Below are 55,715 nucleotides of genomic sequence, written 5' to 3' on the forward strand. Positions count from 1 at the left end.
CTTCGCGCCCGTGTCCATTGCACCTTCCTGAAAAGAAGTTAGAAGGTGTAAACCTTATTCAGGACGGGACAGGCAGCACAAAAAAGCCTATTTTGGCTTTTTTGTATTCTCTTCAAGGTTGCTTACTTGATAGTTCGATCGGTGTGGCGGTCGCTGCTTGGCTTGCTTGTGCGGGAGCGGGATTGATTGCCGGTACTGTGTGCGTGATGGTCGTGGGGCTTGGTTTGTGATAGGCCAATCCAGCGTATCCAGATCCAGCCAATGCCACCAATAGAGTTGCAAAGGCTACTTGCCGGTTACGAGCCTCTTTATTTTGCTGCTCGATGCGCTGAATCAGTTCCTCACGGTAGGACTCAAGCTCATCGTGGGCTTCGCGCATAATTTCCAGGTGAATGGAGCATTGCTCGTAATATTCAGAGCGGTCTGTTGCTGGATCCCTGGGAGTAAGAATCAGGTCGCGCGCAGCTTTGATCTGTTTCCTGATTTGCGGGTAGCGAGTGATCGTTTCGCTGATAATTACATTGCGAAAGTCGCTCTGGAAGACTTTGATCATTTCTAATTGGCTGGTTACCCCTGCTTCAACGGCATCGTAGATGGCGCGTTTGCAATGGTTCTCGGCTTTCCCGAGTTGCTTGTCGGCCTCTTCGCCTGTGCTGGCTAGGAATTGCGTCATGTGATACCCGGCATAACGCAATTCATTGATCGCAGGGATCGACAATTCCTGATTGAGGTTTTCAACCAGTTTGATTTTTTCTTCGGCGAGCTGGAAAAGGCGCACCAACGCTTTGGCGCGCGCGCGTACATCCAGCTCCTGGACGTCAGGCAGGGACAGGTTTGTCACGGTGAAAGCTGTCTCAGAACGAATGTTGAGCAAGCTTCTGCTTGCGAGCTTCGATTTGTGACGAGGTCACATAACGACCGCCTTGGAGATTCACGTTGCCGCGAGCGTACGAGCGAACCAGGCTTCTGGTTACTACCATATCTGCCGCTTCAGATGACCGTGCAGGTATCTTGGCATACGTGGGCAACAGAGCCCTGAGAAGTTTTTTGAACCACATGCTGATGATCCTTCATGAGTGACTCGCTTTTTCCCTGCGTAGCAGGAGCAGCGTTGTCAGCGGTTCTGGAGTTAAAGCCAATTAGACATCTAAATGATGGCTATTTGCCACATTTCAAGCTTAAAAAAGCGCCCGAATTATAATGATGGACTGCTCTTATTGATAGAGTTTGATGAAAATATTTCTGAGGTCTTTATTTTCAGATTGCTGTCAATTTAATTGTCTATAGGGTTTGTAATGCTATGTCAAGTGGAGCGCCGCCCACGATGCTTGCTTTGCGAGAGACTGCTTGATTATCGCAGGCAAAAAAGAAGGTCTAGGGTATTAGCGAATCCTAGGCCTCCATTCAGCAGCTTTCTCGATCCGTGGAGCTCTTGCGCGAGAGCTGACACAGCGCCAGCCTGAATCACCGTTGTAATATCGTCGATGTCAGGTTTCATGTCGCATATTCCAGCAATGCCAAGGTTATAATATCACCTGTCAAACGTCAGTGTAGTGTGGGTCATAGTCGTCGGCGGGTTTTACGGTCACCTCAATCACCTCTGGACCATGCTTTTGCGCTAGGAAGCGCTCCCGATAAAGGTAGAAGGCCGCGTCGCAGACTCTCATAGTGAAGTAAGCATTAAAACCACCGCCCACTGCGGCCCCCACAACGGGAATTGTTTGTGCGAGCTTTGCTTTTGTGAGACGTATGCCCAAGGCTTTGGCTATTTCTTGGATGATCTTCACGAAAACGCTTTTTTCCAACTCTTGCCATGTTGCTTTCTTTGCAACATCTTGAGAAATCTTGATCAGTTGAGCCATGGCGAGCGTCTTGGAGCTATCGGTGGGAGAGGAGGCAAGGCCAAGCACATTGAAAGCGAATAATCTCTCCTCTTGCCGTGAGGTATCAAAGCCGTAGTAGGCGGCGTACTCGCCGATAGCTCGAAGGTTAAGTGTGATCAGCGCCGGGATATCGACTGCCAGACCAGCTATGCCTGCGACACCTGCTCCAGCGCCTTCCACCAGAGCGATGCCCTTGTATTTAGCTCCTAGGAAGCCAACGACTTTGTCTATTTGCTCCAGATCCAGGTCGTGGATGTCCTTGTGGGCTTTAATAGTGATGTGCCCGTCGCCACGAAACTCTTCAAAAATTGCTTCTGGTCTAACGCTCCACTGGGCCGCGTCGTGGCATACACTGGTCAAGCCTTCGATTGCACCTTGGATCGCGGGGCCGACGCCTGGCGACTTGAACAAGAGGTCGCCTGCTTTGTCTAGCGGCTGGTTTATCACCTTCAGCGCCTGGCCGAACCAGCCAATGTTAGGCTCCTTCCAGTTTTGAATTTCCTTAAGAGCGTGTTGTTCGTATTTGCTCAGATTTGGCATGCTGGATCCTTGTGTTGTATGTCAATCATCAGTGATTTCCAAATGCCATTATGCCGTGGGTGATTCACTTTCTGTTGTCGATTTTTTAGATGCTGCAGTTACGCCATGGGGGATTCCGCCCGCTTAAAAATACGCGGATCCATCGCGTGCCTTGTGAGAGCGACCAAGTCCCTGAATTAAACGGTTGATTGTTATTGCGCCCATCAATACCACCCCTGATTTTCATTAGTCTCGTGCATCCGGGCCCGTGCTGCTTCAAGCTCGGCTTCGGCCCAACCCCCAAAACCTTCCATCTGCCCCTTGTAAAGTCTTCTGAACACCCACCTCCCACACAGGTCACTCTCCATTCAATACAACCCGCATGGAGACCACCCCTCTTGCCAAGAATTCTGACCTCCCAAACCACAGACGCAACCTCCAACGCCACCGAACACGACGCCAAGATGTTCGGCTCCCCCAAGGACCGTCTGGATTTCTACCGAAAGGAGATCCAGTACGAAACCACCATTCTGGCCAACCGGACAGATGCCTACCTGACCGCGCAATCCTTTCTGGTGATCGCTTTCGCTTCCTGCATGGCAAACCTCAATCCGGAGTGGGGCAAGCTGTTCACGATGTTTGTGCCGCCGTTTCTGGCGTTGTTGGGGGCGTTGAGTTCTCTGAATGCCTGGCCGGGTATTCGTGCGGCTTACGACATCATTGATCACTGGCATTACAAGCAAAGTGAGTTGCTGCGCAGTGAGCCGATCATGGGCATCGCGTATGACGAGTCGCCGCTGTTCAATGAGCATGAGTCGACGCATAAGGGGTATCGCAAGGCGTTGCTGTTTTCGATGCGTACGCCCTGGATTTTTGCAGTTTTCTGGGTTTTGCTCGGTAGTTGGGCAGTCTTCATTCAGGTTGTGGGATTTGCAGGCTAGTCTGAGTAAGGTGAGGGAAAAAGACGAACTTCTACTGCATCTTTCCACAGGCGGTGTTCGCTTATTAGTTGTATTTCTTCACTTTTTGGTTGGCATTTCGAGCGTTGAAAATCTACCGTCAAGCTCAGTGAAGAGGCTCGTTCTAGAGCTGTGGAAGGCTTGAGATGCCTGCGACGTAAGGTCGCCTTGACTGTCATGAAGAAATAATTTGTTACGTGAATCTTTTAGCTGTTAGTATCGGGCTCCCGTGATGAGCAGACGATACTCAAGTATCGCTTTTCTATGTTGTGCTGAATGAATTTCTACTTCATACAGCAGCCTCCGATGCAAACGAATCACAATTAGAGCAGCCCACGAGTCTGCCAGCCCTGTTCTGGATTACGCCTGAAGGTGACGCCAAGTAAATGCATGTATGCATTGCTGGTGCGCGCTGGAGCACCCGATATTTTTTGCGTTGAAATAGTCCAGAACCTGAACAGTCGATGATTACCTTCTCCCGATCAGGAGCGGCATTCGGCTGCCTGCGATTTGCGTTTGCGAAGGGTTGAACAGCAGCATTTTGAGGCTTTCAGTGACTGATCATGTTTGTCCGGGGTTTTTCTTGTGAGCATTCATAGGTGGCCTCTATATGTTGTTATCCAAGCAAACATCTCGAAGAAAGTTTCTGCTTTCTTCTCTGATCGCCTTGCCTGCTCTAGGCGTGACCATCCAGGGGCTGAGTGCCGCGACCGCGGCAGACATGGTGGCGCCAGGTCTTGAAACCTATACCCCGGCCTTTTTCAGCGCCGCTGAGTGGGCGTTCATCATGGCGGCCTGTGATCGCCTGATTCCTGCTGGCGGTCGTGGTCCCGGCGCATTGGAAACCAATGTCCCGGTATTTGTGGACCAGCAATTGGCGGGTGATCTGGGCAGTGAGATCTATCTGGAAGGTCCCTTCGAGATAAACGCTCCCGCGACCATGGGGTATCAGATTTCCTACTTGCCGCAGCAGATCTACCGCATCGGTATCAAGGTTGTTGATGCCTGGTGTGAAGAGAAATATCGCGCCCGCTTCGCCTTGCTCGATGCGGCTGCACAAAACGATGCACTGAAGAAACTACAGGCGGGCGAAGTGAACTTCGCCGCGTTTGGCGAGGGGACGCTCAAGGGCAAGGAGTTCTTTAGCGAGCTTTTGTCTCTCACCCAGCAGGGATACCTCTCCGATCCGATCTATGGCGGCAACAAGGGCATGAAGGCCTGGATCGCCATCGGCTTCCCCGGCGCTCGCGCCAGCTATGTGGAATGGGTCACCCAGCACAACGTCAAGTACCCGCTCGGGCCGGTCAGTCTGCGCGGTGATCGCGCCTGACTTCCGTTCGCCAACCACTTCAGTAATCAAGGTTTCTTATGGCAAACATTACCAATGACGAAGTCGATGTCGTCGTAGTCGGCCTGGGTTGGGCTGGCTCGCTGATGAGTATCGAGCTGGCTCAGGCCGGTTTGAAAGTACGCGCTCTGGAGCGCGGCGAAGATCGCAGCAACGCTGATTTCGCCTATCCCAAGCCTGCTGACCAGTACGCTTATGGCGTACGCAACAAAATCATGGTCACGCCGAAAGATGGTGCCCTGACCGTTCGCCACACCATGAAGGACACGGCCCTGCCGACCCGCAAGTGGGGCGCTTTTGTTCCCGGTACCGGCGTGGGTGGTTCCGGCCTGCACTGGACGGGTGTATTGATTCGTCCGACGCCGACCGATATCAAACTCAAGACTTATGCGGACCAGGCCTACAAGCCGGGCATCCTGCAGGAAGACATGCGGATCGGTGATTACCCGTTCACATGGGAAGAAATCGAGCCCTACCTGGACAAGTTCGACAAGATCTGTGGCCTGTCCGGTAATACCGGCAACCTGCAAGGCCGGATCATCGAGGGTGGCGACCCCTTTGAAGGGCCGCGTTCGTATCCGTTCCCGCTGCCTGCGCTGGAAGATACCCTCAACAACAAGATGTTCGCCGAAGCCGCCCGCAAGCTTGGCTACCATCCGTTCCCGAACCCTTCGGCGAACGCCTCACGCGCCTGGACCAACCCTTACGGCAACCAGATTGCGCCCTGCAACTACTGCGGTTATTGCAGCAAGTACCCATGCCTGAACTACTCGAAAGCTTCGCCGCAGACAGCGGTGATGGATTCGCTCAAGCGCATGGAAAACTTCTCGTATCGGGTCAACGCCAACGTCCTGAAGGTCGAGCTGCATCCGGACGGCAAGACGGCCCGTGGTGTTACCTACGCCGACGAGCACGGCAACATGGTGTTCCAGCCTGCCAGCATCGTCGTGCTGGCCGGGTTCCAGTTCGTCAACGTGCGGCTGATGTTGTTGTCCGGTATCGGCAAGCCATACGACCCGATCACGGAAACAGGCACCATCGGGCGCAACTACGCCTTCCTGAGCAACGGCGGCTCCACGCTGTTCTTCAAGGACAAGGAGTTCAATCCGTTCGCCACTGCTGGCGCTACCGGGCAGATGTTCAACGACGTCTCGCCGGGCAACTTCGATGGGCCTTCGCTGGGCTTTATCGGCGGTGCCAAGATCCACAGTTCCCAGGCAACCGGCACGCCGATTGGTACATCCTTGCCGAGCGGTACGCCAGCATGGGGCCAGGGCTGGAAAGAAGGCCTGCAGGATTGGTATGGCCATTCGATGAAGGTCAGCATCACCACCAGTTGCCAGTCCTATCGCGGCCACTATGTGGATCTGGACCCGACCTACAAGGACCCGTGGGGGCAGCCGTTGCTGCGCATCACTTTCGACTGGAAGCTGAACGAGCTGCGGCTGCAACAGCATCTGCGCAAGATCGTGCTGGATATCACCAAGGAGCTGGGGCCTGACAGCTACAGCGAAAGCTTCCTGTCGATGGATTCGCATTGGGACATCACCAAGTACGTTTCGACCCATAACGTGGGTGGCGCCGTCATGGGCGAGTCTCCGGAAACCAGCGCGCTCAACCGTTACCTGCAGAGCTGGGACGTGCATAACGTCTTCGTGCCGGGCGGCAATGCCTTCCCGCAGAACTTCCAGGCCAACCCGACCGCGCTGATCGGCGCTCTGACCCTGTTCTCGGCTCAGGCCATCAAAGATCAGTACCTGAAAAACCCTGGCCCGCTGGTTCAGGTATGAGGAGTGAGACGATGAAATTGAAATCCCGCTCTTTATTGCCTGTCCTGATCTTTGCCGGTGTGGTGATCGCCCTGTTGGGCTGGCTGTTCAGCATTACCCTCAATCGCTCGGGTGATGCGTCTGCGCAGATGACTCAGGCAATCACGCCTGAACTCATCAGCAAGGGCGCTTATCTGGCACGTGCTGGCGACTGTGTTGCTTGCCATACCAGTCATGATGGCAAAGCCTTCGCCGGGGGACGCGGTATCGAGTCGCCTATCGGTACGATCTATGCCACCAACATCACGCCAGACGGTGACACCGGTATCGGTCGCTGGAGTTATGGCGATTTCGAGCGTGCCGTACGACGTGGCGTTGGTCATGATGGCAGTGCCCTGTATCCGGCAATGCCGTTCCCTTCGTATGCCAGGGTTACAGAGGGCGATATCGAGGCGCTGTATGCCTATTTCATGAAAGGCGTCGCGCCCGTCAAGCAATCGAACAAGGCCAATGATATTCCGTGGCCGCTTTCGATCCGCTGGCCGCTGGCTTACTGGCGCACGCTGTTCTCGCCGTCTCCCGAGTCGGCTGCCGTTTCGCTCAAGGCCTCGACCGCAAGCAGTGGCGAGCAGATCGCTCGTGGTGCTTACCTGGTGCAAGGCTTGGGGCATTGCGGCTCATGCCATACGCCGCGTGCGCTGACCATGCAGGAAAAGGCTCTGGATGAGAAAGATCCTGCCTACTTGAGTGGTGCGCTGCTCAATGGCTGGTCGGTGCCTTCGATTCACGGTATCGCGCACTGGTCGCAGGATGACATCGTCGACTACCTGGGTTCCGGTCGTAACAGCACCGCATCGGTCGCGGGTGAAATGACGGATGTGGTGGCCAACAGCACTTCGCACATGACGAACGAAGACCTGCATGCCATGGCAGCCTATCTGAAGTCTCTGGCTGCGGGCGACAAGCCTGCCGATCAGCAGAAGGCTCAAGGCAGCGAAGCCACAGCCCGCAAACTGACGGCGGCCAAGGACCTGACTCTGGGTGAGCGTCTGTATCTGGATAACTGCGGTGCCTGCCACTTCGTCAAAGGCGACGGTGCGCCACGGGTTTTCCCTCGTCTGGACGGAGCCTCGATCATCAACGCGCAAAACCCGACGGCTTTGCTTAATGTGATTCTTGCCGGTGCCCAGACGCCTTCCACGGCCAGATCCCCATCTGTTCTGCCAATGCCCGGCTTTGCCGAGCGGATGAACGATTCGGAAGTCGCAGAACTGGCGTCTTTCCTGAGAAAGGGCTGGTCGAACAGTGCTCCTGAGGTATCCGCCAGCCAGGTGCGTGACGTGCGCTCGACGTTGACGGACAAGCATCAGTAAACGCATGACCCGATAACAAAAATGGCCCATCGATGGGCCATTTTTGTGTGCGGACATTATGACTGTCCGGCGTTTCCGATCCTCTCTTCCATCTCCGCCACCTTGGCCTCCAGCGCCTCAAGGCGAGCCCGCGTGCGGGCAAGTACGGCCATCTGGCTGTCGAACTCTTCGCGGCTGACCAGATCCAGTTTGCTGAAGCCGCTTTGCAGCAGGGCCTTGAACTGGGTTTCGAATTCGTTGCGGGGCAGCGGGGTCTCGCCGTTGAACAAGCGGGAGGCGTGGCCACTCAGGGCGTCGAGGAAAGCTTTGGGCGCGAGCATGATGATTTTCCTGTATCAGATGGGCGGCAGTGTAGCACGCAGCATCTATAGTCATTTTCAGGGCACCGGCGATGCACAGTTATTGAGCGTGTAGGCGTGCACGAGTGCACTGTAGTTGTGCGTTGCGTGGTGGCCAAAACGGGCCAGATGGCTGAAAAAGTGCTCAAGGCCCTGTATTTGATGAATATTCACGAGATGGCAAGCTTTCTGCTTAATGGCTTGTGACCCATGCACTGATGCAGTCGCTGTGACGAATGCAGTGCGGCAGGCGGAGCGGGGATGTGTTTCGTCAGAAGCGGTTTTCTGGAGTTGGTCGGGCCTTTAACTGGCCGCCGACGCGTTACAAAGCCAGGCACTGCGCTTAGACTTGAGTCGGGTTTGTTTTCCTGGGGCAAGTCCACCAATTCGGGAGAAAGTTTTCATGAAGCTAGTCACTGCCATCATCAAGCCGTTCAAACTGGACGACGTGCGCGAGTCGCTGTCCGAAATCGGCGTGCAGGGCATCACTGTTACCGAGGTAAAAGGTTTCGGTCGCCAAAAGGGACACACCGAGCTGTATCGCGGTGCTGAATACGTAGTCGACTTCCTTCCAAAAGTGAAGATCGACGTCGCTATCGATGACAAGGATCTGGATCGTGTCATCGAGGCCATCACCAAGGCTGCCAACACCGGCAAGATCGGGGACGGCAAAATTTTTGTTGTGAATCTGGAACAGGCTATACGCATCCGTACCGGCGAAACCGATACCGACGCCATTTAAGCTGCCAAACCCCACGCCCCAGGAGTAAACAATATGACTCTGCGTCAATTCGCAGGGCTAGGAGCCCTGTTGTCCCTCGTAACCCCTGGCCTGGCCATGGCGGCGGACGAAGTGGCAGCCCCCGTTCTCAACTCAGGTGACACCGCCTGGATGCTCACAGCCACCGCGCTGGTGCTGTTCATGACCATCCCCGGTCTTGCCCTGTTCTACGGCGGCATGGTCCGCTCCAAAAACATTCTTTCCGTGATGATGCAGTGCTTCGCCATTACCGGTCTGATCAGCATCCTGTGGGTCGTCTACGGCTACAGCCTTGCTTTCGACACCACGGGCATGGAAGCTGGCGTCGTCAACTTCAACTCCTTCTTCGGCGGTCTGGGCAAGGCGTTCCTGGCAGGTATCACGCCTTCGAGCATCACCGGTTCTGCGGCCTTGTTCCCTGAAGCAGTGTTCGTCACCTTCCAGATGACTTTCGCCATCATCACTCCGGCCCTGATCGTCGGTGCCTTCGCAGAACGCATGAAGTTCTCCGCGATGCTGATCTTCATGGCTATCTGGTTCACCCTGGTCTACGCGCCAATCGCCCACATGGTCTGGGGCGGCGTCGGTGGCCTGATGTGGGACTGGGGCGTTCTGGACTTCGCTGGCGGCACTGTCGTGCACATCAACGCCGGTGTTGCTGGTCTGGTTGCCTGTCTGGTGCTGGGCAAGCGTAAAGGCTTCCCGACCACTCCGATGGCTCCGCACAACCTGGGTTACACCCTGATCGGTGCTGCCATGCTGTGGATCGGCTGGTTCGGCTTCAACGCCGGTTCCGCTGCTGCTGCAAACGGCACTGCCGGTATGGCCATGCTGGTTACCCAGATCGCTACCGCTGCCGCTGCTCTGGGCTGGATGTTCGCCGAGTGGCTGACTCACGGCAAGCCAAGCGCCCTGGGTATCGCTTCGGGTGTGGTTGCCGGTCTGGTTGCCATCACTCCGGCTGCCGGTACCGCAGGCCCGATGGGCGCACTGATCATCGGTCTGGCGTCTGGCGTGATCTGCTTCTTCTGCGCCACCAGCCTGAAACGCAAGCTGGGCTACGATGACTCCCTGGATGCATTCGGCGTTCACGGTGTCGGCGGTATCGTCGGTGCGATCCTGACCGGTGTGTTCGCTGCTCCTGCACTGGGCGGCTTCGGCACTGTGACCGACATCGGCGCTCAAGTCTGGATTCAGTTCAAGGGCGTAGCCTTCACCGTCATCTACACCGCAATCGTGACCTACATCATCCTCAAGGTGCTGGACGTTGTCATCGGTCTGCGTGTGACCGACGAAGAAGAGTCCGTGGGTCTGGACCTTGCGCAACACAACGAGCGTGGCTACAACTTGTAATCAGCCGTAGTTGCAGAAAAATGCCCGGTCTCACCGGGCATTTTTTTTATCCGGACTTTGTGAACCATCCGCGCATTACAGCTTCCATTGTCTGTGTCGTTAGCGATGATTACGGCTTATCGGTACAGCGGTTGTAATGCTGTCACGGGGATGATCGTTAACTTGTAGACCGGCTTGTTTATTGCGCGCTTTGCTTTTTTCTCAGTCGAGTTAGAATGCGCGCCGAACGTGCGGAGAACGGTATGTGGCATCAATCCAGAATTACCCTCCGGGCAAGGCCTCGCGGGTTTCATCTGGTAACGGACGAGATACTTGCAGGGTTGCCCGAACTGCGTGGTTGTCGAGTCGGATTGCTGCATTTGTGGCTGCAACATACCTCGGCCTCGTTGACCGTCAACGAGAATGCCGACCCGGCGGTACGTCGTGATTTCGAGCGCTTTTTCAGCCGTCTGGTCCCAGAGGGTACTGACGGATATGAACATAACGACGAAGGTCCTGACGATTTGCCGGCGCATTTCAAGGCCAGTTTGTTAGGCTGCCAGTTGGTTTTACCGGTAACGGCTGGGCGATTGGCGTTGGGCACCTGGCAAGGTGTTTATCTGGGTGAGCATCGAGAGGCTGGCGGTGCTCGCAATGTCCTTGCAACCCTTCAGGGTGAATGGACATGACCGCTGGTTTCAGCGGTGTTGAATTTTTTCCGACAGCCTTCGATTTTCAGGGCTGTTGGGCTATAACTAATCTGCTTTCGCAAGTCATGAGGTAGAACATGAGCGACGACGACAACGATAACGACGATCTGGTAGACGATCTGGAAGGTGAGGAAGACGGCGAGGAGCTTGCTGCTGCTCCTGAAGACGACGCTGCCGACTCTGATGATGGTGCTGAAGTCTCGGCTACACCTGCCAAGGGCAAGTCCAAGGCCGCAGTTTCGGTCGATGAGCTTCCCAGTGTAGAAGCCAAGAACAAAGAGCGTGATGCTCTGGCCCGTGCGATGGAAGAATTCCTCGCTCGTGGTGGCAAGGTGCAGGAAGTGGAGGCCAATGTGGTCGCCGATCCGCCCAAGAAGCCGGACAACAAATACGGTAGCCGCCCTATCTAAGGGGGCAATGACCGTATGAGAAAAAGCCCGCTGTCGCTGCGGGCTTTTTCTTGGATGATGCTTTTTGTAGGAGCGAATTCATTCGCGAAGAGCTTCGCGAATGAATTCGCTCCTTGTGACAGATATATTCCTACAGGCGTTTCAGAGTCTCGGGCAACTGGCTCAGGCTGCTGATCTCTGCATCGGGCCGTGTGTCGGCTTCCCAGACCTTGCCTTGCGGGTTGTACCAGATGGCCCGCAGGCCGGCGCGCTGCGCGCCTTCGATGTCGTCGCTGGGGTGATCGCCGATATGGACGGCATTGCTGGCGTCGCTGTTACCACGCTTGAGCGCTTCCAGAAACGGTGCCGGGTCGGGTTTGCCGATGCCCAGGTCTTCGGCGCACAGGGCGAAGGCGAAGTAGTCCGCCAGCCCCAGACGGCGCACATCGGCATTGCCGTTGGTGATGACGCCCAGAGTGAAGGTCTTGGCGAGGATTTCCAGGGTTGGCTGCACCTCTGGGAATATCTGCACCTGATGCCGGGCATGCAAGAACACTTCAAAGCTCTTGTCGGCCAGATCCTGTGCCTCAGAAGCGCCATAACCTGCGTCTTGCAGGGCATGAAACAGCACGCGGCGTCTCAGGGCGCTGATGCGGTGCTTGAGGGTCGGTTCGGCTTCGATCAGGCGTGAGCGGATTTCCCATAGGTGTTCGATCGGCAATGGTCCGAGCAGGGGCGCATGCTCGCCCAGCCAGTTGCGCAGCACCGTTTCGGCACTGGCGATGGCCGGGGCCGTGTCCCATAGCGTGTCATCGAGATCGAAGGTAATGAGCTTAATCATCGGCAGATCCTTTGCGTTTGGCGCGAGGGTGGGCGCTGTCGTACACGCTGGCCAGATGTTGGAAGTCCAGGTGGGTATAGATTTGTGTGGTCTTGATGTCGGCATGGCCGAGCAGTTCCTGCACGGCGCGCAGGTCCTGGGAAGATTCCAGCAGATGACTCGCGAATGAGTGGCGCAGCATGTGCGGGTGAAGGTTTTGACCCAGCTCGCGTTCCCCGGCGGTCTTGAGCCGTTTCTGGATCGCCCTTGGCCCCAGTCGCCGGCCTTGCTGGCTGACGAATACCGCATCGTCCTGCGGATTGGCCAGGGCGCGCAGGGGCAGCCAGGTTTCCAGGGCCTGACGGGCCTTGGTGCCCACCGGAAGAACACGGGTCTTGCTGCCTTTGCCGAGTACCTGGACCAGCCCGTCGCTCAGGTCCAGTTGATCCAGATTCAGGCTCGTAAGCTCCGACAGGCGCAGCCCTGAAGAATACAGCAGCTCCATGATGGCCTGATCGCGATGGGCCAGGAAGTCGTCTTCGACCGCGCCGTCCAGAAGTTGCGATGTGCGGTCCGTGTCAAGGGTCTTGGGCAGTCGCCGCTCGCCTTTGGGCGGTGCCAGGCCATTGGCCGGGTCATGCTCGCACAGGCCTTCGCGGCACAGGTATTTGTAGAGCCCCCGCACCGCCGACAGCATGCGCGCCAGGCTGCGTGAAGACTGGCCTTGCTGGTGCTGGCGGGCAGTAAAGCTGCGCAGAAGCTGGATATCCAGGTCTGCCCAGTTTGAAACGCCCGCCTTCTTGCTGAATTCGAGCACCTTGTTCAGGTCGCGTCGATAGGCATCCAGCGTATGAGGCGACACCTGACGCTCACTGCGCAGGTGAGTGCAGTAGGCGTCCAGATGCTGTTCCATGGCTAGCGAACCGAGCGTAGCGAATGAGTGAAGCGCGGCAGCAGGCGGCTCAGGACGTCGGCGATATAGCTGAGGAACAGCGTGCCGACCGAGCTTTTATAGTGCTGCGGATCGCGGCTGCCAATCGCGAGTACGCCGTGCAGGCCCAGATGGTTCAGGGTCACGATGGCGGTGGAGCCCACTTCCTTGCTTTGTTCTTCGCCGAACAGGAACGTCAGCTCATGCTCGCGCAATGCGCCGCACACGGTTTTTTCGCCAATCAGGCCGCCGATGGCTTTCTGCGCGTCAGCACTGCTGACCCAGCGGCCGACAGGCATGGGGTTGTCGCTGAACAGGACCAGGCTGACAAAGGGCACTTTGAATTCCTGGCGCAGGCTGTCTTCCACCGCAATGATCAGTTCATCCAGGCTGGTGGCGTCCATCATCGCGAGGTTGAGGCGTCGGGTTTTCTCGAAAAGACGGTCGTTGTCGCGGGCCACATCCATCAACTGCGAGAGTCGATGACGCATTTCGATATTGCGTTCACGCAGCAGCTTGAGCTGGCGCTCGACCAGCGAGACGGTATCGCCGCGCTGGTGAGGGATACGCATCGACACCAGCAATTCGTCGTGTTCGGCGAAGAAATCCGGTTGTTTGAGCAGGAAAGCGATAACCGCCTCTGCTTCAAGGTTTGGCACTGCGCTATCGGCAGGCGATTCGCTGGTGTTGTCGGTTGAAGCCGGAGGCTGATCGGTCATCGCATTTGCTCACTCATAGACGAACTTGGCCTTCGTAAACCCGTACTGCCGGGCCTGTCATCATCACAGAATGCCCCGGACCTGCCCACTCGATGGACAGGCGTCCGCCGGGCAGATCAATCAACAGAGGCGAATCCATCCAGCCCTGGCTGATGGCGGCAACGGCTGCAGCACATGCGCCGGTGCCGCAGGCCTGGGTTTCACCCGCGCCACGTTCCCAGACACGCAACTGCGCACGCTGGCGATCAATGACGTGAAGAAAGCCCACATTGACCCGTGCCGGGAAGCGCGGGTGATGTTCGATCTTCGGGCCCAGCTCATGCACCGGCGCGCCGTTGATGTCGTCCACCCGCAGGACTGCATGGGGATTGCCCATGGACACCGCAGCCAGTTCGACGTTCTGGCCGTCGACATCGACGTTGTAGCTCAGTGCCTGAGCGGGGGCCGTGAACGGAATATCCTGTGGGGCAAGGTGTGGCGGACCCATGTCGACGCTGATCTGCCCGTCGTTGCGCACATCCAGCTCGATAATGCCGCTCTTGGTCTCGACCCGGATCTGGCGCTTGGCCGTCAGGCGTTTGTCCAGCACGAAGCGGGCGAAGCAGCGGGCACCGTTGCCACACTGCTCCACTTCGGAACCGTCGGAGTTGAAGATCCGGTAACGGAAATCCACGTCCGGATTGCTCGGCGCTTCGACGATCAGCAACTGGTCGAAACCGATACCGGTATGCCGGTCGCCCCATTGTTTGGCGTGCTTGGGCAAGATATGCGCGTGCTGACTCACCAGGTCCAGGACCATGAAGTCATTACCCAGCCCATGCATCTTGGTAAAACGCAGCAGCATGGGTTTACTCCGGCAGCAGGCTTTCGCCAGCGAACAGCTCGGTCACGGTTTCGCGACGACGCACTTCAAAGGCTTGTGAGCCATCCACCAGTACTTCGGCGGTACGGCCACGGGTGTTGTAGTTCGAACTCATGACGAAACCATAGGCGCCAGCCGAGTGAACAGCCAGTAGATCGCCTTCAGCCAGGGCCAGTTCGCGGTTCTTGGCCAGGAAGTCACCGGTTTCGCAGATCGGACCGACGATGTCATAAGTGCGTGCTGCGCCATCACGTGGGCGCACGGCTGTGACATCCATCCAGGCCTGATACAGCGCCGGACGGATCAGGTCGTTCATGGCCGCATCGACGATGGCGAAATCCTTGTGCTCGGTGTGCTTGAGGTACTCGACCTGAGTCAGCAGCACGCCGGCATTGGCCACGATGAAGCGGCCCGGCTCGAACATCAGCCCAAGGTCACGCCCGGCAAGACGCTCGCGCACGGCCTTGATGTAGTCGGCCGCCAGTGGTGGCTCTTCGTCGCGATAACGCACGCCCAGGCCGCCGCCCAGATCGATGTGGCGCAAGTGAATGCCGCAGTCGCCGAGGCGATCCACCAGATCCAGCAGGCGATCCAGTGCATCGATGAAGGGTTCCAGGGTCGTCAGTTGCGAGCCGATATGGCAGTCGACACCCAGGACTTCCAGGTTCGGCAGTTGCGAGGCGCGAACGTAGACGTCTTCGGCATCCGCGATGGCGATGCCGAACTTGTTCTCTTTGAGGCCGGTGGAAATGTACGGGTGAGTGCCCGCATCCACGTCCGGGTTGACCCGCAGGGAGATCGGCGCACGAACATTCAGTTCGGCTGCCACGACCTGAAGACGCTCGAGTTCGTCGGTGGACTCGACGTTGAAGCAGTGCACGCCGACTTCAAGGGCACGGCGCATGTCTTCGCGGGTCTTGCCGACGCCGGAGAACACGATCTTTTCAGCTTTGCCACCGGCGGCCAGCACACGCTCCAGTTCGCCACGGGAAACGATGTCGAAACCGGCGCCAAGACGCGCCAGGACATTGAGCACGCCCAGGTTGGAGTTGGCTTTCACGGCGAAGCACACCAGATGCGGCATGCCGCTCAGGGCGTCGGCGTAGGCACGGTATTGGGCTTCGATGTGAGCGCGGGAATAGACATAGGTCGGCGTGCCGAAACGTTCGGCAATGGCAGACAATGCTACTCCTTCCGCGAACAGCTCACCGTCGCGGTAGTTGAAGGCGTCCATGTAATTCCCTTAAAGATGCTTGTGCGATTGCGATTTGGCTTGTTCGTCGGATGATTTGGTGTCATCGGGCAGGTAGAGCGGGCCTTTCTGGCCGCACGCAGTGACAAGACAAGCGACCGCGACGAGCGCAGCAAGCGAAGAGATCAGGCGCTTCATGGCGAAATCCTTTGTAAAAGCATTAATTGCGCCCGAGTATACCGGCCACCCGGCAGCTTGCCTATGCAGGTTCCCACCCGTCCGGCGGGCCTTTGACGTTATCGTTGGATATGAACTGTTGCAGGGCGCGTCTGGCGGGTATGTTTTGCATTTGCCTTGCGGCGTCCGTATCTTGCGACCCTGTGCCATAAGCAGAAAATTTTTCGAGGTTCCCGTAATGAGTTTGACCGAAGCCCGTTTTCACGATCTGGTGGATGCTACCCAGCAAGCGCTGGAAGACATTTTCGACGAGAGCGATCTGGATCTGGACCTTGAAAACTCTGCTGGCGTACTGACCGTAAAGTTCGAGAACGGCACCCAGCTCATCTTCAGCCGTCAGGAGCCGCTGCGTCAGCTCTGGCTGGCAGCGCGTTCGGGTGGCTTTCATTTTGACTACGACGAAGAAACCAGCCGCTGGGTATGCGACAGCAGCGACGAGTTGCTGAGCGAGATGCTGGTACGCATCACTCAGGAGCAGGCTGGCGTCGAACTGGATTTCGACGAGATCTGATCGTGACCGATAACACCACGTCCACACCTGCCCGGCCACCCAAGCCGCTGTTCAGCAACGTCAGCCCTGCCGTGCCTTCGCCCTGTGTCAGCCTGTGTCGGCTCGACGAGCAGAAAGTCTGCCTGGGCTGCTTTCGCCATGTGGAAGACATTCGCGAATGGCGCTCGGCTGATGATGATCGACGCCGTCAGATTCGCCGCAACGCCGACCAGCGCCGGGAGCTTGCCCAGGAAAACCGCATCGCGGGCTAACGCCCTGTCGGGTTGTGTATTTATTGGCTGATGTTAATGTCAGAACCTGCTTCTCTAGATAGAGAGGCCTGTCAAAACCCCGCCGGATCGGCGGGGTTTTGCTTTTGTTGCGCAGAAAAAAGGAGACTGCCCGAATCATGAACACCGCACCTTCAATCATTCTCACCCGGCTCGATGTCCAGCGTCTTGAGCGCCTTATCGACAGCCAGACGCAGTCCAGCCCCGGCATCGAGGCCTTGCAGGCCGAGCTGGACCGTGCCGAGCAGATCGTCGGTCACGATGAAGTGCCTGCCGGGCTGGTCACCATGAATTCGCGTGTGCATTGCCGTGAAGAGAGCAGTGGCAAGGACTATCACCTCAAGCTGGTCTACCCGCAGGACGCGGGTGCCGAAGGTACGGTTTCGGTACTGGCACCGGTAGGCTCCGCCCTGTTGGGTCTGCAGGTCGGCCAACACATCGACTGGCCCGCCCCGGGCGGCAAGATACTCAAACTCACCCTGCTGGCGGTGGAGTATCAGCCAGAAGCGGCGGGGGAATACCTGTAACACCCGTAGGAGCGAATTCATTCGCGAAGGGCCAGTACAGCGCATAAATATTCGTCGTACTGAGCCTTTTCGCGAATGAATTCGCTCCTACCGCTGGCATTCCTCCATCGCCTCATTCAACGCCTTTTCCAGCTCTGCCTTGTGGCGCAGAAACAGGATGCTTTGTCCGTGGCCATCATCCAGCAGGCCGGAGAGGTCGAGGTCGGTGATGTAGCAGCGATAGCGTTGCGGTTCCTGGCGGCGTTCGAGGATCTGTTGGGCGACCACGGCAAACAGTTGGTCGCCATGTTCCAGCTCCGAGAATTCGCTGTTGTCGCAATACAGCGTGACGTTCATCTGGCCCGGCGAGGTTTCTTCGATAATCGCCTGCACGTCATAGTACGGCTTGTCCGCAGCGGTTGGTGCGGGGCGGGGTTCGATGCGTCGGGCGCGGCCTGCGCCCGATGGCAATACCTGGTAATACAACATGTCCAGCAAGACAGGTTCTGCCGGGTTATCCAGTGGTAGCGATGCGCCGCGCCGGTAAACCAGTGAATGGAAGAAGCGCTGCAAGGGCAGCAACAGGCTCTGTTCGTCGTGATACGGCAAGCGCTGGTGCCAGAGCGCGTTGTGTTCGTCGAGCACATACAGGTCGGCGTCAGGTTCGTTGACCCGATAGAACACCTGAATGCACTCCGGCTGCCCATAGGGCAGGATCAGCGCCAGATCGTGATCGTCCAGGGCTTGCGGGTCCAGATGCAGCGGGCTGTAGAGCGGCGATTCCTCGCCCAGATAATTGAACAGCCCCGGCAGGCTGTTGACCACCACATGGCCTACCTGACCGGGAATCATCTTAAGCACGTGGTACTGCTGCTGCACCTGAATCAGGTAACGATGGTTCAGGCCTCTGGCGAGCAGCAGCTGTGCGGTGTTGATCAGTTCTTCGACCCGCTGCGCGATGGCCGGAGCACGGTTATGGCAGAAGCAGCGCACACGTATGCGTGGCTGGGTCTCGCCTTCTGGCAGGTTGCTGAGCAGTTCGCTCATGCAGTCGAGCAGGGCGTGAGGGCCGTCGTAGCGGCTGACCAGTGTTTCATTCCAGCTATTGAGGGTGATCTGGTCCAGCGTCAGCACCAGATTTTCCCGCACGCCTGCATAACTGAGCGAGTCGGTGCGCTCGGTCGTCATCAGGATATTCAACTCGCGATGGTGCCTGAGCGGATCGACGCCCACGTTCACCAGCAGCAATATTTCATTGGGCGCACTGGGTTTGAGCAGGTATTCGTCGCTGACTTCGCTCAGTGGCAGCGGGATCGTCTGCTGCAGGGCGCCAAGCAGGTTGAACAGCTCGAACTCGCTCAGGTCGCTTGAGCCCGGATGCAAGGCCAGGCGGGTAGTGGTGTCGATCACGCCATTGCGATGGCACCAGGTCAGCAGCTCAAGCAGTTCACGACTGCGTTTGATGGGCGAGAAGTTTTGCCATTCATGGGTGCCCAGGTTGCCGTTGTACAAGGCCCACTGGTTTTTCCCCGGTTCGCGCTTGTTGGGCGAGTTCACCAGGGTCAGAGTGTCTTCAGCCAGATCGGGTGCGATACCCGGGTTGATGAACTCGACTTTGCCCGCCTTGCGCTCGAACGCTGCATACAAGCGCCGGCCCAGCACGCTGACGTCACGGGCCGTGATGGCGTTGGGTGCGTTTTGCGTACGGGCGAACTGCACCAGGAAGCGATAGCTGTAATTCAGTTCGTTGACCAGCGAGCGGCGCTCGTGGGCTACCTGCCGGACTTTCCACTGGCTGCGACTGTCCAGCAGCGCCAGTTGACGCTCATCCCAGCCCCATTCTCTGGTCAGCCGCTCCAGCAGCAGGCGTTGCCAGCTGTTGCTGCGCTGACGGGCCGGGCCGGTGAGCTTTTTGTTGATCTTCAGATACAGGCTGCGACGTACCAGCTCCAGGCGCTCCGATTCGCTGCGGGCCTGCAGGTGCTCTTCGATCCGCTGGTACACAACCATGTAAGGGTCCAGTTCGTCCAGATCCAGCCTGTTGGCGAATACGGCCTGCTTGAATCGCAGGCTCAGGCACTGAACGCTTGGGTGCTCGCTGGAATAGACCTCGATCAGCAACAGTTTGAGGACGGACTTGTAAGGCGACTCGATGCCCTTGAACAGTTGCCAGAGCCCTGCGCCGATGAATTCGCCGGGCGGAATGCCGGTCATTGGGCCAAGGTCGAGCACCTCGTTGGCGCGGATGAAGCGCTTGGACAGCAGCGTGTGGGTGTACTCGGCGTAGCGTTCTTCTTCATAAACCGGCACCAGCCACCACATCGGTGTGCGGCCAGCAAGCCAGATGGCGGTGCGGTAGAACTCATCCAGCAGCAGGTAGTGCTGGCTGGTGCCGCAGTCGTCGGAACTGAGCTGGGTGTCGCGATCGCCGGCCCGGAAACGTTGCGGGTCGATCAGAAAGAAATGCGCCTCTGCGCCCATGGACGCCGCCCAGGTCTCCAGCGCCTGGCACTTTTTGCGTAGCTCGGCGATGGCTTCCGGGGCCAGATCCGAGTCGTGGCAGACCCAGACATCCATATCGCTCTGTTCTGCCTGGGCCAGCGTTCCAAGGCTACCCATCAGGAACAGACCGTGGATGGGCTGTGGCGGATTGCCGTGGCGGGCCTTATAGGAAAAGGAACGGGTCAGCCGCTGAGCCTCTGCCAGCGCCGGGGCGTCAGGTTCGTAATGGGAGACGCCAGCAGGTGTGCTGCTGGAAACGTAGCCGGGCAGCAGCGGGTGATTGACATGAAAGCACAGCGCCAGCAGCGTCAGCACGCTTTGCTGGCGAGTCGAAAGCCCTTCCATGGCACGGGCATACCGCCCGTCATTGAGAGTCAGGAAGCGGTTACGTAACTGGTTGAGCACCTTGCGGTCGATGCCCTCATCCAGGTCGGGACGAATTTCGGTATTACGCGTCATCGCAACTCAAGCATCTGGCCTGTGCAGGCGTTGAAGTGGTTAGCAGATGGCGAAGAAGACTACAGCCCAAGAGGATACATGCACGGTAGGGTTATTATTCTGACGCCGGTTTTTTATCGGCTTACATTCCCATAAATGGAGGGCCCGCTGCACCTTTTTGTTTGCGCGGCAGGCCCGGCGGCTTTTCAGGCGGCCTCTTCGGAGACGTTCAGGATGGTCAGCAGCGATTGGGCATGCTCGGCGGCTTCAAGCCCGAGGCTAGTCAGATAGCCCCCATCGACTTGGGTGGTGAGGCCTTTTTCAAAAAGTCTTTTTGCAGCCGCAATGGCTGTCGGGGCGGCCACATGGTGGACTTTGAGGCCTTCCTGGGTGTTACCCAGATTGAACAGTGCAAGGATTTCCAGTTCGGCAACCAGCTCAGGGGTATACGACATAAGGACTCCAGACTTTTATAGTTGGCTGGATCGTGAGGGTTACAGAATCGACAAGGCTGTTTGACACGTCGGTTCTGTATGACCGTTAACGCCAGCTTGCAGGAAAGCCCCTATGGTTTGATTGGCAGAGGGGCCTTTGCAGTGTAGCCAGTGCCTGGAATCTTTGCAGCATATCTCTTGCCGGAATATCGCAAATCAGGCCTCGGGCGGCAGTTCCGGCAAGGCGCGCAGGGCGGTTTCATACCACTGGGTATTGAACGGCCGGTCTTCTTCGAGCATGGCGTCAATCTCGATGGCTAGCACATGAGCCATCAGTTCGAGGATGTCTTCACGCTCATAGCCAACCAGCGTCAGCTTGTTGTAGATGGCCTTGGCGGCAGGTGGGTTATCCGCCTCGATCTGGTTTTCAATCGCGTCGATCAGGGTCGATGCGGTGAACTCTTCTTCATCGTTATCGATTGGGTCGGTCATGGTAAGTCCTCAGTGAAGGCTGGCAGTTTAACTGGATTCTTTTACCTGTGTCGGGATCAGTGATGCCTGCATGTAAGAACGGTCTTCAAGTTGTGTGAGGGGCGCTTAACCCACTGACATTTATGGAAAAGTATATAAAAGTACCGCCACCGAAAACTTGAAGGTCATGGAGGCCGACGTGCTGAAGCTTTATGGTTTTGCCGCAAGCAATTATTTCAATATGGTCAAGCTGGCGCTGCTGGAGAAGCAACTACCCTTTGAAGTGATTGCGCTGCATGGATGCCAGAATCCCGAGGTACTGGCGATCAGTGCGCGAGGCAAGGTGCCGATACTGCAAACCGACCAGGGTTTCATCAGTGAGACGGATGTCATCCTGCGTTACATCGAGGAAACCCAGCCCGGTCGGGCACTGCTTCCCGAGGACCCATTCTCCCGCGCTCAGGTCTGGACCATCGCCAAGGAAATCGAACTGTATATCGAGTTGCCTGCGCGGTTGTGTTACGTCGAAGCGATCTTCGGTGGGCGGCCCACTCCTGAGGACCTCAAGGCCAAGGCTCGCCGGGACTTGCTCAAGGGGTTCCAGGCCTTGGCCCAGCGTGCCCGTTTTGTACCCTATGTGGCGGGCGAGAACTTCACCCTGGCGGATCTGTATTTTCTTTACAGCGTCGACCATGCCCAGCAAGTCGCTGAGAAACTGTTCGGTCTGGATCTGCTGCGGGACATGCCGGGTGCGCGGGCTCTGCTTGAGCATCTGGCACTCAATCCGAATGTGCAGCGGGTAGCGGCAGACAGGGAAGCTGAATGGCCAGCATTCCTGGCGCGTGTCCAGGCGGTGGCGCGCAAGGCAGGGTAGATAGGGTTCTGCTCCGTCGCGGCCAGGTGGGCTGGCCGCGACGGCGACAGTTTTAGCGGGTTTTCTGCAGCGCCCTGCCACGGACCAAGGCTGCCCCGACTTGGTCCGGGGCGGCGCCGCCAATGTGGTTACGGGCATTGACCGAGCCTTCAAGGGTCAGCACGGCAAATACGTCCTGCTCGATCTGATCGCTGAATTTACGCAGCTCTTCCAGACTCATTTCCGCCAGATCCTTGCCGGTTTCCACGCCGTACTTCACGGCATGACCGACGATTTCGTGGCAGTCACGGAATGGCAGGCCGCGGCGTACCAGATAGTCCGCCAGGTCGGTGGCGGTGGAGAAACCGCGCAGCGCCGCTTCACGCATGATGGCGTGCTTCGGCTTGATGGCCGGGATCATGTCGGCAAAGGCGCGCAACGAGTCACGCAAGGTGTCGGCTGCGTCGAACAGCGGTTCCTTGTCTTCCTGGTTGTCCTTGTTGTAGGCCAGCGGCTGGCCTTTCATCAGGGTCAGCAAACCCATCAGCGCACCAAACACGCGGCCGCTCTTGCCACGAACCAGCTCCGGTACATCAGGGTTCTTCTTCTGCGGCATGATCGAACTGCCTGTGCAGAAGCGGTCCGGAAGGTCGATGAACTGGAACTGGGCGCTGGTCCAGAGCACCAGCTCTTCGGAGAAGCGCGACAGGTGCATCATGGCAACCGAAGCGGCAGAGCAGAACTCGATGGCGAAGTCGCGATCCGAGACGCCGTCCAGGGAGTTGCCGCCTACGGCGTCGAAACCCAGCAGCTTGCAGGTCAACTCGCGGTCGATCGGGTACGTGGTACCTGCCAGTGCGGCGCTGCCCAGTGGCATGCGGTTCAGGCGCTTGCGGCAGTCGACCAGACGCTCGTAGTCGCGGCTGAGCATTTCGAACCAGGCCAGCATGTGGTGACCGAACGTCACGGGCTGGGCGGTCTGCAGGTGTGTGAAGCCCGGCATGATGGTTTCGGCTTCACGCTCGGCCTGCTCCAGCAGCCCTTTCTGCAGGCGCGTGATTTCGCTGAGGATCAGGTCGATTTCGTCACGCAGCCACAGGCGGATATCGGTAGCGACCTGATCGTTGCGGCTACGGCCGGTGTGCAGCTTCTTGCCGGTGATGCCGATGCGGTCGGTCAGACGCGCTTCGATGTTCATGTGCACGTCTTCCAGGTCGACGCGCCACTCGAAACTGCCGGCTTCGATCTCGCTCTGGATGGTTTTCAGGCCATCGATGATGGTGTCGCGCTCGGCTTCGGTCAGGACGCCGACCTGAGCCAGCATCGTAGCGTGGGCGATAGAACCCATGATGTCGTGACGATACAGGCGTTGGTCGAAGGTGACGGAGGCCGTGAAGCGCGCGACGAAGGCGTCGACGGGCTCACTGAAACGGCCGCCCCAGGACTGGTTGGTCTTGTCGGTGCTCATGGATTCGCTCGTTGCTCTGCTGAAAGTGGCGTGCCCGCTTCGTGGCACAAGGGCGTCAGCGATGATAACAGGTTGTTGCTTTTTTATTCTCGGATGGCTTGCCGCTGACGATGCCAGGGACGAGACTGGGCCTAAGCGAGAGGACCTATGAAACCCGATTCCAGAACAACTCCCGGCAAGGATTTTTTCCTGCCTGAACTATGCTTGCCGCAGACGCTGCTGGTGCTCATTGTGCTGGCTGAACTGCTGGTGCTGGTCATGGTGCTGCTCGAACCCATGAGCCAGGGGTTCGATTGGGTGTGCCTGGCGCTGATGTCGATGTTCGTGCAGTGGATTGTCCTGCTGTCGGCGGCCCTGCTGTGCGGGCTGCGCCCCTGGCTGGCACGTCTTTCCCCGGGGCTTGCAGGTATTCTCAGCTGCATGCTGGTAGTGGGTCTAACCTTGTTGTGTACGGCGGTGACGGATGTCTGCCAACTGACCGGCAGGATTTCGCCGGGCAGCATGGTCGAGCGATATATCCGCTATTCGTTGATCGCGTTGATCATGTCCGCACTGATGTTGCGCTACTTTTATCTGCAGAGTCAGTGGAGAAAGCAGCAGCAGGGGGAATTGCAGGCCAGGATCGAATCGCTTCAGGCCAGGATTCGTCCGCATTTTCTGTTCAACACGCTCAACAGCATTGCCAGTCTGGTGGCCAGCAATCCGGTCAAGGCCGAGCAGGCCGTACTGGATCTGTCGGACCTGTTTCGCGCCAGCCTGGCCAAGCCCGGAAGCCTGGTGACCTGGCACGAAGAACTGGCTTTGGCGAAACGATATTTATCGATTGAGCAATATCGTCTCGGCGAGCGTCTACAGTTGGACTGGAGGGTGAGCGCAATTCCTGATGATTTGCCCATTCCCCAGCTGACCTTGCAGCCATTGCTGGAAAACGCCTTGATCTATGGCATTGCTCCGCGCATCGAAGGGGGCATAGTTACAGTCGAGGCAGACTATGAAGGGGGAGAGTTCATATTGTGTGTCAGCAATCCCTATGAAGAAGTTGCCACACGGCAGACTTCCAACGGTACTCAACAGGCCCTGTTGAATATAGGTGCACGTATTACGGCACTTTTTGGCCCGCACGCCAGTCTGAGCGTGGAGCGCCGTGATGGTCGTCACTACACCTGTCTACGCTATCCTTGTGCGAGACTCACGCAGGAAGCCAGAGCAATATGAATGTCCTGATCGTTGATGACGAACCCCTGGCCCGCGAGCGATTGAGCCGATTGGTCGGCGAAATCGAGGGTTACAGGGTACTTGAACCCAGCGCTACCAATGGCGAAGAAGCTTTGGCGCTGATTGAAAACCTCAAGCCAGATGTCGTGCTGCTCGATATCCGCATGCCGGGTCTCGACGGTCTTCAGGTCGCGGCGAAACTGTGCGAGCGTGAAACTCCGCCCGCTGTCGTCTTTTGTACTGCGCACGACGAATTTGCACTGGACGCCTTTCAGGTCAGTGCCGTCGGTTATCTGGTCAAACCTGTGCGCCCCGAGAATCTTGTCGAGGCGTTGAGAAAAGCCGAGCGCCCCAATCGCGTGCAGTTGGCCGCGATGACCCGTCCGGCTGCCGAAACGGGTAGCGGTCCGCGCAGCCATATCAGTGCTCGAACCCGTAAAGGCATTGAGCTGATCCCGCTGGATCAGGTGATCTTTTTCATTGCCGACCACAAATACGTCACCCTGCGCCATGAAGGCGGCGAAGTGCTGCTGGATGAACCGCTCAAGGCGCTGGAAGACGAGTTTGGTGACCGATTCGTGCGTATCCATCGCAATGCGCTGGTGGCACGGGAACGGATCGAGCGTTTGCAGCGCACGCCGCTGGGGCATTTCCAGTTGTTCCTCAAGGGGCTCAATGGCGATGCCTTGATCGTCAGCCGTCGGCATGTCGCCGGTGTGCGCAAGATGATGCAACAGCTTTAAGGTACGAAGAAGTGGCTGCCCTCGCCACCAGTCCAGCAGGATGTCGAACCTGTTTCTGTCCACAGAGCGTTGCCGTTGTGGAGGCCCTTGGTTCGGGCGGGGGAAGCCTTGGCCACTGTCATTTCGTTGATCCGGGTCATGAAGCCGATTTTACTTTTTGAGTCAGCGCTGAAGTCGTTCCGGTTGTGCTGTTATTATCCGTCGCACTTATCAAGCACGGATTGATTCATGTCTTCTCGCGAAATCCGCATTGCCACCCGTAAAAGTGCGCTGGCCCTCTGGCAGGCCGAATATGTCAAAGCCAGGCTTGAACAGGCTCATCCGGGCCTGATCGTCACGCTGGTGCCCATGGTCAGCCGTGGCGACAAACTGCTCGACTCGCCGCTTTCGAAAATCGGCGGCAAGGGCCTGTTCGTCAAGGAACTGGAAACGGCGCTTCTGGAAAACGAAGCCGATATCGCCGTGCATTCCATGAAAGACGTGCCGATGGATTTCCCCGAAGGCCTTGGGCTGTTCTGCATCTGTGAGCGCGAAGACCCGCGTGATGCATTCGTGTCCAACAACTTCAGCAGTCTGGAGCAGCTTCCTGCGGGCAGCATCGTGGGCACTTCCAGCCTGCGACGTCAGGCTCAACTGCTGACACGTCGTCCAGACCTGGAAATCCGGTTTCTGCGCGGCAACGTCAATACCCGGCTGGCCAAACTGGACGCCGGTGAGTACGACGCAATCATTCTTGCTGCCGCCGGCCTGATCCGTCTGGGCTTTGAAGATCGCATCACTTCAGCCATCAGTGTCGAGGACAGCCTGCCTGCCGGAGGGCAGGGCGCCGTCGGGATCGAGTGCCGTAGCGTCGATGCTGAAATTCACGCACTGCTTGCGCCGCTGCATCATGGCGACACGGCCGTGCGCGTGATTGCCGAGCGGGCGCTGAATAAACACCTTAACGGTGGCTGCCAGGTGCCGATCGCCTGCTATGCCGTTCTGGAAGACGATCAGGTTTGGCTGCGCGGGCTGGTGGGTGATCCGGCTGGCGGTCTGTTGCTGCATGCCGAGGCCCGCGCACCGCAGACATCGGCCCAGGCGCTGGGTGTGCAGGTCGCCGAAGACTTGCTGGCCCAGGGCGCAGGCCAGATTCTCAAGGCTGTCTATGGCGAGGCTCGGGACGAATGAGTACCTGGCGTCTGTTGCTGACCCGTCCCGCCGAAGAGTCGGCAGCGCTGGCCAGGGTGCTGGCCGATAACGGCGTGTTCAGCAGCAGTCTGCCTTTGCTTGAAATCGAGCCGTTGCCCATCTCCCCCGAATACCGCTCGAAAATTTTCGATCTGCCTCTCTACAGCGCGGTCATTGTGGTCAGCAAGCCAGCGGCTCGTCTTGGGCTGGAACTGGTGGATGAAATCTGGCCGCAACCCTTTGTCCAGCCCTGGTTCAGCGTAGGCGCGGCGACCGGACAGATTCTGCTCGATTACGGCCTGATCGGTGTTAAATGGCCCGAGCAGGGTGATGACAGCGAAGCCTTGCTTGAGCTGCCTCAATTGCAGGACGCTATCTCCATACCGGGCAGCCGGGTGCTGATCATGCGTGGGGATGAAGGGCGCGAGCTGTTGGCAGAGCGTCTGCGCGAGCAAGGTGTTAGTGTCGACTACTTGCCGCTGTACCGCCGTTTTCTGCCACAGTATCCGCTTTCGACCCTTCCACAGCGCGTCGAATCGGAACGCTTGAACGGGCTGGTGGTCAGCAGTGGGCAGGGTTTTGAACATCTGCTTCAGTTGGCAGGTGATGCCTGGCCGAAACTGGCCGGGTTGCCTTTATTCGTACCGAGCCCCAGGGTTGCCGAAATGGCATGTGCCGCCGGGGCTCAAACCGTGGTTGATTGTCGTGGCGCGAACGCCGCGGCGTTGCTGGCCGCGTTGCGGGATCAGCCTCAGCCTGTCGTCAAGGCGTACTGAGCGACGAGTTGTCGCTCATGCGATTACGCCCAAATGCAAAGGATGGATACGTGAGCGAAACAGCCTTGCCTAAAGATGAAGAATCGGTGCTGAAAACATCGACATCCACACCTGATCCAGTGCGCCCGGTGCGTACCGGTAACCGCAGCAATGGTCTGGTGATCCTGGCCTTGTTGCTTGCCGTTGCAGGCGTTGCCGTCGCCGGTTGGGGAGTATGGCAACTGCGCATGCTGCAGGAAGGTCATTTGCAGCAGCGAGGGCAGGTCGAAGGCATCGTCCAGCAGACTCGGGTCCTGACCGAGAATGATCAGGAGCTGAGTGCCCGTCTTGCTCAATTTCCTCCGGTCGACCAACTGGAAGACAGCCGTCGTCTGGTTGCCCAGTTGCAGGGCGATCAGCAGCGTCTGAGCCAGCGTCTGGAAACCGTACTCGGCGCAAGCCGCAAGGACTGGCGTCTGGCCGAGGCCGAGCATCTGCTGCGTCTGGCCAGCCTGCGCCTGTCGGCCTTGCAGGATATCAACAGCGCCCAGGCGCTGGTTCAGGGCGCCGATGAAATTCTGCGCGAACAGGATGATCCAGGCTCGTTTGCCGCTCGCGAGCAACTGGCCAAAAGCCTGGCAGCGCTGCGCAGTATCGAGCAGCCGGACCGTACCGGCCTGTTCCTGCAACTGGCTGCCCTGCGTGACCAGTCCGTTCAGCTCAACAGGCTGGCGCCCGAGTACGAAGATAAAGGCGAGCCGCTCCTGGGTGTGACTCCTGACAAGAACGACGACAGTTACTGGTCCCGCTGGTGGAGCCACATTTCCCATTACTTCCGCATCGACTTCAACGCCGACAAGGACATTCGACCGGTCCTGGCCGGCCAGAGTCTTGCTCAGGTCCGTCTGGCCCTGAGCCTGGCAATCGAGCAGGCGCAATGGGCCGCGCTCAATGGTGAGCCGAAGGTCTATACCCAGTCGCTGCTGGAAGCCAAGAGCGTCCTGATGGGCAACTTCAATCAGGATGAACCGCAGAGCAAAGTGATCGGCGAGCGTCTGGATACCCTGATCAAACAACCTGTTTCGGTAGTGACGCCGGATCTGGCTCAGAGCTTGAGTGCAGTCCAGGCCTACCTTGAACGTCGTCATGCATCCGGTCAGCCTGCCGAGGCTCGGGGGATCAGCCCATGAAGCGCGTCTACCTGCTGCTGTTCATTGCCGTTGCTGTTGCAGCGCTGATTGGTATCGCCATTGCCGAGCACTCCGGCTACGTATTGATCGCCTATCAGAACTTCCGCTATGAATCGAGCCTGTGGGCAACCCTTGGCCTGTTCGTGGCGCTTCTGTTGCTGATCTTCGTTGCCCGGCTTCTGATCACCTTGCTCACGACATCCGGTGGTGTGGTCAATCCATGGTCGCGTCGTAATCGCCGCCGTCGGGTGCAACTGGCAATCGAGCAGGGGCAGATGGATCTTGCCGAAGGCCGCTGGTCCAGCGCGCAGCGTCATCTGCATCGCGCCGCCGAATCCGATCCCCAGCCGTTGCTGTATTACCTTGGTGCTGCGCGTGCTGCCAACGAGCAGGGCCGCTACGACGAGTGTGACAGCCTGCTGGAGCGTGCCCTGGAGCGTCAGCCCCAGGCGGAGCTTGCGATTGCCCTGAGTCATGCGCAACTGCAACAGGACCGTGGCGATACCGATGGTGCGCTGGCCACCTTGCAGGCCATGCATGAGCGCCATCCGCACAACCCGCAAGTGCTGCGCCAGTTGCAACGCCTCTATCAGCAGCGAGGCGACTGGTCAGACCTGATCCGGCTGCTGCCCGAACTGCGCAAGGACAAGGTGCTGCCGCCCAGGGAACTGGCCGAGCTGGAGCGCCGCGCCTGGGGTGAAAATCTCACCCTGGCGGCCTATCGCGAAGAAGGTGACGGCGCCATGACCGGCCTGCCTTCACTGGAAAAAGCCTGGAAAGACCTGACCTCTGCCCAGCGACAAGAGCCGCAACTGGTACTGGCGTATGCCGAGCAGTTGCGTCGTCTGGGTGCCGAAGCCCAGGCCGAAGAAGTTTTGCGCGCCGCGCTCAAGAAGGACTACCACAGCCATCTGGCCAGGCTTTATGGTCTGGTGCGCGGCAGCGACCAGTCGAAACAGTTGCAGGTCGCCGAGGCCTGGCTCAAACATCATCCCGATGACCCGAGCCTGCTGCTGAGCCTTGGGCGTATCTGTCTGCAAGCCCGCCTGTGGGGCAAGGCCCGTGATTATCTGGAGAGCAGCCTGCGTTTGCAGCGCAATCCTGAAACCTGTGCCGAACTGGCGCGGCTCCTGGCCCAACTGGGCGAGACCGATCGCAGCAATCAGCTGTTCCAGGAAGGTCTGGGGATGCTCGATGAGCGCTTTCTGGCTCGTCCGCTTCCTGCGCTGAGCAGTACCTGAGTCCGGTGCCGTGAAAGCCCTTTTTCAGGGCTTTCACGCCTTCAACTCCTTGCCAGTTCAGGGGGTGGATTGGTCCTACGTTAATAGGTAAAAAATCTCCCTGATCTGGTGTTTTATTTCTCCTGCAAACAGCGAAGCATCCGTACTTCGTCGCCTTGAAAGCGTTGTGTGCTTTCCTCTACCGTAACTGTCTCGTCTCATTCGTTACGGATTTGCCATGTATCTGGCCCGCACGCGTACCTTGTTCTTCCTGGCATTCATCGCAAGTGGACTGATCATCGGCGCTACCCTTTATCTGCAGCATGCGCTTGGCCTGGTTCCCTGCCTCCTGTGCCTCATACAGCGAGCACTCGTCATCGGGTGTGGTCTGCTCTGTCTGGTGGCGGCCATTCATTCGCCCCAGGAGGCCGGCTGGCGTCGTTATTGTGTAGCCTTGCTGGCATTGGCGCTGCCGGGCGCTCTGGTAGCGGGTTTTCATATATGGTTGCAGACTGCGTCCGCCGAAGAGTTGATGCCCGTCGTTACTCAATACCGGCATTTGCTCAATGCATTGTCTCTGGAGAGCGGTAGCGAGCCTTTGCACAGCGGTACTTATGTGTGCGCCGAAATCAATTGGTCATTGTTCGATATCACTCTTCCCGAGTGGAGCCTGCTGGCTTTTGTGATCCTGTGCCTGCTGGCGTTGTACCCACTTTTCAGTGGGTTACATCGCTGGATGTCCGTCGACACTGACGGAGGGTATTAAACGCTTGTATGAACTTTCTCTCCTGCGTACCTTGATGGCCTTGTCGTGCGGGCATAATCTGAGCCGCACGCGTCATTGGGAGTATGCTGTCCTGACGCTTTTACAGGCTCGGTTCTTGCGATATTGTAAGGCCAGCACAGGACCGCATGCCCCTTAAGGGAAGAGAGAACATCATGCTGGAAAGTTGTCGCAATGCTCAGGAACGCTGGGGTGGCGTCAATCTGTTGATTGATCGCTGGCTACAGGACCGTCATGAATTGATTCGAGCCTATGACGTTCTCGGCGACACGCCCGAGCAACTGGCTGCGGATCGTGGTGCGCTGCTGAAGTTTTGTGAAATTCTGGTCGACTACGTTTCGGCTGGCCATTTCGAAATCTACGAGCAGCTCAACAGCGAAGCCCAGGCGTTCAACGATGAGCGCGGGCTTGAACTGGCCGATACGATTTATCCGCGTCTGGAAGGTATCACCAAGCTTGCCTTGGCGTTCAACGACCGTTGCGAAAAGGGCGATTGCTCCGACGGCGCAGGGTTTGCCAATGAGTTCAAGACGCTGGGTGGCCTGCTGCATGAGCGCTTCGAGCTGGAAGATTGCCTGATCGAAGTCCTGCACAACTCCCACAAGGAAGAGGCCGCTTCTCAGGCCTGATTCATTCCTGTCGTGTTGCCAAGGGTGCGTTCGCACCCTTTCGCATTTCAGGGTGTCGGTTACTGCGAGACCGCGACCAGCTCGATTTCAAAAACCAGCGGCGTGAACGGATCGATCAGATCGCCTGCACCTTCTGCGCCATAGGCTTGGGCTGAAGGAATCACCAGACGCCACTTCGCGCCTACCGGCATGCCTTGCAGTGCAGTGGTCCAGCCACTGATCACGCTGTCGAGTCGGAACCACTGCGGCTGGTTGCTCTGATCGAAGATCGTGCCGTCGGGCAGGCGTCCGACATAGCGCACTTCGACCCGGCCATTGGCTTCAGGTTTGGGACCGGTGCCCGGAGTCAGCTCCGTCATCAGAATGCCGTCGGCCAGCGTCTTCACGCCGGGCTTGGCTTTCTCGCTGTCCATGAAGCGACGCTCTGCCGTCAGCGCTGCCTCGCTCTGGGCGTCGGTGCCCGAGGCTTCGGCTTGCGCCAGGGCTGCATCATGCTCCCTGAGAATCTGGTCGATGCGTTCTTGCTTGAGCGCCAGCGGCTTGCCTTGGTAAGCCTGCTTCAAGCCTTCTACCAATGCCTTCAGGTCAAGGTCCGGGACCTCTTGATGCAGGCGCTCACCCAGGCTGGCACCCAGACTGTACGCGAGATCGTGAGAGTCCTGTGTCGGTGCGGTTTCACCGGCATGCGCCAGAGGAATCAAGAGGAACAACGACGTTAACAGGTAGCGCGACATGAATGCTCTCCGGCCCGGGAAGTCAGCGATTATGCCAGTGCGAAGGCTTGCGGTGATGACTCCTGGCAAGAGAATTTTGTATTGCCCCTGTAGCAGTTGCATCAATGATTTGTGCTCGTATGCAACAGGGTGCGTGCGGCGCTGTCAAGATGCCCTAGCGGCACTGCGGACAGAGGTCTAGTATGGGCCGCAATTTCGTCAGCCAGGAGGTAAGTCATGTCGGCCAAAAAGAAGCCAGTAAACACTCCATTGCACCTGCTCCAACAATTGTCGGGCAGCTTGCTCGAACATCTGGAAGACGCCTGCTCCCAAGCCTTGTCGGATGCCGAGAAACTGCTCGCCAAGCTTGAAAAACAACGTGGTAAAGCGCAGGAAAAACTGCACAAGTCCCGCACCAAACTGCAGGACGCGGCGACTGCCGGCAAGGCAAAGGCGCAGACCAAGGCCAAGAATGCCGTTGCAGAACTTGAAGACTTGCTCGACGCACTCAAGGATCGCCAGACCGAAACCCGCACCTACATCCTGCAGCTCAAGCGTGATGCTCAAGAGAGCCTGAAGCTTGCTCAGGGCGTTGGTCGCGTCAAAGAGGCCGTCGGCAAGATTCTGGACACTCGTGCAGCCAAGCCTGCTGCACCTGCCAAGGCTCCTGCTGCTGCAAAAACCACTGCAGCAAAAGCCGTTAGCAAGGCACCTGCCGCCAAGGCGCCAGCCAAAGCTGCCGCCAAGCCAGCGGCCAAACCGGCTGCCAGGGCTGCATCTGTTGCCAAGCCGGCTGCCAAGCCAACAGCCGCGAAAACTCCGGCTGCCGCCAAGCCAGTGGCTGCAAAACCTGCGGCGACCAAGGCTCCTGCTGCCAAGGCTCCGGTAAAAGCTGCGGCTAAAACCGCTGCTGCCAAACCTGCTGCCGCCAAAGCGACTGCCAAGCCGGTTGCCAAACCCGCCGCCAAGCCAGCAGCAACCAAAGCACCGGCAGCGGCCAAACCTGCTGCCAGCAGCGCTGCTAAACCAGCGGCTAAAGCACCTGCCAAAACTGCCGCCAAGCCAGCAGCCAGGTCCGCCGCCAAACCTGCTGCCAAGCCAGCGGTAAAACCGGCTGCCGCCAAACCGGCCACGCCAGCAACGGCTCCTACTCCTGCCGCTGCACCAGCCGCACCGGCTGCAACTGCTCCATCGACAGCCAATAGCGTCACGCCTAACACAGCGTCCTAAGGCTGATCCGCCGGGACGCGCAGCATCTGCAGCGCGTCGCGGGCCTTGTCGGAGGACTCTGCGGCCAGGCCAGTCAGCCAGCACTGCAAGTCCTCGGCTTCATCAACTGACCAGTCCTGTGTCAGTGTCTGCAATCGTGCGAGCAACTGCTGCTCGGCTTCCAGTTCCAGCGCTTTCACTCGTTCACGCAACGATCCCAGTGCAGGGTCGAGTCGTGCCGCGTCACGCCATTGCGTGCGCAATTCCCTGAGAGGGCGCACGACGTCGTCGTGCCATGGCATCGCCAACTGTCCGATTTCCTGTAATCGCCGGGCATCACATTTCACGCCGCGTTTGCCCAGCCAGACACCCAGAAGCACCATGCACACATTGGCCCCGTTGGTTTGCAGACGCAGGCAGGCCTCTTCGACGCCGGGTCTGGCATAGAAATCGAGGGTGAAACTCCAAAGGTCAGAAGGCATAGTGAGCTACCTGTTTGAGACGAAGCTGGTAGACTCCGCCGCCATTATGATTCGACTTCAAAGCCTTACCTTACAGCGTGGTCCGCAACGTCTGCTAGAAGACGCCGAGCTGACCCTGCACGCCGGCCAGAAAGCCGGTCTGATCGGTGCCAATGGCGCCGGTAAATCCAGCCTCTTCGCTTTGTTGCGCGGTGAGTTGACGCCTGACTCCGGCGACTGCCTGCTGCCTGCCGATTGGCGTATCGCACACATGCGTCAGGAGGTCGATACCCTTGAGCGCCTGGGTGTCGATTACGTTCTGGACGGCGACCTGCGCCTGCGCGAGGTTCAGCGTCAGCTCGCTGAAGCCGAAGCAGCCCAGGACGGTGCCGCACAGGCGCGTCTGCATGCCGAACTCGACAGCGCCGACGGTTACACCGCCGATGCCCGTGCCCGCAAACTGCTGGCGGGCCTGGGGTTCACCAACGAGCAGATGGAACGTCAGGTCGGCAGTTTCTCCGGTGGCTGGCGGATGCGCCTGAACCTGGCTCAGGCCCTGATGTGTCCTTCGGACCTGTTGCTGCTCGATGAGCCGACCAACCACTTGGACCTGGACGCCATTCTGTGGCTGGAAGACTGGCTCAAGAGCTATCCCGGCACCTTGCTGCTGATTTCCCACGATCGTGACTTCCTTGATGCGGTGGTCGATCACATCGCCCACGTCGAACAACGCAAGATCACGCTTTATCGCGGTGGTTACAGCGCCTTCGAGCGTGCCCGTGCCGAACGTCTGGCCCAGCAGCAACAGGCCTACGAGAAGCAGCAGGCGCAACGTGCGCATATGGAAAAATACATTGCGCGCTTCAAGGCCCAGGCCACCAAGGCCCGTCAGGCACAGAGCCGGATCAAGGCCCTTGAACGCATGGAAGAGCTGTCCGCAGCCCATGTGGACTCACCATTCAACTTCGTTTTCCGTGAGTCCGACAAAATCTCCAGCCCGCTGCTGGATTTGTCCGAAGCACGTCTGGGCTATGGCGAAAAGACCATTCTGGAGAAGGTCAAACTGCAACTGACGCCGGGTGCGCGCATCGGTCTGCTGGGGCCTAACGGCGCGGGTAAATCGACCCTGATCAAAAACCTCGCGGGCGAGCTTGAGCCCTTGGGCGGTCGTCTGGTGCGGGGTGAAAACCTTACGGTCGGCTATTTTGCCCAGCATCAGCTCGACTCCCTGGACGCCAAGGCCAACCCCTTGCTGCATCTGCAGCGTCTGGCACCTACCGAGCGCGAGCAGACACTGCGCGACTTCCTCGGTGGCTTCGACTTCCGCGGCGCGCGCCTGGACGAGCCGGTGGTGAATTTCTCCGGTGGTGAAAAGGCGCGTCTGGCACTGGCCCTGATTGCCTGGGAAAAACCCAACCTCTTGCTGCTCGACGAACCGACCAACCACTTGGACCTGGAAATGCGCCTGGCGCTGACCATGGCTCTGCAGGAGTTCAGTGGCGCGGTACTGGTGGTTTCCCACGACCGACACTTGCTCAAGAGCACCACCGATGATTTCCTGCTGGTCGCCGATGGCCGGGTTCAGGAGTTCGATGGTGATCTGGACGACTACACGCGCTGGCTGGCTGATTACCGTTTGCGCAATGCGCCGGTCAGCAACACACCGGTCAACGCCGACAAGACCGACAAGAAAGCCCAGCGTCAGCAGGCGGCAGCCTTGCGCCAACAACTGGCTCCGCACAAGCGTGAAGCCGACAAGCTGGAGCGTGAGCTGGGAACCCTGCATGAAAAACTGGCCAAGGTAGAAGAGGCCCTGGCCGACAGTACCAACTACGAGGCTGCCAACAAGGACAAGCTGCGCGATCTGCTGGCGGAACAGGCCAGGTTGAAGACGCGGGAGTCCGAGCTGGAAGAGGCCTGGATGGAAGCGCTGGAACTGCTGGAATCAATGCAGGCCGAACTGGAAGCATTGTCGTAATTGAAGTGAGGGGCTGATGGACTTTTTCGGGTTGACGCTGACGGCCTACTGGATCGAACCGCTCTGGCTGGGCGTGCAGATCCTGTTGATTCTGTTGGCGGGTTACGTATTGCAGCGGGTAATCGGCCGTTTTCTGACGGGCCTGGGCGAGCGTTATCCGCTGCCGCCGGAGCTGCTGGTGCCGGTGCGTGGCGGTTTGCGCTGGTTGATCATGGGCAGCGCGTTTGTCGTTGTCCTGGGCCGGCTCGGCGTTTCTGCCACGGTACTGTGGACTGCGTTGTCGGGCTTTGTCGCGGTAGCCGCCGTTGCGTTCTTCGCGATGTGGAGTGTGCTGTCCAACCTGCTCTGCGCCATCCTGATCTTCACCATCGGCCCTTTCCGCATCGGCGATGTCGTTGAGCTGGTCGAAACACTCGACAAGCCCGGCGTCAAAGGCCGGGTCGTCGCCATCAACCTGATGTTTACCACCCTGATCGAAATGCCCGAGGCGGGTGGTGCGCTGGTGCAAGTGCCCAACAGTCAGTTCTTCCAGAAAGCGGTTCGCCGCTGGCGGGGCAGCGATATCGTCCCGCAGGTGATGATTGAGAAACCGATGGGCGAGCAGAAATAATTAGTCATCAATTGCATTACGCACTAAGTTAGCAGCTATCGGGCTTTACTGGACTTGAGGTGTGTGATGGCGCTTGAAACATGGCTGGCTTTTTTTGCCGCCTGCTGGATTATCAGTCTGTCTCCGGGGGCTGGCGCGATTGCGTCGATGTCCTGTGGTTTGCAATACGGTTTCTGGCGTGGCTACTGGAATGCCCTGGGTTTGCAGATCGCGCTGGTGGCGCAGATCGCAATTGTCGCGGCGGGCCTGGGCGCGGTATTGAGTGCCTCCGAGCTGGCATTCAACCTGATCAAATGGTTTGGCGTGGCTTACCTGGTTTACCTGGGTATCAAGCAATGGCGGGCGCTGCCTGGAGATCTGTCTGATGACTCGGCGACTCGTCCCATCGGCAAGCCGCTGAGCCTGGTCTTTCGTGGCTTTCTGGTCAACATCAGCAACCCCAAGGCGCTGGTGTTCATGCTGGCGATCCTGCCGCAGTTCATCGACCCCGCCCAGCCGTTGCTGGCTCAGTACGTGATCATTGCGGTGACCATGGTTGCTGTGGATGCCGTGGTGATGGCCGGTTACACAGGGCTTGCGTCCCGCGTGCTGCGCCTGCTGAAAACCCCGAAACAACAACGCCGCCTGAACCGCACCTTCGCCAGCCTGTTCGTGGGCGCTGCGGGCTTTCTGGCGACGCTTCATCGCGGAACGGCTTGAAATCTGTAGGAGCGAATTCATTCGCGAGGCATTCATTCGCGAATGAATTCGCTCCTACGGGGTTAGCGCAAAATCCGTGGCGCTTCGTCTCTCGGGAGATTCTGCTGTATCGGTTGGCCGGTATATTCGATTTCACCTCGCAATTGCTCACGCAACTGACGCGTCACGTCGACGCCGATCGACTTTGAGGCATCGCGCACCACGCGACCCCGGTTCATGGAAATCTTCACGTCCCGGCTGTTGACCAGCTTGGTGTCCTGGCTTTCGCCCATGGCGGTAAAGGCCGAGGTGATTTCGTAGGTGCGGGTGTTGATCAGGCTGAAATCACCGACCACCGTCAGCCCCATAATGGCCGAGTAGCTATTGGTATTGGCAATCTCGCCCACGTCCTGACGGAAGTCGATGTCCGACAATGCGCCGAACAATACGTAGTCAGCACCTTTGAAGTGGCCGCTCTTGATGCGTGCGATGACGTCGTACACATCTTCTTTGGAGCCGGTCTTGTAAGGCGTGCCCTGCACCAGTTGGAACAGCCCGGACTTCAGGATCTCGCCCCTGATGTCTCCGCTGAATTTCTGCAGCTCGCTCTGTTCGATGTAGCTGGTGCGGGACTCGTATTCTTCATAGCTCGACGAGCCGCTTTCGCTGTAGTAGTTGGCTCGCATGTCGCTTTTCGCCGAAACGGTGTGGATGTATTGCTCCACACGTTCCTGATAGGCCATGCCTGTCACGGCGATCTTTGGGGCTGCCTGAACCGAGAAGGCGCAGGCCATGCCGATAATGCCAATCCATGCACGCATCACTCAGCGCTCCGTCGTCTTGCGGATTTCTTTTTCGTCCATCCACTCTGCCAGGCCGCTTTCGACATCGATCAGTTGCAGGCTGAATTTGTAGAAGACGTCCTTGTAATCCTCACTGCGCTTGACGATGGAGCTGATCGAGCCTTCCAGGCGGTATTTGGCGGCGACCATGTTGCCGGTCTTGGCGATAGTGCTCTGCTTGTACAGACCGCTCTGGTTTTGCAGCTTGAGCTGGTCGACCTGGCTCTGCATTTCAGTGTTGTCGCTGGCGAAGCGGGCTACGCCACTCTTCATCAACTGGGTCTTGATGGTGGTGGTGATTTCGCGAGTGTCGATGTACTCGCTGGTCTTGTTCTTCACATCGTAGACCTGAACCACCGGGCGGCCTTGCAGGATGCCGGACTGTGCCAGTGAGCGGGTCATGCTCTCGGCGATCATCTGCAGGTCGGTGGAGCCGAATTCGTTGGTAATCGTTTCGACTGCCTTGGTATCTCCATAACTGATGTTCTTGCTGCCAAGAACCGGAGAGTTATTGGCGCAGCCGCTGGCCAGAAGGGCGACGACGGCGATGGAGCAAAGACGTGTAAACAGCATGTGTGGACTCTTCTGTGAGCGGATCAAGGCGTGTTGATTTCAAGGCGGAAATCGGTGGCCCGCGGATTGGGTGCGATAGCCGGCAGCGTGGTGCTTTGCGAGCCATACATCATCGTGCTTTTCCAGGCTTCTTCGTCTGCGACAGGAAAGCCATCGTTACCCAGCCACGCGAAGCGGTAGTACATCGTCTTGTTACGGCTGCTGGTGTTGGTCAATTGAGCCTTGACGGTCAGGAAGCCATTTTCCCGAGCCACGCGCATGGCACCAACTTCAATGCTTTTGATGTCGCCAAGTGCAACCACTTTACTGGCTGCGCTACCCGGAGCCGGAGGTGGCGGGGTTGCGCAGCCTGCGAGCAGGGCCAGCGCCAGTGCGCCGAAAATCTTGATACGCATGGGGTGTCTCCGTTCAGGGTTGTTTGACGGCAAGGGCTTGCGGGACATTCACGGGCGTGACCTGTGCCGCGAGGCCATTGGTGAATACCTGATTGCCCAGGGCGCGCAGGGTGACGACCTGATAGCGCTGATCAACTTTGACCTGTACATGCGTGCCGCCCAGTGTGCTTGGCAGTACTACCTGATGCATGCCCGGCGTCAGACGCAGCCTTGCCACCAGTGTGTTGTCCGGCAGGGTTCGCCAGGTGCGGGTGTCGGCACCTTCGGTAATGGCCGAAGCGATACCGACTGCCAGACCGGCCAGCGGATTGACGTCGTTGATCTGCTTCTGCGCAACACCACGGGTAATGGCGCGCAGCGTGGTACGCACGATGATGCCCGGCATGTCGTCGCGCAGTGCGCGGCGTGACATGTCAGTGGTGCTGTTGAGCAGCGTCAAGTTGAGCGGCTGGCCGTCCAGGGTGATCTGGCTGACGATCGGCGTGCTGGTATCCGGCTTGATCACCGGGAATGACAGCGGCGTGATGACCAGATTGCCGCTGATCGGCAGTGGCAGCGGGATATTTACCGAATCACGGGCCGGAGCAAAACCGCTCTGGACCACGATCAGTACTTCGCTGCTGCCATCCTTGCTGGCAGCAGCGTCGAGATCGGCCAGGGATTTTTCCAGCAACGGAGTGTTGGGGCGCAGTTCTGCGGCCTTGCGATAGCCCGGCGCGGCGAGGTCTTTTTCTCCCAGGGCTTCGTAGACGAAACCTGCCAGATAATGGCTGAACGCACTCTGGTAGCTGTTCTTCAGGCCAACGACCTCGGGCGCGTCCAGTGATTCGACCGGGTAGCCCTTGAGGTCCTTGAACTGGTTTTTCACGCCTTTGCTTTCGGCTTCCTGCTCGCTCTTGAAGTATTCCTTGTCGCGCAGGTTGGCGATCACGGCTTCACGTTCGTGGGTCTTCTTGATTTCGGTACGGGCACCGTCGAAATCGTTCTGGCCCAGCAGATTGAGTGCCATCTGGGTGGTCAGCATGACCTTTTCATAGTCATAGCCTTCGTAGCGACGCACCTTGTCGTTGACCAGGAAACTGCCGAACTGGGCGAGGTATTTCTCGGTGTCGAACTTGACCGACTCTTCCCATTTGAATACCACCTGATCGGCCGTGCGCCAGGCCGCCTGACTACCGGCGAAATCGCCCTTGGAGCGCAGCAGTTCGCCTTTCTCAAAGTAATAGAGCAGGTCTTTGTTTTCGCCGGTGTTGTTCTTTTCGAGTGTGCCGAGGGCGGCATCGACATTGCCGCTGGCCAGTTGCTGGTTGGTTTCCTTCAATTCGGAATCATAGCTACGGAAGACGGAACACCCTGTCAGCAGAACAGAGGCGACCAGCGCAGATGCGGTCAGAAAACGGGAGGGCATGGTGATTTCCATTCTGCAGCCGAAGGCGGCTACGTAAGTCCATTTGGACAAGCAGCAAAGTGCTGCATGAGTATGTGTCTCTTCCATCTGCTGGAAAAAGCCGTGGGATTATAGGTCGGGTTTTCAGGCTGGCAATGGCATTTTGATGTTATTTGGCACGATTGATTTTGGCCGTCTGCAATCGACACTATTCGTGCATGGGGAACGGTCTTCTGTGCCGTAATCGCGCTGTATCGGGTTTTTAGTAATGTTTTGTCACAAATATCGGGGTCGAGTATTGAGTCGAGGCAGATGGAAAGGAACAATGCAGCGCATTGAATTCCTGTCGAGATCGATCCATGCCTCTGCATTCCCGTTTCATGGCCTGGCTGTTGGTGCCGCTGCTTGCGCTATGCAGCTTCGGCCTGCTGGCCGACCCCGTCGATGGCGCTGCCCAGGCGTTGCATCTGCTGGACTATATAGGTGCTGACTACCCGGGCACCGTAGCTGACGGCAAGGTCGTCGATGAAGCCGAATACCGGGAGCAGGTCGAGTTTCTCGACGCATTGCAGGGCCTGATCGTTGCCTTGCCGCAACGTGCCGAGCACGATGCGCTGGAGCAGGGTGTTGCAGCCCTGAAAGACGCGGTGAGCAAGCGTGAGGACGGCGCGCTTGTCGCTCGTCAGGCCCGGCAATTGGGGGCACGGCTGGCCGTCGCCTATGAAGTCAGCCAGGCCCCGATCATTACGCCTGATCCGGTTCGTGGCGCGCCGCTGTATGCGCAGAACTGCTCGGTGTGCCATGGCGACACCGGTGCCGGCGATGGTCCGGCCGGCATAGGCCTGACGCCTGCGCCTGCCAATTTGCGTGATGCGGCACGGCTGGATCGCCTGAGTCTTTACGACATCTACAACACCCTCGGGCTCGGGATCACCGGCACCGATATGCCTGCGTTTGCCGACCAACTGGATGATCGCCAGCGCTGGGATATCGCGACCTACATTGCCAGCTTCAGTGCTCAGCCGGTGAGCGCGCCAGCCAAGACCTTCAATCTGGCGGATCTGGCGCGTCAGACGCCAGCGGAGGTCAATGCCGCCGAAGGCCCTGAAGCCGCCGCGACATTCCGTGCCCAGCGTGCGCAACCGCCGCAGGTCCAGCGCGGCCCGGCGCAACTGCTCGATTACACCAGTACCACTCTGGACAAGAGTCTGGCGGCGTACAGCGCGGGAGATCATGAACAGGCTTACGACCTGTCGGTTGCAGCTTATCTGGAAGGTTTCGAACTGGTCGAAAGCTCGCTGGATAACGTCGATGCCGACGTGCGCAAAGACACCGAAAAAGCCCTGATGGCTTACCGGCAGTCATTGCAGGACGGCCTGCCGCTGGCTCAGGCGGCGCAGAAGCTTGAAGTGGCCAAGGCCAGGCTACAGGAGTCCGCAGCCTTGCTGGGTAGCGATGGCCTGAGTGTTTCCCTGAGCTACATCTCCGGCCTGCTGATTCTGCTGCGTGAAGGTCTGGAAGCGATTCTGGTACTGGCAGCGATCCTGGCGTTTCTGCGCAACACCGGCCAGCAGTCTGCCGTTCGCAGCGTCAACGCGGGTTGGGGCCTGGCGCTGCTGGCTGGCTTGGCGACATGGGCATTGGCGGCTTACGTCATCGATGTCAGCGGAGCCCAGCGTGAATTGCTGGAAGGCGCGACGGCGTTGTTCGCCAGCGTCATGGTGCTGTGGCTCGGCGTCTGGATGCATGATCGTCGTCATGCCGATGCCTGGCAGGATTATGTGAAGAGCAGCCTGGTGGGTGGCGGCGGACGTTTTGGTTTTGCTGTGCTGGCGTTCTTCTCGGTCTATCGAGAGCTGTTCGAGGTCATTCTGTTCTACGAAACCCTGTGGCTACAGGCAGGACCTGCCGGGCATAAAGCCGTATTGGCCGGTGGTGCCACGGCGCTGGTGCTGTTGGTCGGTCTGGCGTGGGTGATCCTGCGCGGTTCGGCAAAACTGCCGTTGTCGTTGTTCTTCGGCATCAACGCCGCACTGCTGTGTGCGCTGTCGGTGGTCTTCGCCGGGCATGGCGTCAAGGCATTGCAGGAAGCGGGCATCTTCGGCACACGCCCGGTGCCGTTCTTCGAGTTCGACTGGCTGGGCATTCACGCCGATGCGTATTCGCTCAGCGCACAAGCGGTTGCGTTGCTGGCGATTGCGGTGTTGTACGGGCGTAGCCGGTTTAGGGGCTAGCTTTAAGTCAAAAGCTACAAGCTACAAGCTACAAGCTACAAGCTACAAGCTACAAGCTACAAGCTACAAGCTTGAGGCTTAAAGCTTGTAGCTTGCCGCTTACTTGCTATCCGTCTTCTTCTGAAGATCGACCGGCGCTTCGACTTCTACATCAGACGCTGCTGCCGAGGCGCAGCAGAGTTTTTCCTGGCGGGCGATGCGGGCGTTCTTGAGGCGGCGGCGCAGCCAAAGGGCCAGGCCGAGCAGGAGCAGGCCACCCAGGACCCAAAGCTCGTACTTCTTGATGTTGCCCAGCAGGCCTTCCATCACGGCACCGAAATGGTAAGCCGCCGAGCCCAGGGCCGCAGCCCAGATCGCGGCACCGATGCCGTTGAGCACCAGATAGCGCAAAGGCGGGTAGCCGGACATGCCGATGGCCACGGGCATGACCGTGCGCAGGCCGTAGACGAAGCGGAAGCTCAGCACCCAGATGTCCGGGTGTTTGCGTACCAGCCTCAGTGCCTTGTCGCCCATGAGCTGCCAGCGTGGCTTGCGTGCAAGTAGTTTGCGGCCGTGCCTGCGCCCCATGTAGTACCACAGCTGATCGCCCGCATAGCTTCCGCAGAAAGCCACGAGGATGACCATGTTGAGGTCCATGTATCCGCGGAAAGCCAGAAATCCGGCAAGAACCAATATGGTCTCGCCTTCAAAGAAGGTTCCCAGGAAGAGGGCAAAGTAGCCGAAATCATTCAAGAAATTCTGGAGCATTGTCTGGATGCTGGCGAAATGAACGCGCAGCCTAACTCGCCTAGGACAATCATGAAAGTGTCGATATGTGTCTCGACGTTAAAGATTCCTACAACCACAATAGCCCATCCTCGTTGTAGGCCTTTTCTGCGGCCCTAGGTCGCAGGTCACACTATGACTGTCACACATTGGTCATAATGGCGGCTTATAACTGTCGCGCTTGCCCGCGTATGCGGGCTACAGGAGTCTCGCCGTGAGCTTTACCCCCGCAAACCGCCTGTTTCCTCTCACTCGCCTGCGCCGTAATCGTCGCGACGACTTTTCTCGTCGGCTGGTCCGCGAAAATGTACTGACCGTCGATGATCTGATTCTTCCCGTATTCGTACTTGATGGTGAAAACCGTCGGGAAACCATAGCCTCGATGCCTGGCGTCGAGCGTCTGACTATCGATCTGCTGCTGCAAGAGGCCGAAGGCTGGGTTGCGCTGGGGATTCCGGCGCTGGCGCTGTTCCCGGTGACGCCGCTGGAGAAAAAATCTCTGGATGGCGCCGAAGCCTGGAACCCGGATGGTATTGCCCAGCGTGCGACCCGTGCATTGCGTGAGCGTTTCCCGGAACTGGGCGTGATCACCGATGTGGCGCTGGACCCGTTCACGACCCATGGTCAGGACGGCATCATTGATGAAGAAGGCTATGTGCAGAACGACATCACTGTCGATGCACTGGTGAAACAGGCGCTGTCTCACGCTGACGCCGGTGCCCAGGTGGTTGCGCCTTCGGACATGATGGACGGTCGCATCCAGGCCATTCGTGAAGCCCTGGAACTTGCCGGGCACGTCAATGTCCGGATCATGGCCTATTCGGCGAAATATGCCAGTGCCTATTACGGTCCGTTCCGTGATGCGGTAGGTTCTTCACTGAACCTGGGCAAGGCCAACAAGGCGTCCTATCAGATGGACCCGGCCAACAGTAACGAAGCATTGCATGAAGTGGCCGCCGACCTGGCTGAAGGCGCGGACATGGTGATGGTCAAACCGGGCATGCCTTATCTGGACATCCTTTACCGGGTCAAGGATGAGTTCAAGGTCCCGACCTTTGTCTATCAGGTGAGCGGCGAGTATGCGATGCATATGGCTGCGATCCAGAACGGCTGGCTGAGTGAGGGGGTGATTCTCGAGTCCCTTACCGCCTTCAAACGCGCAGGGGCTGATGGCATTCTTACTTACTTCGCCGTCCGTGCTGCTCAACTGTTAAAAGGGCAATAGCCTCACAGGAACATTCATGAATACCGAAGGACTCACCGAAGCCACTGTTGAAGTCGATGTTCAGGAGGCTACGCCAGTGGTTGAGCCAGAAATCGAGGTCGTACCGGCCCCCGTCGAGGCGCATGCTGTGGCTGCGCCCGCAATTGTCGTCCCGAACCTGGACGACAGCAGCCTGTATATCCATCGCGAGCTGTCGCAGTTGCAGTTCAATATCCGGGTACTGGAACAGGCACTGGATGAGTCCTATCCGTTGCTGGAACGGCTGAAGTTTCTGCTGATCTTCTCCAGCAACCTCGATGAGTTCTTCGAGATTCGTGTTGCGGGCCTCAAGAAGCAGATCACCTTTGCCCGCGAACAGGCAGGTGCCGATGGTCTGCAACCGCATCAGGCCCTGGCCAGGATCAGCGAGCTGGTTCATGGTCATGTGGATCGCCAGTACGCGATCCTCAACGATATTCTGCTGCCGGAGTTGGAAAAGCATCAGGTCCGGTTCATTCGTCGTCGCTACTGGACGACCAAGCTCAAGACGTGGGTCCGTCGCTATTTTCGCGATGAAATCGCACCGATCATCACCCCGATCGGTCTGGACCCGACGCACCCGTTCCCGTTGCTGGTCAACAAGAGCCTGAACTTCATCGTCGAGCTGGAAGGTATTGATGCCTTCGGGCGTGACTCGGGTCTGGCGATCATTCCGGCTCCGCGTCTGCTGCCGCGCATCATCAAGGTGCCGGAAGACGTGGGCGGGGTTGGTGACAACTATGTGTTCCTGTCGTCCATGATCCACGCGCATGCCGATGACCTGTTCCAGGGCATGAAGGTCAAGGGCTGCTACCAGTTCCGTCTGACCCGTAACGCCGACCTGGCGCTGGACTCCGAAGACGTGGAAGACCTGGCTCGCGCCCTGCGCGGTGAGCTGTTCTCCCGTCGTTACGGCGATGCGGTGCGTCTGGAAGTGGCGGACACCTGTCCCAAGCATCTGTCGGACTACCTGCTCAAGCAGTTCAACCTGACCGAGTCCGAGTTGTATCAGGTCAATGGCCCGGTGAACCTCACGCGTCTGTTCAGCATCACCAGCCTGGACAGTCACCCGGAGCTGCAATACACGCCGTTCACGCCTGCGATTCCCAAGCTGCTGCAGAACAGCGAGAACATTTTCAGCGTGGTCAGCAAGCAGGACATTCTGTTGCTGCACCCGTTCGAGTCCTTCACGCCGGTCGTCGACATGCTTCGTCAGGCAGCCAAAGACCCGCATGTACTGGCCGTGCGTCAAACCTTGTACCGCAGCGGCGCGAACTCGGAAATCGTCGATGCGCTGGTCGATGCGGCGCGTAACGGCAAGGAGGTCACGGCCGTAATCGAATTGCGTGCCCGCTTCGACGAAGAGTCCAACCTGCAACTGGCCAGCCGTCTGCAAGCGGCCGGTGCGGTGGTGATCTATGGTGTGGTCGGTTTCAAGACCCACTCCAAGATGATGCTGATCCTGCGCCGCGAAGGCGGTGAAATCGTGCGTTACGCGCACTTGGGGACCGGTAACTACCACGCGGGCAATGCCCGTTTGTACACCGACTACAGCCTGCTGACCTCCGACGATGCCTTGTGCGAAGACGTCGGCAAACTGTTCAGCCAGTTGATCGGCATGGGCAAGATCCTGCGCATGAAGAAGCTGCTTCACGCGCCGTTCACCCTCAAGAAAGGCATGCTCGACATGATTGCCCGCGAGACGCAATTCGCGCTCGACGGCAAGCCTGCTCACATCATCGCCAAGTTCAACTCGCTGACCGACCCGAAAATCATTCGTGCGCTCTACAAGGCCAGTCAGTCAGGGGTTCGCATCGATCTGGTGGTGCGTGGCATGTGCTGCCTGCGTCCCGGTATTGCGGGTGTCTCGCACAACATTCAGGTGCGCTCGATCATCGGTCGCTTCCTGGAGCACACGCGGGTCTACTACTTCCTCAATGGCGGCGACGAGCAGATGTTCCTGTCCAGTGCCGACTGGATGGAGCGCAACCTCGACAAGCGCGTCGAGACTTGCTTCCCGGTGGAAGGCAAGAAGCTGACCCTGCGGGTCAAGAAGGAACTGGAGAGTTACCTGACCGACAACACCCACAGCTGGCTGTTGCAGCCTGACGGGCGTTACGTGCGCAGCACGCCGACCGGCAACCAGAACGCTCGAAGCGCCCAGGCGACTCTGTTGGAGCGCCTGAGCATTCCGGTACTCAGCGTGCAGTAAAGACGATACCGACCCGGGTCAGCCACTCCGCTTCCAGCGCGAAGTCGGCCTGGGTCAACTGGTTGTTTTCCAGCCAGCCGTCCGGGAATTCAGCATCCAGGTTCGGGCCGTCAGCACGCAGGATCACGCGTGGCATCTCTTGGGTGCCGCGAATGTGATGGAACAGAATCGCAAAGCGCAGCAGCACGCACAGGCGAATCAGCTTGACGCCTTCATCGCCGAACTCGGCGAACTTGTCCTTGGGAATATTGCGACGATGACCGCGCACCAGCAGCGCGAGCATTTGCTGGTCTTCGCGTGAGAATCCGGCCAGATCCGAGTGCTCGATCAGGTAGGCGCCGTGCTTGTGGTAGTGATAGTGGGCGATGTCGAGTCCCACTTCATGCACCTTGGCGGCCCAGCTCAGCAACTCGGCGTAGATTTCGTCTTCCAGATCCCAGGCTTCCGCAACTTGCTCCAGGGCATGCAGCGCCTTGCGCTCGACGCGAGCGGCCTGCTCCAGATCGACGTGGTAGCGGTCCATCAGCGAGCTGAGGGTGCGCTCGCGCACGTCTTCGTGGTGATGACGGCCCAGCAGGTCATATAGCACGCCTTCGCGCAGGGCACCTTCGCAGTGGTCCATGCGCTTGAGTTCCAGCGCGTCGAAGATAGCTTCCAGAATCGCCAGGCCGGCGGGGAAGATCGCACGGCGGTCGGGCTTGATGCCGTCAAAGTCGATTTTCTCGACATCGCCCAGCTTGAACAGCTTGCGCTTGAGCCACGCCAGACCTTCAGCGTTGACTTCGCCCGAGCCGTAGCCGTTGGCCTTGAGTGCCACGCCAATGGCCCGAATGGTGCCGGACGAGCCGATGGCTTCATCCCATTTCAGGCGGTGCAGGGCGTGTTCGATGCTCATGATTTCAAGGCGTGCCGCGGTGTATGCCTGGGCGTAGCGGGCCGGTGTGACCTTGCCGTCCTTGAAGTAGCGCTGGGTGAAACTCACGCAGCCCATCTGCAGGCTTTCGCGCAGCAGTGGCTCGAAGCGCTGGCCAATGATGAACTCGGTGCTGCCGCCGCCGATATCGGCCACCAGACGCTTGCCCGGAGTGTCGGCCAGGGTGTGTGAGACGCCGAGATAGATCAGGCGCGCTTCCTCGCGGCCGGAAATGACTTCCACGGGGTGTCCCAGGATCTTTTCGGCGCGATGGATGAATTCGTTGCGGTTGCGTGCTTCACGCAAGGCATTGGTGCCCACGATACGTACGGCGCCCAGCGGCAGGCCGTTGATCAGTTGGGCGAAGCGCTTGAGGCAATCGAGCCCGCGTTGCATGGACTCTTCGTTGAGCTGGCGCTCGTCATTGATGCCCGCCGCCAGCTGAACCTTTTCACCCAGGCGCTCAAGTATGCGGATCTCGCCCTGATTCGCCTTGGCAACGACCATATGAAAGCTGTTGGAGCCCAGGTCGATCGCTGCGATCAGGGAAAGATTCTTGGCTTTGGTGTGCGGCATGATCAAAATCTCGTTCGATAACCGCGCCATCGTGCCACGATCCATGCCTGCCGCCAACGTATCAGGCACGGGAACCGCTCTGTGGGACCGGATTTATCCGGGAAGGTCATACTTCCCGACCGGGTGTATGGGCTTCTTCACGAATGAATTCGTTCCCACAAAGGCTGTGTCAGGCGTGTTCCACCGAACCGATGAAATTTGCCAGTTCCGGGGTTTTCGGGTTGGCGAACAGCTCTTTCGGGTCGCCCACTTCATGAACCTTGCCCTGGTGCATGAAAACCAGCTTGTCGCCCACTTCGCGAGCGAAGCGCATTTCGTGGGTCACCATGATCAGGGTCATGCCGTCGGCCGCCAGCTGGCGCACGACGCTGAGCACTTCGTTGACCAGTTCCGGGTCCAGCGCCGAGGTGATTTCATCGCACAGCAGCACCTTGGGTGACATCGCCAGAGCCCGGGCGATGGCCACGCGCTGTTGCTGACCGCCGGAAAGACGATCCGGGAAAGCGTCGAACTTCTCGCCCAGCCCGACACGCTCCAGCATCTGCCTGGCCAGTTTTGCAGCTTCGGCCTTGGGCACTTTCTGTACGACCTGAGGCGCGAGCATGACGTTTTCGCCCACACTCAGGTGCGGGAACAGGTTGAACTGCTGGAACACCATGCCGACCTTCTGCCGCAAGGTGCGCAGGTCGGCGCGGGCGGCGTCCAGGTATTCGCCGTCGACTTCGATCACGCCATCGTTGATCGACTCCAGCCCGTTGAGCGTGCGCAGCAGCGTGCTCTTGCCCGAGCCACTACGGCCGATGATCGCCACGACCTGGCCTTCCTCGACAGAAAGGTCGATGCCTTTGAGTACGTGATGGTCGCCGTAGTATTTATGCAGGGCGGAAATTCTAAGCAGAGGCATGCAGTCTCCTTTCCAGATGGCGCGCACAGAGCGACAAGGGGTAGCAAAGGATGAAGTAGCCCAGGGCAACGAAGCCGTAGACCATGAAGGGTTCAAAGGTAGCGTTGGCCAGCATGCTGCCGGTCTTGGTCAGCTCGGTGAAGCCGATGATCGAGGTTACGGCCGTGCCCTTGACCACCTGCACCGAGAAACCGACCGTCGGTGCCACGGCGATGCGCAGTGCCTGTGGCAGGATCACGTAGCGCATCTGCTCGATGGGCGTCATCGCCAGGCTGGCGGACGCTTCCCACTGGCCTTTCGATATCGACTCGACACAACCGCGCCAGATCTCGGCCAGATAGGCGCTGGTAAACAGCGTCAGTGCCAGCGCAGCAGCGGCCCAGGGGGAAATATCCACACCCATCAGTGCCACGCCGAAGAACACCAGGAACAACTGCATCAGCAGCGGTGTGCCCTGAAACAGTTCTATATAGAGCGTGGCAGTGACCCGCGGCCCGGACTTGTCCGAGATGCGCATGACCATGACCAGCAAGCCGATAAGGCCGCCGCCGACAAAGGCCACCAGCGAGAGGGCCACTGTCCATTGCAGGCCGGTCAGCAGGTTGCGCAAGATGTCCCAAAGGGTGAAATCCATCAGCGGCTCCTCGATATGTAGCGACGCCCGACCCAGGCCAGCAATTGCCGGATCAGCAACGCCATGCACAGGTAGACCAGCGTGGTGACGATGTAAGTCTCGAAGGCTCGGAAGTTACGCGACTGCAGGAAGTTTGCGAAAAAGCTCAGTTCTTCGGTGGCGATCTGCGAGCAGACCGACGAGCCGAGCATGACGATGATGATCTGGCTGCTCAGTGCCGGCCAGACCTTGCTCAGCGCCGGAGCCAGCACTACGTAGCGAAAGGCTTCGTAGCGGTTCATGGCCAGTGCAGCGGCGGCTTCCAGTTGTCCCTTGGGGATCGCCTGAATGCCGGCGCGGATGATTTCCGTCGAATAAGCACCCAGGTTGATGACCATTGCCAGGATGGCTGCCTGCCATTCGGAAATCTGCACGCCAAGCGACGGCAGGCCGAAGAAGATGAAAAACAGCTGTACCAGAAACGGGGTGTTGCGGATCAGCTCGACATAGATGCCGAAGATCGTGGCGAAAGGCTGGATTTTCCAGGCCCTCACGACCGCGCCAACGATGCCCAGGCTGACCCCGAGCAAAGTGCCAATGGCCGTCAGTTCCAGCGTGAACAAGGCCCCGCGCAGCAAGAGATCAGCGCTTTGCAGGACCGGTGTAAAGTCGAATTGATAAGCCATTGGCGGATCCTGTGATCAGAAAGCAGTGATCAGAGATCGGCTGGCAAAGGTTGCTTGAGCCAGGTCACAGAGGCTTTTTCCAGCGAACCGTCAGCCTTGGCGGCATTGAGGATTTCGTTGACCTTGCCCAGCAGCTCGGGCTGACCCTTGTTCACGCCGACGTAGACTGGCGAATCCTTGAGTTTCACTTTCAGGGCCGGAATGCGTTTCGGGTTGCGCTCGCTGATAGCGACCATGACTACGTTACCGCTGGCGATCAGGTCGGTCTGGCCAGCCAGGTAAGCGGCGATGGTCGAGTTGTTATCTTCGAAGCGCTTGATGGTTGCGCCTTCGGGAGCGACGGCGGTCAGTTCGATGTCCTCGATGGCGCCACGGGTCACGCTGATGGTCTTGCCCTTGAGGTCATTGATGTCTTTGATCGGAGCATCAGGTGGACCGAACACTGCCAGATAGAAAGGCGCGTAGGCACGGGAGAAGTCGATGACCTTCTCGCGATCCGGGTTCTTGCCGAGGCTGGAGATCACCAGATCGACCTTGCCGGTGGTCAGGAACGGGATGCGGTTGGTGCTGTTGACCGGCGTCAGTTCGAGTTTGACCTTCAGTCTGTCGGCCAGCAGTTGTGCCGTGTCGATATCCAGGCCGCGCGGCTTCATGTCCGGACCCACAGAGCCAAACGGCGGGAAGTCCTGAGGTACAGCGACTTTCAGGGTGCCGCGCGCTACGACGTCATCCAGGCCGTTGGCATGGGCAGGGGTCTGGCTCAGCATCAGGCTGGCAAACAAGGCAGTAAGCAGTGCGCTGTAACGCTTGGTCATGGAAAATCTCCGAACGGAACGAAAGATGTTGGCTTGTCCCCTAGTGCACAGCCCATGCCATTCATTGTGTTTGTGCCATAACTCGGGCTTTTCGGGCTGAATTTGGTCTTACTGGTCTGAACAGTTGGCTGGGCGAGCGCCCTGCTTTGGCGCGCCTGAAAGCCGCGTCGCCCCAGCGCTGGGCGTCGCTTGCCGGATGATGTAGATGGCGATAAAAGGAGTTTTTACTGGACTGACTGGCCTGAACAGTGATGCCGCAGAACTCACTCGCAGTACCTGAATCGGCCGTTCGAGCAATCCGCAAGCTGATTGCCGAGCAAGGCTACAAACCTGGCGACAGCCTGCCCTCGCAGCGGGATCTGGCGATATTGCTGGGCGTCAGTCGAGCCTCGCTGCGCGAAGCCTTGTCGTCGCTCAGTGCCTTGGGAATTGTCAGTGTGCAGCCAGGCAAAGGCGTGTTCATTCAGTCGATTTCTGAACCAGAACAGCGCACGGCCGGTTTTTCCTGGCCTTTCGACGCACGGGTTTCTCCGGCCGATACCTTTCAGTTGCGCTATGCGCTGGAAGGCTTTGCCGCAGGTCTTGCCGCTGTCACCCTGACTGCCGACGAGCGGGATGTGCTGGAGGACAATGTCGAAGCCATGCGCCTGGAGTTGCGTGCGGGGGATTTCGAGGCGGCAGCCAGGCTGGATTTCGAGTTTCACCGGCATATTCTGGTCGCCAGTGGTAATCAGGCCATGCTGGGCATTGTGACGGCGGGTGCTGATATCTTCCTCGAAAGTCAGAAAATGCCCTTCATTCGTGCAGGAAGAGTCATGGAAACCTGGCAGGAACATCGCAAGATTTTGCGCGCTCTTTCCCGACATGCTTCCGGTCCTGCGCAGAAGGCCATGCAGGAACATATCCGTGGTGCGGCATTGCGCACGGGGATTGTCTTTGTCTCGCCCGCCAGCTAAATACGGGGTTATAACCATATTCATGGCTTCCCATAGCCAGACTCAATGAGCCCCGGCTTCCTGAATGCCATAAGGCCCGCTATGATGGGCGTCGTTTTTAGCCTACGACCTCGGAGATCTCCATGAGTAGCGACCTGATCAAACACGTCACCGACGCAAGCTTCGAAGCCGATGTCCTCAAGGCTACCGGCCCTGTGCTTGTTGACTACTGGGCTGAGTGGTGCGGCCCATGCAAGATGATTGCACCGGTTCTTGACGACATCGCTACCACTTACGCAGGCAAGCTGACCGTTGCCAAGCTGAACATCGACAACAATCAGGAAACCCCGGCCAAGCATGGCGTGCGCGGTATCCCGACGCTGATGCTGTTCAAGGACGGTAATGTCGAAGCCACCAAAGTGGGCGCCTTGTCCAAGTCGCAATTGGCTGCTTTCATTGACGCCAATCTTTGATGTTTCTAAAGCCCCGCGAACAGCGGGGTTTTTTCTGGCTCCGTACTAGACGCCTGGAAAATCAAGTGGTACATTCGGCCCCGCAATGGAATCTCCATTGCCCCCTGCTAGCCGTCGCCGACGCTCTCCTTTTCGATTTAGTACGCGATCCTGTCGCCTTCTCTGCGGCGCGGCCTCATTAAGCCAAAAGCTTAATTTCCCTTCATACATGATTACGTCATTCCCATATGAACCTGACTGAACTCAAGCAAAAGCCGATTACCGATCTGCTCGAAATGGCCGAACAGATGGGCATAGAAAATATGGCCCGTTCGCGCAAGCAGGATGTGATTTTCTCCCTGCTGAAAAAGCACGCCAAAAGCGGCGAGGAAATTTCTGGTGATGGCGTGCTGGAGATCCTCCAGGACGGCTTCGGCTTCCTGCGCTCCGCAGACGCTTCCTATCTCGCTGGCCCGGACGATATCTACGTCTCGCCAAGCCAGATCCGTCGTTTCAACCTGCGTACCGGCGACACCATTGTTGGCAAGATCCGCCCGCCTAAAGAAGGCGAGCGTTACTTCGCGCTGCTCAAGGTCGACACGATCAACTTCGATCGTCCGGAAAACGCCAAGAACAAGATTCTGTTCGAAAACCTGACGCCGCTGTTCCCGAACGTGCGCATGAAGATGGAAGCCGGTAACGGCTCCACCGAAGACCTGACCGGTCGCGTGATCGATCTGTGTGCACCTATCGGTAAAGGCCAGCGTGGTCTGATCGTTGCTCCGCCAAAGGCGGGCAAGACCATCATGCTGCAGAACATCGCGTCGAACATCACGCGTAACAACCCGGAAGTTCACCTGATCGTTCTGTTGATCGACGAGCGTCCGGAAGAAGTGACCGAAATGCAGCGTACCGTTCGCGGCGAAGTGGTTGCTTCCACATTCGACGAGCCGCCAACCCGCCACGTGCAGGTTGCTGAAATGGTGATCGAGAAGGCCAAGCGCCTGGTCGAGCACAAGAAGGACGTCGTGATCCTGCTCGACTCCATCACCCGTCTGGCTCGCGCCTACAACACCGTGATTCCAAGCTCCGGCAAGGTACTGACCGGTGGTGTCGATGCTCACGCTCTCGAGAAGCCAAAGCGTTTCTTCGGTGCTGCGCGTAACATCGAAGAGGGCGGCTCGCTGACCATCATCGCCACCGCGCTGGTTGAAACCGGCTCGAAGATGGACGAAGTGATCTACGAAGAGTTCAAGGGTACGGGCAACATGGAGCTGCCGCTGGATCGCAAGATCGCAGAGAAGCGCGTGTTCCCGGCCATCAACATCAACCGCTCCGGCACCCGCCGTGAAGAGCTGCTGACTGCTGATGACGAGCTGCAACGCATGTGGATCCTGCGCAAGCTGCTGCATCCTATGGATGAAGTCGCTGCCATCGAGTTCCTGGTCGACAAGCTCAAGCAGACCAAGACCAACGATGAATTCTTCCTGTCGATGAAACGCAAGTAACTGACAGGTTGAACATAAAAATGGCGTCCTTCGGGACGCCATTTTTTTTGAATCAAGAAACGCAATATCGCGTAGGAGCGAATTCATTCGCGAAAATCCTGTCCCGCCTTCCAGAATAAATTCACTCCTGTGCCTGCTCATGGCTGCCACGAATCTGCAGAGCAGGTACGATGTGCACCTATTTGAATAAGTGGCCAGGTTAATGAAATTCAAGGACCTAAGGGATTTCGTGCAGCAGCTTGAGCAGCGCGGAGAGTTGAAACGCATTCAGATGCCCATTTCCCCTGTGCTGGAAATGACTGAAATCTGCGACCGTACGCTGCGCGCCAAAGGCCCGGCCCTGTTGTTTGAAAAGCCGGTCGGTTTTGACATCCCGGTGCTGGGCAACCTCTTCGGAACGCCAGAGCGTGTCGCCATGGGCATGGGCGCCGAATCCGTCGACGAGCTGCGGGAAATCGGCAAGTTGCTGGCCTTCCTCAAGGAGCCGGAGCCGCCCAAGGGCCTCAAAGACGCCTGGTCAAAGCTGCCTATCTTCAAGAAAGTCATCTCCATGGCCCCCAAAGTGGTCAAGGATGCGCCGTGCCAGGAGATCGTCATCGAAGGCGATGACGTCGATCTGAACATGCTGCCTGTCCAGACCTGCTGGCCTGGCGACGTTGCGCCGCTGATCACCTGGGGCCTGACGGTTACGCGGGGTCCGAACAAGGAGCGCCAGAACCTGGGCATCTATCGCCAGCAGGTGATCGGTCGCAACAAGGTCATCATGCGCTGGCTCAGCCATCGCGGCGGCGCGCTGGACTTCAAGGAGTGGTGCATCAAGCATCCCGGCGAGCCGTTCCCGGTAGCCGTTGCCCTGGGCGCGGACCCGGCGACCATTCTGGGGGCCGTGACGCCGGTGCCTGACAGCTTGTCCGAATATGCGTTTGCAGGCCTGTTGCGCGGCACTCGCACCGAACTGATCAAGTGCCGTGGCAACAACCTGCAAGTGCCTTCCAGTGCCGAAATCGTCCTTGAGGGCGTGATCCATCCCGGTGAAATGGCTGATGAGGGGCCTTATGGCGACCACACCGGTTATTACAACGAAGTGGACAGCTTCCCGGTGTTCACCGTTGAGCGCATCACTCATCGCATCAAGCCGATCTACCACAGCACCTACACGGGTCGTCCGCCGGATGAGCCGGCGATTCTGGGTGTGGCGCTGAACGAAGTGTTCGTACCGATCCTGCAAAAGCAGTTCCCGGAAATCATCGACTTCTACCTGCCGCCCGAAGGCTGTTCCTATCGCATGGCCGTTGTGACCATCAAAAAGCAGTACCCGGGCCATGCCAAGCGCGTGATGCTGGGCGTCTGGTCGTTCCTGCGACAGTTCATGTACACCAAGTTCGTTATTGTCACCGACGACGATATCAACGCTCGCGACTGGAACGACGTGATCTGGGCCATCACCACGCGCATGGACCCCAAGCGCGACACGGTAATGATCGAAAATACGCCGATCGATTACCTGGACTTCGCTTCACCGGTTTCCGGTCTGGGTTCCAAGATGGGGCTTGATGCGACGCACAAGTGGCCGGGCGAAACCACGCGTGAGTGGGGCCGGGCTATTGTCAAGGACGAAGCGACTACACGTCGGGTCGATGAAATCTGGAATCAACTGGGAATAGATTGATGCGTGTAACGTTGCAGCCGTCGGGTGCAGTGCTGGAAACCCTGC

The 55,715-nt window shown here is 58.4% G+C and carries 58 protein-coding genes (1 of these 58 running past the window's edge); 32 read left to right on the forward strand and 26 right to left on the reverse strand.

Translation table 11 applies throughout. The features are described 5' to 3' along the window. Positions 1–112: 112 nt before the first annotated feature. Together K5D32_RS18590 and K5D32_RS18595 are read right to left on the reverse strand one after the other, a co-directional pair. Positions 113–874, reverse strand: a complete 762-nt coding sequence (locus K5D32_RS18590; RefSeq protein ID WP_221601390.1) for a hypothetical protein — start codon at positions 872–874, stop codon at positions 113–115. A 664-nt stretch (positions 875–1,538) separates the two neighbouring features. After that, a complete protein-coding gene (locus tag K5D32_RS18595) occupies positions 1,539–2,423 on the reverse strand; it encodes an EcsC family protein (RefSeq protein WP_221601392.1) in 885 nt (294 codons plus the stop codon). 377 nt (positions 2,424–2,800) lie between these two features. Between K5D32_RS18595 and K5D32_RS18600 the strand changes: the two genes are divergently transcribed. The 4 genes from K5D32_RS18600 to K5D32_RS18615 all read left to right on the forward strand — a co-directional run bounded on the left by K5D32_RS18600 (position 2,801) and on the right by K5D32_RS18615 (position 7,851). Next, a complete protein-coding gene (locus tag K5D32_RS18600; protein WP_221594528.1) occupies positions 2,801–3,343 on the forward strand; it encodes a hypothetical protein in 543 nt (180 codons plus the stop codon). A 628-nt stretch (positions 3,344–3,971) separates the two neighbouring features. Then, the gene (locus K5D32_RS18605) at positions 3,972–4,691 is read left to right on the forward strand and encodes a gluconate 2-dehydrogenase subunit 3 family protein (protein WP_221601394.1); all 720 of its coding nucleotides are present in this window, start codon (positions 3,972–3,974) and stop codon (positions 4,689–4,691) included. 38 nt (positions 4,692–4,729) lie between these two features. After that, complete coding sequence (locus tag K5D32_RS18610; RefSeq protein ID WP_221575426.1) at positions 4,730–6,499, forward strand: GMC family oxidoreductase; 1,770 nt, start codon at positions 4,730–4,732, stop codon at positions 6,497–6,499. A gap of 11 nt (positions 6,500–6,510) precedes the next feature. After that, complete coding sequence (locus K5D32_RS18615) at positions 6,511–7,851, forward strand: cytochrome c (protein ID WP_221594525.1); 1,341 nt, start codon at positions 6,511–6,513, stop codon at positions 7,849–7,851. 56 nt (positions 7,852–7,907) lie between these two features. On the opposite strand, the gene K5D32_RS18620 is transcribed toward K5D32_RS18615, so the two are convergent. Then, the gene (locus K5D32_RS18620) at positions 7,908–8,171 is read right to left on the reverse strand and encodes an accessory factor UbiK family protein (protein WP_221557153.1); all 264 of its coding nucleotides are present in this window, start codon (positions 8,169–8,171) and stop codon (positions 7,908–7,910) included. 421 nt (positions 8,172–8,592) lie between these two features. Here K5D32_RS18620 and glnK point away from each other — a divergent pair, with 421 nt between their 5' ends. The 4 genes from glnK (at position 8,593) to sutA (ending at position 11,401) form a co-directional block, all read left to right on the forward strand. After that, positions 8,593–8,931, forward strand: a complete 339-nt coding sequence (glnK, locus tag K5D32_RS18625) for a P-II family nitrogen regulator (RefSeq protein WP_002555808.1) — start codon at positions 8,593–8,595, stop codon at positions 8,929–8,931. A gap of 33 nt (positions 8,932–8,964) precedes the next feature. After that, positions 8,965–10,302: an ammonium transporter gene (locus K5D32_RS18630; RefSeq protein WP_025257953.1), complete on the forward strand. Its 1,338-nt coding sequence runs from the start codon at positions 8,965–8,967 to the stop codon at positions 10,300–10,302. Between the two features lie 242 nt (positions 10,303–10,544). Continuing rightward, entirely contained in the window at positions 10,545–10,970 is a 426-nt protein-coding gene (locus tag K5D32_RS18635; RefSeq protein ID WP_221557151.1) for a secondary thiamine-phosphate synthase enzyme YjbQ, read from the forward strand. Positions 10,971–11,068: 98 nt separating this feature from the next. Further along, a complete protein-coding gene (gene sutA / locus K5D32_RS18640) occupies positions 11,069–11,401 on the forward strand; it encodes a transcriptional regulator SutA (protein WP_025257954.1) in 333 nt (110 codons plus the stop codon). Between the two features lie 78 nt (positions 11,402–11,479). On the opposite strand, the gene K5D32_RS26340 is transcribed toward sutA, so the two are convergent. Genes K5D32_RS26340 through lptM form a run of 7 tightly spaced genes read right to left on the reverse strand, consistent with a single transcriptional unit; the run spans position 11,480 to position 16,102 of the window. Beyond that, positions 11,480–11,527, reverse strand: coding sequence for a hypothetical protein (locus tag K5D32_RS26340; protein WP_221601421.1), 48 nt, complete (start codon positions 11,525–11,527; stop codon positions 11,480–11,482). A gap of 4 nt (positions 11,528–11,531) precedes the next feature. Beyond that, positions 11,532–12,221, reverse strand: a complete 690-nt coding sequence (locus K5D32_RS18650) for an HAD family hydrolase (protein WP_221601396.1) — start codon at positions 12,219–12,221, stop codon at positions 11,532–11,534. Then, positions 12,214–13,113, reverse strand: coding sequence for a tyrosine recombinase XerC (gene xerC / locus K5D32_RS18655; RefSeq protein ID WP_221594524.1), 900 nt, complete (start codon positions 13,111–13,113; stop codon positions 12,214–12,216). The genes K5D32_RS18650 and xerC overlap by 8 nt, the downstream gene beginning before the upstream one ends. A gap of 2 nt (positions 13,114–13,115) precedes the next feature. Beyond that, positions 13,116–13,850 carry a DUF484 family protein gene (locus tag K5D32_RS18660; protein ID WP_198728165.1) on the reverse strand — a complete coding sequence of 245 codons (735 nt, stop codon included), beginning with the start codon at positions 13,848–13,850 and terminating at the stop codon, positions 13,116–13,118. A 13-nt stretch (positions 13,851–13,863) separates the two neighbouring features. Further along, positions 13,864–14,694, reverse strand: coding sequence for a diaminopimelate epimerase (gene dapF / locus K5D32_RS18665; RefSeq protein WP_221575431.1), 831 nt, complete (start codon positions 14,692–14,694; stop codon positions 13,864–13,866). A 4-nt stretch (positions 14,695–14,698) separates the two neighbouring features. Then, positions 14,699–15,946, reverse strand: coding sequence for a diaminopimelate decarboxylase (gene lysA / locus K5D32_RS18670; RefSeq protein ID WP_221575432.1), 1,248 nt, complete (start codon positions 15,944–15,946; stop codon positions 14,699–14,701). Between the two features lie 9 nt (positions 15,947–15,955). Next, positions 15,956–16,102, reverse strand: a complete 147-nt coding sequence (gene lptM, locus K5D32_RS18675; protein ID WP_038399723.1) for an LPS translocon maturation chaperone LptM — start codon at positions 16,100–16,102, stop codon at positions 15,956–15,958. Between the two features lie 217 nt (positions 16,103–16,319). On the opposite strand from lptM, the gene cyaY reads away from it, so the two are divergent. The 3 genes from cyaY to rnk all read left to right on the forward strand — a co-directional run bounded on the left by cyaY (position 16,320) and on the right by rnk (position 17,448). Then, positions 16,320–16,652 (forward strand): iron donor protein CyaY, encoded by a 333-nt coding sequence (cyaY, locus tag K5D32_RS18680; protein WP_025257960.1) that lies wholly within the window; start codon positions 16,320–16,322, stop codon positions 16,650–16,652. 2 nt (positions 16,653–16,654) lie between these two features. Further along, positions 16,655–16,903, forward strand: coding sequence for a DUF1289 domain-containing protein (locus K5D32_RS18685; RefSeq protein WP_221557142.1), 249 nt, complete (start codon positions 16,655–16,657; stop codon positions 16,901–16,903). 137 nt (positions 16,904–17,040) lie between these two features. Then, the gene (gene rnk, locus K5D32_RS18690) at positions 17,041–17,448 is read left to right on the forward strand and encodes a nucleoside diphosphate kinase regulator (RefSeq protein ID WP_221557140.1); all 408 of its coding nucleotides are present in this window, start codon (positions 17,041–17,043) and stop codon (positions 17,446–17,448) included. Positions 17,449–17,535: 87 nt separating this feature from the next. Here the strand turns inward: rnk and K5D32_RS18695 are convergent, their stop codons facing one another. The 3 genes from K5D32_RS18695 to K5D32_RS18705 all read right to left on the reverse strand — a co-directional run bounded on the left by K5D32_RS18695 (position 17,536) and on the right by K5D32_RS18705 (position 21,293). Beyond that, complete coding sequence (locus K5D32_RS18695; protein ID WP_221601398.1) at positions 17,536–20,388, reverse strand: class I adenylate cyclase; 2,853 nt, start codon at positions 20,386–20,388, stop codon at positions 17,536–17,538. A 185-nt stretch (positions 20,389–20,573) separates the two neighbouring features. Then, positions 20,574–20,822, reverse strand: coding sequence for a TIGR02647 family protein (locus K5D32_RS18700; RefSeq protein WP_025257964.1), 249 nt, complete (start codon positions 20,820–20,822; stop codon positions 20,574–20,576). A 195-nt stretch (positions 20,823–21,017) separates the two neighbouring features. Further along, positions 21,018–21,293 (reverse strand): hypothetical protein, encoded by a 276-nt coding sequence (locus K5D32_RS18705; protein WP_221575436.1) that lies wholly within the window; start codon positions 21,291–21,293, stop codon positions 21,018–21,020. A 178-nt stretch (positions 21,294–21,471) separates the two neighbouring features. Between K5D32_RS18705 and K5D32_RS18710 the strand changes: the two genes are divergently transcribed. Continuing rightward, positions 21,472–22,146, forward strand: a complete 675-nt coding sequence (locus K5D32_RS18710; protein WP_221601399.1) for a glutathione S-transferase family protein — start codon at positions 21,472–21,474, stop codon at positions 22,144–22,146. A gap of 52 nt (positions 22,147–22,198) precedes the next feature. Here the strand turns inward: K5D32_RS18710 and argH are convergent, their stop codons facing one another. After that, entirely contained in the window at positions 22,199–23,593 is a 1,395-nt protein-coding gene (gene argH / locus K5D32_RS18715; RefSeq protein ID WP_221601400.1) for an argininosuccinate lyase, read from the reverse strand. A gap of 147 nt (positions 23,594–23,740) precedes the next feature. Between argH and K5D32_RS18720 the strand changes: the two genes are divergently transcribed. From K5D32_RS18720 to K5D32_RS18755, 8 genes are all read left to right on the forward strand, one after another. Next, on the forward strand, positions 23,741–24,808 hold the full coding sequence (locus tag K5D32_RS18720; RefSeq protein WP_095067338.1) for a sensor histidine kinase: 1,068 nt from the start codon (positions 23,741–23,743) through the stop codon (positions 24,806–24,808). Beyond that, complete coding sequence (locus K5D32_RS18725) at positions 24,805–25,551, forward strand: LytTR family DNA-binding domain-containing protein (protein ID WP_025257969.1); 747 nt, start codon at positions 24,805–24,807, stop codon at positions 25,549–25,551. The genes K5D32_RS18720 and K5D32_RS18725 overlap by 4 nt, the downstream gene beginning before the upstream one ends. Before the next feature lie 228 nt (positions 25,552–25,779). After that, positions 25,780–26,721, forward strand: a complete 942-nt coding sequence (hemC, locus tag K5D32_RS18730) for a hydroxymethylbilane synthase (protein WP_025257970.1) — start codon at positions 25,780–25,782, stop codon at positions 26,719–26,721. Beyond that, positions 26,718–27,497: a uroporphyrinogen-III synthase gene (locus tag K5D32_RS18735; protein ID WP_221601401.1), complete on the forward strand. Its 780-nt coding sequence runs from the start codon at positions 26,718–26,720 to the stop codon at positions 27,495–27,497. Before hemC ends, K5D32_RS18735 begins: the two co-directional genes overlap by 4 nt. A 50-nt stretch (positions 27,498–27,547) precedes the next feature. Continuing rightward, on the forward strand, positions 27,548–28,666 hold the full coding sequence (locus K5D32_RS18740) for a uroporphyrinogen-III C-methyltransferase (protein ID WP_221575439.1): 1,119 nt from the start codon (positions 27,548–27,550) through the stop codon (positions 28,664–28,666). After that, positions 28,663–29,907, forward strand: coding sequence for a heme biosynthesis protein HemY (locus tag K5D32_RS18745; RefSeq protein WP_221575440.1), 1,245 nt, complete (start codon positions 28,663–28,665; stop codon positions 29,905–29,907). Before K5D32_RS18740 ends, K5D32_RS18745 begins: the two co-directional genes overlap by 4 nt. Before the next feature lie 217 nt (positions 29,908–30,124). Continuing rightward, a complete protein-coding gene (locus K5D32_RS18750; protein ID WP_221601402.1) occupies positions 30,125–30,652 on the forward strand; it encodes a disulfide bond formation protein B in 528 nt (175 codons plus the stop codon). Between the two features lie 173 nt (positions 30,653–30,825). Further along, positions 30,826–31,299, forward strand: a complete 474-nt coding sequence (locus K5D32_RS18755) for an Rsd/AlgQ family anti-sigma factor (RefSeq protein ID WP_025257975.1) — start codon at positions 30,826–30,828, stop codon at positions 31,297–31,299. A 59-nt stretch (positions 31,300–31,358) separates the two neighbouring features. Here K5D32_RS18755 and K5D32_RS18760 read toward each other — a convergent pair whose 3' ends face one another. Then, complete coding sequence (locus K5D32_RS18760) at positions 31,359–32,033, reverse strand: FKBP-type peptidyl-prolyl cis-trans isomerase (protein WP_221557134.1); 675 nt, start codon at positions 32,031–32,033, stop codon at positions 31,359–31,361. A gap of 216 nt (positions 32,034–32,249) precedes the next feature. Between K5D32_RS18760 and K5D32_RS18765 the strand changes: the two genes are divergently transcribed. After that, positions 32,250–33,242, forward strand: coding sequence for an AlgP family protein (locus tag K5D32_RS18765; protein ID WP_221601403.1), 993 nt, complete (start codon positions 32,250–32,252; stop codon positions 33,240–33,242). On the opposite strand, the gene K5D32_RS18770 is transcribed toward K5D32_RS18765, so the two are convergent. Then, entirely contained in the window at positions 33,239–33,703 is a 465-nt protein-coding gene (locus K5D32_RS18770; RefSeq protein ID WP_221601404.1) for a TIGR02444 family protein, read from the reverse strand. The genes K5D32_RS18765 and K5D32_RS18770 overlap by 4 nt on opposite strands. A gap of 46 nt (positions 33,704–33,749) precedes the next feature. Here K5D32_RS18770 and K5D32_RS18775 point away from each other — a divergent pair, with 46 nt between their 5' ends. The 3 genes from K5D32_RS18775 to K5D32_RS18785 all read left to right on the forward strand — a co-directional run bounded on the left by K5D32_RS18775 (position 33,750) and on the right by K5D32_RS18785 (position 36,969). Beyond that, entirely contained in the window at positions 33,750–35,660 is a 1,911-nt protein-coding gene (locus tag K5D32_RS18775) for an ATP-binding cassette domain-containing protein (RefSeq protein ID WP_216704605.1), read from the forward strand. 16 nt (positions 35,661–35,676) lie between these two features. Further along, the gene (locus K5D32_RS18780) at positions 35,677–36,270 is read left to right on the forward strand and encodes a mechanosensitive ion channel family protein (protein WP_025257980.1); all 594 of its coding nucleotides are present in this window, start codon (positions 35,677–35,679) and stop codon (positions 36,268–36,270) included. 66 nt (positions 36,271–36,336) lie between these two features. After that, complete coding sequence (locus K5D32_RS18785) at positions 36,337–36,969, forward strand: LysE family transporter (protein WP_221575445.1); 633 nt, start codon at positions 36,337–36,339, stop codon at positions 36,967–36,969. Between the two features lie 62 nt (positions 36,970–37,031). Here the strand turns inward: K5D32_RS18785 and K5D32_RS18790 are convergent, their stop codons facing one another. From K5D32_RS18790 to K5D32_RS18805, 4 genes are read right to left on the reverse strand one after another with little or no spacing between them, the layout of a single operon-like run. Then, on the reverse strand, positions 37,032–37,769 hold the full coding sequence (locus K5D32_RS18790) for a penicillin-binding protein activator LpoB (RefSeq protein ID WP_221575446.1): 738 nt from the start codon (positions 37,767–37,769) through the stop codon (positions 37,032–37,034). Positions 37,770–37,772: 3 nt separating this feature from the next. Further along, positions 37,773–38,360 (reverse strand): penicillin-binding protein activator LpoB, encoded by a 588-nt coding sequence (lpoB, locus tag K5D32_RS18795; RefSeq protein ID WP_409372880.1) that lies wholly within the window; start codon positions 38,358–38,360, stop codon positions 37,773–37,775. A 26-nt stretch (positions 38,361–38,386) separates the two neighbouring features. Beyond that, entirely contained in the window at positions 38,387–38,758 is a 372-nt protein-coding gene (locus K5D32_RS18800) for a YcfL family protein (protein WP_117180463.1), read from the reverse strand. A gap of 13 nt (positions 38,759–38,771) precedes the next feature. Beyond that, complete coding sequence (locus tag K5D32_RS18805) at positions 38,772–40,166, reverse strand: COG3014 family protein (protein WP_221594516.1); 1,395 nt, start codon at positions 40,164–40,166, stop codon at positions 38,772–38,774. Positions 40,167–40,504: 338 nt separating this feature from the next. Between K5D32_RS18805 and K5D32_RS18810 the strand changes: the two genes are divergently transcribed. Then, entirely contained in the window at positions 40,505–42,379 is a 1,875-nt protein-coding gene (locus tag K5D32_RS18810) for a cytochrome c/FTR1 family iron permease (protein WP_221601406.1), read from the forward strand. 99 nt (positions 42,380–42,478) lie between these two features. On the opposite strand, the gene K5D32_RS18815 is transcribed toward K5D32_RS18810, so the two are convergent. After that, the gene (locus K5D32_RS18815) at positions 42,479–43,126 is read right to left on the reverse strand and encodes a DedA family protein (protein ID WP_221575451.1); all 648 of its coding nucleotides are present in this window, start codon (positions 43,124–43,126) and stop codon (positions 42,479–42,481) included. 232 nt (positions 43,127–43,358) lie between these two features. On the opposite strand from K5D32_RS18815, the gene hemB reads away from it, so the two are divergent. Next, the gene (hemB, locus tag K5D32_RS18820; RefSeq protein ID WP_025257988.1) at positions 43,359–44,369 is read left to right on the forward strand and encodes a porphobilinogen synthase; all 1,011 of its coding nucleotides are present in this window, start codon (positions 43,359–43,361) and stop codon (positions 44,367–44,369) included. 16 nt (positions 44,370–44,385) lie between these two features. Then, complete coding sequence (ppk1, locus tag K5D32_RS18825) at positions 44,386–46,599, forward strand: polyphosphate kinase 1 (RefSeq protein ID WP_221575452.1); 2,214 nt, start codon at positions 44,386–44,388, stop codon at positions 46,597–46,599. On the opposite strand, the gene ppx is transcribed toward ppk1, so the two are convergent. The 5 genes from ppx to K5D32_RS18850 form a co-directional block, all read right to left on the reverse strand. Continuing rightward, positions 46,586–48,088, reverse strand: a complete 1,503-nt coding sequence (gene ppx, locus K5D32_RS18830) for an exopolyphosphatase (RefSeq protein ID WP_221575453.1) — start codon at positions 48,086–48,088, stop codon at positions 46,586–46,588. The genes ppk1 and ppx overlap by 14 nt on opposite strands. A 169-nt stretch (positions 48,089–48,257) precedes the next feature. Continuing rightward, complete coding sequence (locus K5D32_RS18835; protein ID WP_201001140.1) at positions 48,258–48,992, reverse strand: amino acid ABC transporter ATP-binding protein; 735 nt, start codon at positions 48,990–48,992, stop codon at positions 48,258–48,260. Further along, entirely contained in the window at positions 48,979–49,629 is a 651-nt protein-coding gene (locus tag K5D32_RS18840; RefSeq protein WP_221575511.1) for an amino acid ABC transporter permease, read from the reverse strand. The genes K5D32_RS18835 and K5D32_RS18840 overlap by 14 nt, the downstream gene beginning before the upstream one ends. Next, entirely contained in the window at positions 49,626–50,291 is a 666-nt protein-coding gene (locus K5D32_RS18845) for an amino acid ABC transporter permease (RefSeq protein WP_200993617.1), read from the reverse strand. Before K5D32_RS18845 ends, K5D32_RS18840 begins: the two co-directional genes overlap by 4 nt. 29 nt (positions 50,292–50,320) lie before the next feature. Further along, on the reverse strand, positions 50,321–51,106 hold the full coding sequence (locus tag K5D32_RS18850) for a transporter substrate-binding domain-containing protein (RefSeq protein ID WP_201001142.1): 786 nt from the start codon (positions 51,104–51,106) through the stop codon (positions 50,321–50,323). Between the two features lie 251 nt (positions 51,107–51,357). Between K5D32_RS18850 and K5D32_RS18855 the strand changes: the two genes are divergently transcribed. The 5 genes from K5D32_RS18855 to K5D32_RS18875 all read left to right on the forward strand — a co-directional run. Next, a complete protein-coding gene (locus K5D32_RS18855) occupies positions 51,358–52,062 on the forward strand; it encodes a FadR/GntR family transcriptional regulator (protein ID WP_221601408.1) in 705 nt (234 codons plus the stop codon). 122 nt (positions 52,063–52,184) lie between these two features. Further along, the gene (gene trxA / locus K5D32_RS18860) at positions 52,185–52,514 is read left to right on the forward strand and encodes a thioredoxin TrxA (RefSeq protein ID WP_025257996.1); all 330 of its coding nucleotides are present in this window, start codon (positions 52,185–52,187) and stop codon (positions 52,512–52,514) included. A 227-nt stretch (positions 52,515–52,741) separates the two neighbouring features. Beyond that, on the forward strand, positions 52,742–54,001 hold the full coding sequence (rho, locus tag K5D32_RS18865; RefSeq protein ID WP_025257997.1) for a transcription termination factor Rho: 1,260 nt from the start codon (positions 52,742–52,744) through the stop codon (positions 53,999–54,001). A gap of 202 nt (positions 54,002–54,203) precedes the next feature. Continuing rightward, positions 54,204–55,670 carry a 4-hydroxy-3-polyprenylbenzoate decarboxylase gene (gene ubiD / locus K5D32_RS18870; protein ID WP_025257998.1) on the forward strand — a complete coding sequence of 489 codons (1,467 nt, stop codon included), beginning with the start codon at positions 54,204–54,206 and terminating at the stop codon, positions 55,668–55,670. Continuing rightward, a protein-coding gene (locus K5D32_RS18875; protein WP_221575455.1) for a CDP-6-deoxy-delta-3,4-glucoseen reductase crosses the window boundary here: on the forward strand, positions 55,670–55,715 show its 5' end (the start). It continues 923 nt past the right edge of the window; 46 of the gene's 969 nt are visible here — the first part of the coding sequence; it begins with the start codon at positions 55,670–55,672; its stop codon lies off the right edge, out of view. Before ubiD ends, K5D32_RS18875 begins: the two co-directional genes overlap by 1 nt.

The sequence above is a fragment of the Pseudomonas cichorii genome (assembly GCF_019719005.1).
Taxonomy (GTDB): domain Bacteria; phylum Pseudomonadota; class Gammaproteobacteria; order Pseudomonadales; family Pseudomonadaceae; genus Aquipseudomonas; species Aquipseudomonas cichorii_E.

Bases quoted from the DNA above. Each gene is read 5' to 3' on its own strand.
- ubiD (WP_025257998.1), top strand. From the start codon at position 54,204: ATGAAATTCAAGGACCTAAGGGATTTCGTGCAGCAGCTTGAGCAGCGC.
- dapF (WP_221575431.1), bottom strand. From the start codon at position 14,694: ATGCTGCTGCGTTTTACCAAGATGCATGGGCTGGGTAATGACTTCATG.
- K5D32_RS18750 (WP_221601402.1), top strand. From the start codon at position 30,125: ATGTATCTGGCCCGCACGCGTACCTTGTTCTTCCTGGCATTCATCGCA.
- K5D32_RS18695 (WP_221601398.1), bottom strand. From the start codon at position 20,388: ATGACGCGTAATACCGAAATTCGTCCCGACCTGGATGAGGGCATCGAC.
- sutA (WP_025257954.1), top strand. From the start codon at position 11,069: ATGAGCGACGACGACAACGATAACGACGATCTGGTAGACGATCTGGAA.
- K5D32_RS18760 (WP_221557134.1), bottom strand. From the start codon at position 32,033: ATGTCGCGCTACCTGTTAACGTCGTTGTTCCTCTTGATTCCTCTGGCG.
- K5D32_RS18595 (WP_221601392.1), bottom strand. From the start codon at position 2,423: ATGCCAAATCTGAGCAAATACGAACAACACGCTCTTAAGGAAATTCAA.
- K5D32_RS18610 (WP_221575426.1), top strand. From the start codon at position 4,730: ATGGCAAACATTACCAATGACGAAGTCGATGTCGTCGTAGTCGGCCTG.
- K5D32_RS18660 (WP_198728165.1), bottom strand. From the start codon at position 13,850: ATGACCGATCAGCCTCCGGCTTCAACCGACAACACCAGCGAATCGCCT.
- K5D32_RS18800 (WP_117180463.1), bottom strand. From the start codon at position 38,758: ATGCGTATCAAGATTTTCGGCGCACTGGCGCTGGCCCTGCTCGCAGGC.
- lysA (WP_221575432.1), bottom strand. From the start codon at position 15,946: ATGGACGCCTTCAACTACCGCGACGGTGAGCTGTTCGCGGAAGGAGTA.
- K5D32_RS18755 (WP_025257975.1), top strand. From the start codon at position 30,826: ATGCTGGAAAGTTGTCGCAATGCTCAGGAACGCTGGGGTGGCGTCAAT.
- K5D32_RS18725 (WP_025257969.1), top strand. From the start codon at position 24,805: ATGAATGTCCTGATCGTTGATGACGAACCCCTGGCCCGCGAGCGATTG.
- K5D32_RS18605 (WP_221601394.1), top strand. From the start codon at position 3,972: ATGTTGTTATCCAAGCAAACATCTCGAAGAAAGTTTCTGCTTTCTTCT.
- K5D32_RS18780 (WP_025257980.1), top strand. From the start codon at position 35,677: ATGGACTTTTTCGGGTTGACGCTGACGGCCTACTGGATCGAACCGCTC.
- K5D32_RS18745 (WP_221575440.1), top strand. From the start codon at position 28,663: ATGAAGCGCGTCTACCTGCTGCTGTTCATTGCCGTTGCTGTTGCAGCG.
- lptM (WP_038399723.1), bottom strand. From the start codon at position 16,102: ATGAAGCGCCTGATCTCTTCGCTTGCTGCGCTCGTCGCGGTCGCTTGT.
- K5D32_RS18635 (WP_221557151.1), top strand. From the start codon at position 10,545: ATGTGGCATCAATCCAGAATTACCCTCCGGGCAAGGCCTCGCGGGTTT.
- K5D32_RS18650 (WP_221601396.1), bottom strand. From the start codon at position 12,221: ATGATTAAGCTCATTACCTTCGATCTCGATGACACGCTATGGGACACG.
- K5D32_RS18700 (WP_025257964.1), bottom strand. From the start codon at position 20,822: ATGTCGTATACCCCTGAGCTGGTTGCCGAACTGGAAATCCTTGCACTG.
- xerC (WP_221594524.1), bottom strand. From the start codon at position 13,113: ATGGAACAGCATCTGGACGCCTACTGCACTCACCTGCGCAGTGAGCGT.
- K5D32_RS18630 (WP_025257953.1), top strand. From the start codon at position 8,965: ATGACTCTGCGTCAATTCGCAGGGCTAGGAGCCCTGTTGTCCCTCGTA.
- K5D32_RS18845 (WP_200993617.1), bottom strand. From the start codon at position 50,291: ATGGCTTATCAATTCGACTTTACACCGGTCCTGCAAAGCGCTGATCTC.
- K5D32_RS18785 (WP_221575445.1), top strand. From the start codon at position 36,337: ATGGCGCTTGAAACATGGCTGGCTTTTTTTGCCGCCTGCTGGATTATC.
- K5D32_RS18835 (WP_201001140.1), bottom strand. From the start codon at position 48,992: ATGCCTCTGCTTAGAATTTCCGCCCTGCATAAATACTACGGCGACCAT.
- K5D32_RS18790 (WP_221575446.1), bottom strand. From the start codon at position 37,769: ATGCGTGCATGGATTGGCATTATCGGCATGGCCTGCGCCTTCTCGGTT.
- cyaY (WP_025257960.1), top strand. From the start codon at position 16,320: ATGAGTTTGACCGAAGCCCGTTTTCACGATCTGGTGGATGCTACCCAG.
- K5D32_RS18805 (WP_221594516.1), bottom strand. From the start codon at position 40,166: ATGCCCTCCCGTTTTCTGACCGCATCTGCGCTGGTCGCCTCTGTTCTG.
- hemC (WP_025257970.1), top strand. From the start codon at position 25,780: ATGTCTTCTCGCGAAATCCGCATTGCCACCCGTAAAAGTGCGCTGGCC.
- K5D32_RS18765 (WP_221601403.1), top strand. From the start codon at position 32,250: ATGTCGGCCAAAAAGAAGCCAGTAAACACTCCATTGCACCTGCTCCAA.
- K5D32_RS18770 (WP_221601404.1), bottom strand. From the start codon at position 33,703: ATGCCTTCTGACCTTTGGAGTTTCACCCTCGATTTCTATGCCAGACCC.
- K5D32_RS18815 (WP_221575451.1), bottom strand. From the start codon at position 43,126: ATGCTCCAGAATTTCTTGAATGATTTCGGCTACTTTGCCCTCTTCCTG.
- ppx (WP_221575453.1), bottom strand. From the start codon at position 48,088: ATGCCGCACACCAAAGCCAAGAATCTTTCCCTGATCGCAGCGATCGAC.
- K5D32_RS18720 (WP_095067338.1), top strand. From the start codon at position 23,741: ATGAAACCCGATTCCAGAACAACTCCCGGCAAGGATTTTTTCCTGCCT.
- rnk (WP_221557140.1), top strand. From the start codon at position 17,041: ATGAACACCGCACCTTCAATCATTCTCACCCGGCTCGATGTCCAGCGT.
- K5D32_RS18735 (WP_221601401.1), top strand. From the start codon at position 26,718: ATGAGTACCTGGCGTCTGTTGCTGACCCGTCCCGCCGAAGAGTCGGCA.
- K5D32_RS18810 (WP_221601406.1), top strand. From the start codon at position 40,505: ATGCCTCTGCATTCCCGTTTCATGGCCTGGCTGTTGGTGCCGCTGCTT.
- K5D32_RS18775 (WP_216704605.1), top strand. From the start codon at position 33,750: ATGATTCGACTTCAAAGCCTTACCTTACAGCGTGGTCCGCAACGTCTG.
- rho (WP_025257997.1), top strand. From the start codon at position 52,742: ATGAACCTGACTGAACTCAAGCAAAAGCCGATTACCGATCTGCTCGAA.
- K5D32_RS18615 (WP_221594525.1), top strand. From the start codon at position 6,511: ATGAAATTGAAATCCCGCTCTTTATTGCCTGTCCTGATCTTTGCCGGT.
- K5D32_RS18855 (WP_221601408.1), top strand. From the start codon at position 51,358: ATGCCGCAGAACTCACTCGCAGTACCTGAATCGGCCGTTCGAGCAATC.
- glnK (WP_002555808.1), top strand. From the start codon at position 8,593: ATGAAGCTAGTCACTGCCATCATCAAGCCGTTCAAACTGGACGACGTG.
- K5D32_RS18850 (WP_201001142.1), bottom strand. From the start codon at position 51,106: ATGACCAAGCGTTACAGCGCACTGCTTACTGCCTTGTTTGCCAGCCTG.
- trxA (WP_025257996.1), top strand. From the start codon at position 52,185: ATGAGTAGCGACCTGATCAAACACGTCACCGACGCAAGCTTCGAAGCC.
- K5D32_RS18705 (WP_221575436.1), bottom strand. From the start codon at position 21,293: ATGACCGACCCAATCGATAACGATGAAGAAGAGTTCACCGCATCGACC.
- K5D32_RS18620 (WP_221557153.1), bottom strand. From the start codon at position 8,171: ATGCTCGCGCCCAAAGCTTTCCTCGACGCCCTGAGTGGCCACGCCTCC.
- ppk1 (WP_221575452.1), top strand. From the start codon at position 44,386: ATGAATACCGAAGGACTCACCGAAGCCACTGTTGAAGTCGATGTTCAG.
- argH (WP_221601400.1), bottom strand. From the start codon at position 23,593: ATGAGCACCGACAAGACCAACCAGTCCTGGGGCGGCCGTTTCAGTGAG.